Consider the following 57066-nt stretch of genomic DNA (forward strand, 5'->3'; position numbering starts at 1 on the left):
GCGCTTTCCTCGGACGGTCCTGATGAGTGTCGCGCTGGCTCTCGGCGGGTGCGCGACCGCGCCGCTCGAGCGGGCCGGCTCGCTCAGGAGCTACGACCGGATGTCGGACGCGAACGGGCTGGTGACGCGATCGCAAATCCGCGTCAACAAGAAGGACGTGCTGGCGGCGAAAACGATCCGGATCGCGTCCACCGTCTTTCCCGCGCGCAACGATGTTGCGTTGAACCAAAAGGAGCGTCGCCTGGTTGCGAACGCCATCAGCCGCGAGCTGTGTCTGCGCTTGAGCGAACGCTTCCGCATCGTCTCTGCCGACGACGACGCCGACCTCACGGTGCAGGCGACGGTGACGCATGCCACGCCGACCAGCCCGACCGCTTCCGGCGCATCGAAGGCACTGTCGATTGCCAAGACGGTTGCACTTCCCGCCGTGCCTGTGCCGGTGCCGAGGCTTCCGGTCGGGCTCGGCAGCCTGTCGGTCGAGGCGGAGGCGCGCGACTTCGCCGGATTTCAGAAGGCGGCGATGGTCTGGGCGCGCAGCGCCAACTCCATCTCGAACTCGCCGCGGGTTGCCAACGAGGGCGATGCCTACGACCTTGCCGCCGATTTCGGCGCGGACTTCGCCAAGCTGGTCACATCGGGAGAATCGCCGTTCGGTGGAATCCCTGCGCTGCCTCCGATGGACAGCATTCCCGTCCGGCTCGGTGGTGCGCCCAAATATGTCGCGTGCGAAGCGTTCGGCCGATTTCCGGGCCTCACCGGTTTCGCAGGCCAGGGACTCGGCTTGCCGCCAGCCTGGACGGATTCCGGTGCCAAGGACAATTCACCTCCGGCACCAGCGCACGAGGTGAATTCAGGGCAGCCGCTCACGCAATGACCTCGACGCATTCTCTGCCGCGTTCGCCGCGGCGTCCGCCCGAGCGCTCGCCCTTGGCCGCCAATCCGTGCATGCCCTGGCCGCCATTGTCGTAATTGGACGACCCCGGTCGCGGTCGTCCAAGCGGTCTATCGGCAGGCGGGCTAGAGTGCCGCGAAGATTGTTTCGCCGACTTTGGAATGTCGCGTCCGATCAGGTCTTCGGATGTGACGGCTGGGGATCAACATGAAGAATTTTGCTATGGCTGCCCTGTTCCTTGCCTTCGGAACGGTGGCGGTCCTGGCCGCCGACCTCCCCGTCAAGGCGCGACCTGTGGTCATCGATCCCGGCTACAATTGGAGCGGCTTCTACGTCGGCGTGAACGGCGGCTATGCCTGGAATAACGCCAACGACGTCGTCGTTTCCGGCACCCCTGTGATCACGGTCTCGCAGCCCGGCGCGGTCCCCTTCGCCGTCGGCGGACTGCGGCCGGAGGGCTATCTCGTCGGCGGACAGGTCGGCTGGAATTACCAGTTCGGCGCCCGATTGGTCGGCATCGAGGGGGATTTCGATTTCGCCGACATCAAAGACTCCCGCAATGTCGATTTACCAGTGCTCGGACCGGCTGCCAGGACCAGCGCGAGCGAGAAGATCGACTTCTTCGGCACGGTGCGCGGCCGTCTCGGCGGAATCGTGTCGCAGCGGCTGCTGCTGTTCGCGACGGGCGGTCTCGCCTACGCCAACGTCAAGGACAGCACCAACATCAACGAGTTCTTCAATGCGCCGGTGATTGGACGGCAGTTCATCGCGAACGCCTCCGACCTGCGGTTCGGATGGACGGTCGGCGCCGGCGCAGAATGGGCCTTTGCCAGCAACTGGAGCGTCAAGGGCGAGTACCTCTATTACGATCTCGGCAGCCGCACGATCACGGGCTCCCAGACCAATCCGGTCGATACAGAGTTCGCGACCTACAGCTTCTCGACTCGCGGAAACATCGTGAAGGCGGGCTTGAACTACAGGTTCGACGGAGGCGGCCCCATTGTTGCAAGATACTGATCTCGGCTAAGACACCGATTGACCGCCGCCCGGGCGTTGCCTTGGCGCCGATTCTTGCCCCAAAAACCACCAAATCGACGGTCACTAAGCCGGGCAACGGGGGCTTCTGCTGCCCGGTGGTGGGACTGCGGACTAAATGATTGATCCAAGGCGACTTGTGGTGCTGTCAGCGGTTGCGCTGCTCGCCTTGAATCCCGGCCTGGCCGCAGGCTCGCCCGCCAAGTCGAAGCGGGCGGCAGTGGCGACCGTCGCGCCGCCTCCACCCCCGCCGGCCGAGCCGCTGCCGCCGCCGAAGATCTACCTGTTTCGCGGCGCCATGGGCCCGATCTTCTCGACCGGCATGGACCGGCTCGGCGAAAAGCTGACGAAGGCCGGCTTCTCGGCGGATGTCTACGAATTCACCATCTGCCGATGGATCGGCGATCGGGCCATCTCCAGCTACAAGGAGACGCCGGCGCCGATCGTGCTGATCGGCCACTCCATGGGCGGGCTGTGCTCGATCGTCATCTCCGAGATGGCGGCCAAGGAGAACATCCCGATCAGCCTCGTCATCACCATCGATCCCGCGCATGCGACCGGCGACGTGCCGCTCAATGTCGAGCGCTTCATCAACATCTTCCTGTCCGACAGCGTGCTCGGCGGCGGCGATGTCGTGGCCGTGCCCGGCTATCGCGGTCACTACGCAAGCTACGACCTCAAGGAGAACAGCCGCGTCTCGCACATCAATATCGAGAAGTCGGACGACATCCACCGCCAGATCGTCGAGATGGTGACGCAACTGCCGCGCATCCCGCCCCAGACCCAGGTCGATGCCGTGCCGCTGCGCTATCTCGTGCCGGCGGATACGCTGGTGGAGTTGTGGGATTCCGGCGTGCGGGTGCCTGTGCGCGCCGGCGACACCATGGGGAGCATCGCAGCCGCCCACCGCGTGCCGCTGTGGTCGATCGCGCAGAGCAACTCGCTGGCGGAGAACGCGCCGCTTATGCCCGGCCAGTCCATCATCGTCCCGCGTCATCTGACGCCGCTTGAGCCGATCGCCGCGATGGCGACGCCGCCGCCCGCGCCCGCTGGGCGGAAGTAGGAGAAGATCGGGCTGTCGCAGGCCAAGAAGTTGGATTCCCCTCCCACGCGCAGGGAAGCGCCACGCAGACATTCCGCGATACATGCTCGGCATGCGCATTTTCAGCAGATCGAGGTCACACGAGGAGATCGTGCGGCACATGAGACCCGGCTAAGCCGCCCACGACGTGAGTGCTATCGTCCAGATGCGGAACCTCGCCCGCTGTCGCGGCGCTACCATGTCCGCCGGCATGTGCCGCGCCTTCATGATGATCGAGCGGCGCTGGGAGATCGTCCACAAATGCGATGCTCGACCTCTCGATCGCCGGATTCAGGAAGTTGAAGGAATCGCCCAGTCCCGACGGATGTGCCTGCGCGTTTCCGTGTGGGCCGCCTGTGCCGCCTTCCGCGGAATGAAGTTGGTCATTGGGCCTGTCGGGCGCCGCCATCGAAGCATGACTGTGTTCGCTTGCCTGCGATGGAATCGAATGAGCGGTGCCGCCGTTCACGAGGCCTTTCTGGGAGGCGACATCAGGCGTATTGCCGGCGTCGGCAAGGTTCGCTCTGCTATGAGCCTCCGCAGCCTTGCCGTCACCGGGATGCTGGTCGATGGCAGGGAGCGCATCCGGCGCACTGAAAGCGACGGCATGATTTTGCTCCAGCATGCCGGTTGCGCTAATTCCCTTCGGATGGATGCTGTCGTCGGTCCAGGATGGTTCGAAGACAAATTTGAAGTGGTCCATCGATAGCGAATGGATTGCCGGCTCCGAGGTGCCGGGTTGTGTCGGAACCTCGTCCGGGGCGGAAGAGGTGATCTCCTTGCTCCCCCCGCTTTGATCCCGGTCAAAATCGAAGAGAAAGCTCACATCGATTGCGGTCGAGCTTCCGTCCAACGATACAGAGCCGCTACTGCTCTTCGCTTCGGTCGAGGCGTCGGAGGTGCTGAATGTCATGACCGCCGCGTCGCCTTGCGCGGCGGCGGCCGGATCGAGGGTGTCGTTCACCGCCAAGGCCGGTGCCGCGGTTTGATCCACGATGAAGTCCGCCGAATCGATGGTCGCGACGCCCTGGAGATGAACTTCCAGCAGGCTGGAATCGCCGATCTGGAGGGTTTGATCCGTCGGATTGACGTACACGATGGTTTCATTGGCTGAGCTGTCGTAAATCCAGGCGATGGTGTGCGGCGGCACGGACGTACTCGTCGAGCTCAATGCCAGGATCACGAATCCGAGCGCGCCGATCGCCGTCAAATCGATCTTGTCGGTTCCCGATATGAAATCGGTAATCGTATCGAAACGGCCGGCTCTTGAATCCGCCACCGACAGATAAGCGAAGACATCATCGCCGTTGCTGCCCGTGAGCTGGTCCGCGCCGAGCCCGCCGATGATGGTGTCGTTCCCGTTGCTGCCGTCTATATCGTCGTGTCCGGAGCCACCGTAGAGGACGTCATCGCCGTTATTGCCCTTGATCGTATCGTCGCCCGATCCGCCAAAGATGGTATCGTTCACGCCGGTGCCATTGAGAGTGTCGTCGCCGGCGCCTCCATAGACGATCTGGGAAATGCTGCCGCCACCGGCGATGGTCTCGCCCGCGGGGGTGCCGTAGACGAACGGGGGATCGGATACGACGGTGGCTCCCGTTGCCAGATTGTCGAAGTCATTGGGATCGGCGTCGCTGGCGCCGTGGATGGCGATCGTGATCTCTTGCGTGGTGCCGTCGATGCTCGTCACCGTGAAATGATCGGTGAGCGTATCGCCGACGTCGAGCGCGTCCACCACGCTGTTGTTGTTGTCCAGCGTATAAGTCCACAGCCCGGACGCGGTCATTGTAAAAGTGCCGTAGCCGCCGTCGCTTGCAGTAGGCGAGGTCACGGCCGTGAAAGTGTTGGCGGAGTTGTCGACGTCGGTATCGGTGAGCGTGCCGGTCGTGACAGGTGTGCCGGGAGTGACGCCGCCTGCTTCGAGCACCGAGCCCGTCGTCATCCCGGAAATGATGGCGGCGTCGTTGGCGCCGTTGATCGTAATCGTCACCACTTGCGGCGTGCCGTCGACGGTCGTCACGGTGAATTGGTCGATCAGGGTATCGCCGGCATTGAGCGCCTGCACCGTGGCGTTGCTGTTGTCGAGCGTGTAGACCCACGTGCCCAGTGCCGCCATCGTGAAGGTGCCGAAGCCTCCAGCACTCGGCTTGGGTGTGCTTACCGCGGTGAAGGTGTTGGAGGTGTCGTCGGGATCGGCGTCGTTCAACGTGCCGGTCGCAGTCCGCGTACCAGGCGTTCCGTCGGCTACGCCTCCGGCCTCGATCACAGAGCCGGTCGCCGTTCCGGAAATCACCGCAGCATCATTGCTGCCGTTGACGGTGATCGTCACCGTCTGCGCCGTGCCGTCGGCCGTGGTTACGGTGAAACTGTCTGTCAGCGTGTCGCCGTTGTTGAGCGCCTGCACCGCGACGTTGGTATTGTCGAGCGTGTAGCTCCACACGCCGGCCGTGGTGATGGTGAAGCTGCCATAGCTTTGTGCGCTTGCAGTCGGCGCGTTGACCGCCACGAACGCGTTGGCCGGGCTGTCGACATCCGCGGCGGCGAGCGTGCCCGTCGCGATCGGCGTGCCGGGCGAAGTGCCGCTCGCCTCGACGACTGAACCGGTCGCGGCCCCGGAGACGACGGCGGCGTCGTTGCTGCCCTGAATGGTGATCGTGACGATCTGGGGTGTTCCGTCGATGCTGGTCACGGTCAGGGTGTCGGTCAGGGTGTCGCCGACATTCAGGGCCTGTACCGTGCTGTTGCCATCGTCGAGCGTGTAGGTCCACACGCCGCCGGCTGTCATCGTGAAAGTGCCGTAGCCACCCGCGCTCCTGGTCGGCGAACTGACCGCCGTGAAGGTGTTGGGCGGATTGTCGACATCCGTGTCAGTAAGCGTGCCGGTTGCTGTCGGCATGCCCGGCACCGCGTTGGCGACGCCGCCCGCCTCTACCACCGTGCCGCCGGCGTTGCCCGAGATAATGGCCGTGTCGTTGACGCCTTTGATGGTGACTATGAAGGTTTGGCTCGTCGAGAGCCCGCCGTCCGATACGGTGACGACGAAGCTCGTGGTCGTCGGCGACGACAGGGCATTGATTGCATCGCTGTTCGGAACAAACGTGTAGGCGCCGGATGTGCTATTGAGATAGAGCGTGCCATACGGACCGGTCTGCGAAAGATCGAATGTGGCTCCATCCAGCACCGTGGTGCCGCCCGTCCCGCCGGCGAGACCGTAGGTCAACACGGCATTGAACAGGCTACTAGCGGTGAAGATCCCGCTTGTCGCGGTGAATTGGTCGTCGAATTTGAACGTATCGATTTCGGTTGGGCCGGCCGGCACGTTCAGTGTCGGCAGCGGGCGCTCGATCAAGGGGATGTTGAACGGCGCCACCATCGGAAGCAGGTTTGGCGGCGCAGTCGTGTTTTCCGACGTGAAATTGATGTGCTGCGGCGAAAGCGAGCCGGCGAAGGGTGGCGTGCTCGATCCTGTCGGACCTCGCGTGAGATTGGCGAGCACGTCCTGCTGAGCCGCCTGCAATTCCTCCATGCGAGCGGCACTGTTGGCGACCTGGTTCACGCTGACCGAGGAGCCGGTCTTGTGCAGGACGAAAGTCTCGCCCGGATCGTCGACGATGATATGTCGCGGCACCGGCTCCTTGGTGATGAGTTCGAATGTGCCGTGCTGAAGGTCTTTGTAGGTGATCGTGTCATCGTCCAGAAACGTGGCGTCCGGGTCTGCGGCCTGTGCGTCCTCCATCATGGAGAATGTCAACGCCGCAAGCGTCAGGATGCCGAAGCCCGTCGCATATGACCGGCCACGAACGCTCCCGACCGGCGTGTCGACTGTCAGAGTACCGCTGTTTGCCAGTCGGCCGGCGGCAAAAGCAAAGCTCCCGCTGCTGACCGCAACGACGGTCGAACCCGAAGTGACGTCGGAAGCGGAGGCGAATTCGCGCAACTCCATGCGAGCTTGGCCGGAGATGTCGAAGACCGTGTCGTCGAGAAGCCGAATTCCGATCTGTGCATCCGCAGCAGTTTCGATTATGTCACCGCGGCAGACAAGGTCGCCAATGCTGACCTGAATCGTCGCGCCGCCGTGGCGTATGAGGGTGACGCAACCGAATGCCCTTTGGACGATGCCGACGATCTGGAGAGGCAAAGCCGCAACGACCCCATTCTGGGGTCCAACGCCAAAAGCAACTGACATGGTCGTGGCCTCGCGTGCCGAATAACTCGGGCTCGGCGCGGTGCCGCGGTCTTCTTGTCGGTTTTGCTACGCCAAAGGCGAAATGCGCAATTTTTGGCGTTAGCAACCCCAGGCCTGCACGCCGAAGACGTTTGTTAAAAAACTGAACTCTATAGGTCTAGCCAGACTCTATAGGTCTGGCCAGGATGATAGCAGGTTCAGCGGAGATGCCTCTCCGCGACAGCAATTTGCGCTCTCAAGAAGTTGACGGTCGAGAGGCGCGAAATCTAGCTCTCTTTCGCTGGTCACGCAAACGGCTTGGGCCTAAGATCGACTAACGAAGAGATACGAAGAGATGCTTTGTCTGGAAGTCAGGTCCGTAAGGACCGATCCAGGTTGCAGATATTGACGATGCACGAATTGCGAGCTTGGCCGGGGGCTCATACAGCTCCCCTCAGGCGGCACGCAAACAAGATCTTCTCGGAAAGGGCGGGTCATGTGCAGACATACGATTGCAGTATTCGTGACTGGCCTCATTTGGGCATCCGCAAGTGTTCTTGCGGTGCAAGCGCAGGCTCAAGTCAATCCCGTGACACGCGGCCTTGAGGACGTCGTGCCAAGACCCATCGGCAAGGTCGTAGCCGTTACAGGTTCGGTTTCGATCGAGCACGCAGGTGCGGTCTTGGTCCAGGCGAAGCTTGGCGATCCGGCTGCTGAAACGAGGGCTGGCGATGTCGTGTATCTTCGCGACGTGGTGCGAACCGGAGCGGACAGCCGGGTCAGCATCAATTTCAGCGATGGCTCGTCGTTCAATCTGTCGAGCAACGCGCGTATGACCTTGGATGAATACGTGTATGAGCCGGACGGCAAGTCCAACGCAACGTTTTTCAATCTGGCCAGAGGAACGGCGACATTTGTCGCCGGCCAGGTCGCGAAGACCGGCGATATGAAGGTCGATACGCCCGTCGCAACGATGGGAATCCGAGGCACCACCCCGCGCATCGAAGTTTCGGACGACGGCGCGGTCAGGTTTTCGACTCTCATCGAAGAGGGCAAGAGCAAGTTGATGAAGAAGCGCGTCACTGCTGCAATGCCCGACCGGGGGAGCGGTCCAAGGCTGAACATTTGCAGGGGATGCTGAAGCGACACGGAAATGACTATCAGGGCCGCCATCATCGACCGCGTCGCGCCTATTCTCGTGATGCTGTCGCTCGGTTTGCCGGCGGCCGCGCAGCAGCCGCAGAAAAATAGTAACCTCAAGAGCATTGAGCAGTGCAACGGTACAGACCGTATTCCGGCCCAAGCCCGGATCGCCGGCTGTACGGCGCTCATCAATTCGGCTGATGCCAAGCCGGAGGCGCTGGCTGTGGCTTACAACAATCGTGGCAACGCCCATGCCGCAGCGGCGGAGTACGACCGTGCGATAAGCGATTTCGATCGAGCGATCGAGCTCGCCTCAGGCTATGTCAAGCCGGTGAATAATCGCGGCGTCGCCTATTTGAGGAAGGGAGCATATGAGGACGCGGTCAAGTCCTTCGACGAGGCAATCAGGCTCAACCCGGCTTATGGCAGCGCCTTCGCCAATCGCGCGGAAGCCCACTTGAAGCTGAACCGGTATGATCGGGCCGCGCTGGATTTCGACGAGGCCATCCGGCTCGATCCGAATTTGGCGTGGGCAAGAAGCGGACGCTGCTGGACCCGAGCGGTCATCGGCGATCTGCAGGCCGGGCTCGACGATTGCGACAGAGCGATCCAGTCGGGGTCGAACGATGCTGCGACATACGATTCACGCGCGCTGATCCATCTGAAGATGGGCCAGCTCGCCGCGGCGATCGACGACTACAGTTTTGCGTTGCGCCTGGCACCAAACCTGGCAAGCGCGCTCTATGGACGAGGACTTGCCAGGCTCAGGCAGGGCGACAATGCCGGCGGCGATCGCGACGTCTCGGCAGCAAAGCTCATCGACGTCAAAGTCGCCGACGAGTTCGCCCGCTACGGCGTGCAGTGACGTCAGGATTGGCCCACCGAAATTGGCGCTGGCCTGCTAGACGTTCGACCCGTGGATCGCGTCGATCACGGCGTCCGTCACTTCCTTCGTCGTCGCCTTGCCGCCGACATCGGGCGTCAGCACGCCCGCCGCGCAGACCCGCTCGACTGCGGCCATCAGCCGCATGGCCGAGTCCTTCTCGCCGAGATGCTCCAGCATCTGCGCGCCGGTCCAGAACGTCGCGACCGGATTGGCGATGCCCTTGCCGGTGATGTCGAAGGCCGAGCCGTGGATCGGCTCGAACATCGAGGGGAAGCGGCGCTGCGGATCGATGTTGCCGGTGGGCGCGACGCCGAGGCTGCCCGCCAGCGCGCCGGCGAGATCGGAGAGGATGTCGGCGTGCAGATTGGTCGCAACGATGGTGTCGAGGCTCTTCGGATGCAGCGTCATGCGCACGGTCATGGCGTCGACCAGCATCTTGTCCCAGGCGACGTCGGGGAATTCGGCGGCGACTTCGGCGGCGATCTCGTCCCACATCACCATGCCGTGGCGCTGCGCGTTCGACTTCGTCACCACGGTCAGGAACTTGCGCGGACGCGACTGCGCGAGCTTGAACGCGTAGCGCATGATCCGCGTCACGCCGACACGGGTGAACACCGCGACCTCGGTGCCGACCTCCTCGGGCAGGCCCCTGTGGGCGCGGCCGCCCATGCCGGCATATTCGCCTTCCGAATTCTCGCGCACGATCACCCAGTCGAGGTCGCCGACGCCGACATTGCGCAGCGGCGAGGCGACACCCGGCAAAATCTTGGTCGGCCGCACATTGGCATATTGGTCAAAACCCTGGCAGATCGGCAGCCGCAGCCCCCACAGCGTGATGTGATCGGGCACGTCGGGCGCGCCGACCGCGCCGAAATAGATCGCGTCGAATTTCTTGAGCTCGGCGAGACCATCGGCCGGCATCATCACGCCGTGCTTCTTGTAATAGTCCGAGCCCCAGTCGAACGTCTTGATGGTGAACGCGAGGTCGCCGCTGCGCTGCGCCAGCGCCTCCAGCACCCGGACACCGGCCGAGATTACCTCAGGGCCGATCCCGTCGGCGGGAATGGCTGCGATCGAATGTGTGCGCATGAGAATGCTCCGTTTGAGAGATCAGTGAGATTGCGGGACGGGTTCGACGGGTACGGGCTGTGCGCGCGACAATAGCAGGGTGACGGCCGCGGAGAGAACGAGCAGGCCGGCGACGAAGTAAAGCCCGCCGACAAAACTGCCGGTCCGGTCCTTGATCCAGCCGATCATGGCGGGACCGACGAAGCCGCCGAGATTACCGATCGAGTTGATGGTGGCGATGCCGGCCGCTGCCGCGGGACCGGACAGGAACAGCGTCGGCATGCTCCACAGCGGCGGCTTTGCGGAGGAAATGCCGATATTGACGAGGGCAAGCGCGACCAGCACGGCGACGACGCCGGTCGCAAGGCCGGCATAGGCGAGCCCGGCTGCGGCAATCAGGCAGGCCCACACGACATGCCAGGTGCGCTCGCCGGTGCGGTCCGAATGCCGCGCCCACAGGATCATGGCAACGACCGCGGCGGTTGCCGGCAACGCGTTGAGGAAGCCGACCTGAAGCGAGGACAGGCCGAACTGCTTGATGATCTGCGGGGCCCAGACGCCGAGCGTATAGAGCCCCGCCGAGGTGCCGAAATAGATCAGCGCCAGCGCCAGCACGCGTGGATCGGCAAGCCCGCGCCAGATGCTGTGGCTCGCGGTCGCGGCCTTGCTGGTGGTCTCCAGATTCATCGTCTCGACCAGCCAGCGCCGCTCGTCCTCCGCGAGCCATTTCGCCTTCTCCGGGCGATCGGTCAGGAAGCCCAGCACGACGAAGCCGAGCAGCACGGCCGGCAGCGCTTCCAGCACGAACAGCCATTGCCAGCCCTTGAGGCCGAGCATTCCGTCCATCTCCAGCAGCGCGCCGGAAACCGGCGAGCCCAGCACGGTCGAGAGCGGCGCGGCCGCCATGAACAGCGCGGTGACCGCGGCTCGCTGGCGCGCCGGAAACCAGTAGGAGAGATAGAGGATGATGCCGGGAAAGAAGCCGGCTTCGGCGACGCCGAGCAGGAAACGCAGCACGTAGAAGCTGGTCGGTCCCTGCACGAAGGCCATCGCGGCCGAGACCAAGCCCCATGTAATCATCACCCGTGCGATCCAGATCCGCGCGCCGATCTTGTGCAGGATGATGTTGGAGGGCACCTCGAACAGGAAATAGCCCCAGAAGAAGATGCCGGCACCGAAGCCGTAGACCGTGGGCGACAGGCCGATGTCCTTGTTCATCGTCAGCGAGGCAAAGCCGATATTGACGCGGTCGATGAAGGCCACGAAGTAGAGCAGCATGATGAAAGGAACGATGCGCAAGGTGATCTTGCGCAGTACGCGCGTCTGAATCTCGCTCGCCACCCTGGCCTCCCTGAATCCGGTTTGTCGTTATGCCGCAGTGAGCCTAGGCGTGAGCGGGAGGTTCGCTCAATTGGCGCTGGTTTATACAAAAAAATGATATAATCCTCGCCGGGCGAGACGAGAGGGTACGCGATGGAATTGCATCAGCTTCGATGCTTCGTGGCGGCGGCCGAACAGCTGCATTTCGGCCGCGCGGCGCAGCAGCTCCAGATGCTGCCCTCCGCGCTCGGGCGCCAGATCAGGCTGCTGGAACAGGATCTGGGCACGCGGCTGTTCGCGCGGACGACGCGTGCGGTGTCGCTGACGGAAGACGGCGCAACGCTCTTGCGCGATGCTCGCGCCATCCTCGCGCGGGTCGAGGCGGTCGAGAATAATCTGCGCAACCGTTCGCGTGCGGGGGCCGCGCGGCGGCTGCGGGTCGGTGCCATCGACAGCGCGGCGGCGGGATTGCTGCCGCCGCTGCTGCGTGATTTCCGCGACAAGCATCCTGACATCGCGGTGCAGCTTCTGGAGGACAAGACTGTCCGGCTGCTGCCGAAGATCCTGACCGGCGCGCTTGATCTTGCCTTCGTGCGCCCGCCGGTGCAGCCGGACAAGCGGCTCGAGTTCCGCGACCTTATCCAGGAGACTGCCATCGTGGCATTCCCGCAGCGCCACGCGCTGGCCGGGAAGAAGTCGGTCACGCTGGCCGAGATCGCCGACGAAGCGATGCTGGTGCCGGACCGCCGCTCGCGGCCGCATAGCCACGACCTCACCATCAAGCTGTTCGAGCAGGCGGGCCTCACTCCGCGCATCGTGCAGGTCGCCGACGAGAAGCAAACCATCATCCATCTGGTGGCAACCAGGCTCGGGGTCGCGATCGTGCCGCGCTGGACCACGCGGATGGCAGTGACGGGCGTGCGCTTCGTGCCGCTGCGGCCGAAGCAGAGCGGTCCCGTCGGCCGACTGCCTCTTGCCGCCGCTTGGATGCGCGGCTCGCGCGATCCGGCCCGCGATGCAATGCTGTCGGTGCTCGAGGCACGCCTGCGCAGCTATGCGCGGGAGGCGTGAGGAGCTATGACGTTGGCGTGGACAGAAGGTGTGATGTGATGAGCCGTCAGAAAGCTTCGAACGAGTTGCGGGTGGCCATTGCAGGGCTGGGCTCGATCGGCACCAGGATCGCGACCGCGCTCGATCAGGGCATCGAGGGGCTGACATTGTCCGCCGTCGCCGTGCGCGATCCCGCCAAGCATCAAGCCTTTCTGGGTGGCCTGCGCCGCCTGCCGCAGGTGCTGCCGATCGACCGGCTCGGCGAGGCCGCCGACATCGTGGTCGAATGCGCGCCGAGCAGCCAGTTGCGTGCGATCGTCGAGCCCGCGGTGAAGCGCGGCAAGGCCGCGGTCGTCGTCAGCGTCGGCGGGCTGCTCGACAATTTCGATCTGGTCGATCTCGCCCGCGCCAATGGCGGCCGCATCATCGTGCCGACGGGCGCGCTGATCGGGCTCGATGCCGTCAATGCCGCCGCGATTGGCACCATTCATTCGGTGAGGATGGTGACGCGCAAGCCGATCGATGGCTTGAAGGGCGCGCCGTTCATCGTCGAGAACAACATCGACATCGACAAGCTGCGCGAGCCGCTCAAGCTGTTCGAGGGCACGGCGCGCGAGGCCGCAAAGGGTTTTCCCGCCAATCTCAACGTCGCGGTCGCGCTGTCGCTCGCCGGTGTCGGGCCCGACCGCACAATGGTGCAGATATGGGCCGACCCAGGCGTGACGCGCAACGTTCATCGCGTCGAGGTCGAGGCCGATTCGGCGCGCTTCTCGATGTCCATCGAGAACATCCCGTCGGAGAATCCCAAGACGGGATTGATCACGGCACTCTCAGTGGTCGCGCTGCTGCGCAAGCAGCGCGCCACGCTGTGCGTCGGGACGTAACCTTTACGCGCCTGTGACGCGCCAGATCACGTTGCCGACGTCGTCGGCCATCAGCAGCGACTTCTTGTCGGGACCGATCACGACGCCAACCGGGCGGCCGTAGGATTCCTTCTCGTCCGGCGCGAGGAAGCCCGACAGGATGTCGCGCGCCGGGCCGGAGGGTTTGCCGTTCGCGAACGGGATGAACACCAGTTTGTAGCCGGACAGCGTGCTGCGATTCCACGAGCCGTGCTGGCCGATCGCCATGCCGTCGGGGAAACCGGGCAGCGTGCCGGCGGGCATCCAGCACAGGCCGAGCGAGGCGGTGTGGCCGCCGAGCGCGTAGTCCGGCGTGAGCGCCTTGGCGACCATCGTCGGATCCTGCGGCACGCGGTCGTCCACCGTCTTGCCCCAGTAGCAATAGGGCCAGCCGTAGAAGCCGCCGTCGCGCACTGAGGTGAGATAATCCGGCGGCGTCTCGTCGCCGAGGCCGTCGCGCTCGTTGACGACGGTCCAGAGCACGTTCGTGTTCGGCTCCCAGGCAAGGCCGACCGGGTTGCGCAGGCCGGCACCGAAGATGCGATGCGTGCCGGCGAGGAGATCGAGCTCATAGACCGCGGCGCGGCCTTCCTCGACCTCCATGCCCATCTCGGCAATGTTGCTGAGTGAGCCGACGCCCGCATAGAGCTTCTTGCCGTCGGGGCTTGCGAGCAGGCTGCGCGTCCAGTGCCCGCTAGGCTTGAAGGTGGTGAGCCGCTTGCCTGGCGCGGTGATGCTGTCGGCATTCGCGACGTAAGGAAAGGCCATCACGCCGTCGGTGTTGCCGACATAGAAGGTGTCGCCGACCAGCGCCATGCCGAACGGCTGGCTGAGGTTTTCCATGAAGGCGCCGCGAACTTCGGCGACGCCGTCACCGTCCTTGTCGCGGAGCAGCGTGATGCGGTTGGCGGAAACGCCGAGCGCGGCGGCGCGCCGCATCGTCGCCTGCATCGCGTAGTGAAACACGGATCGCGGGGCGCCTGCGATCTGCGTCGCTTCCGCGATCAGCACGTCGCCATTGGGCAGCACCTCGATCCAGCGCGGATGGTCGAGGCCGGTTGCGAACGCGTTGACCTTGAGCCCGGCGGCTGCCGTCGGCTTCTGCCCTTCGCTCCAGCCGCGCGCGGTCGGCATCTTCAGGGTCGGGATCGCGCCTTGCGGTTTGGCTTCGGGAATGGCGGGCGCGTGGCCCCAGGCGGGCGCGGGCTGGGTCCCCGTCAGCTTCCGCCATTGCAGCGCGATGCCGCCGAGGAGCGCGACGAACTGCGCAAAAATGCTGGAAAAATTCATGAGAAGCCCCTGTCGAACCTGCGGCACTGTCCGACGCCGGATCGCACCAGGCCCCGCGCGGGCTCAGGCCTGATCGTCGACCTCCTCAGATCCACGATGGATGTCGTCGTGCCTCGTTGCGCGCGCATCCAACTTGGTCGCGGTAAAAAGGTCAACCGTGGCGGAACTCAGCAGAGGTCTATTCCCGTGGAATGGCTGCCGGCCGAATTTGCATAGGGGCGGGGATCAGCGTTGGACTTGCCGTTCCAGCCGTCGCGCCGTCCGAAAATCCTCGAGGTGATGGACGTTCGGCGCAAGCGCAGCTTCCTTGGAGAGCAGGTGATAGACCCGCGCGACCGTGCGCTGCTTCTGCTTCGGCCGCCCGGGCGGCAGCGCCCGCGCCTTGCGCACGGAGGCGATCGCGTGCTCGCGAAAATAATCGTAGGCGTCCGACATGGCTCGATGCTCTGCGGTCTGTGCAGGTGTCGAGAAGTTAACGGGCTTGGGAAAAGGTGGTTCCTGGCTGAATGTTTCGGGCGTACCTGCCCTCAGCGCGGCGACAGGAACGGGATGATCATCGGCACGCGGCGGCAATAGGCGCCGTAGGCGTCCTCGCCGAGCTCCTTGGACAGGAACACTTCTTCCATCCGGCCCTTCTGCCACATGCCGAGCGAGATCAGGATCGCGCCCAGGATCGTCGTGACCATGCCGATCGCGATCCCGGTGACGAGCATGCCGAAGATCAACCCAGTGTAGATCGGGTGACGCACGATGCCGTAGGGGCCGGTGTCGATGACGCGGTGGTCTTCTTTGTGGGTGATGGTGTTGGACCAGAACTTTCCGAGATGCAGCCGGCCCCACCAGGCGAAGGCGATGCCGGCGATCGACAGCATCGCGGCGACATAGATGCCGCTGTCGCCGAGCACCCAGAGCGGCTTCCAGCCCAGGAGCTCCGCAACCCACGGCGTGTACAGGATGCCGCCGACCAGGATCGGCAGGCTATAGCGCTGCGACTCCAGCGTCATGACCTGCTTCTTGGTCCGGCCCTGCCAGAACGAGGCGCCCACCCAGCTGGCGAGAAAGGCGAGCCAGATCAGAGCCAGCAGTTCGGTCGGCCAGGTCGTGGTCCAGCCACCCCAGGCGACAGAGAGAAGCTTGCTGAAATCGAAGGACATGCGGAAAGGTTCTTTGGGTTGGGCGGCAGCTCAGCTGGCGCGCGAGGAGAGCGCGTGATGCTCGATGGCGCCGGAAGCGGGCGCGACGCCGCGGGCGAGAAGATGGGTGATGGTTTCGCGCAACACGGGCTCGATCGGGCGCGGCGAATAGCCGAGCTCGGTGCGCGCCTTGCCGATCGAGAGGTCGCTCGCGGCGAGCGCAATGCGCACGCCCTCGGCGGTGCCGTTGGGCGGCCGGCGCGTGATGTGGTCGGAGACGTATTCGAGCATGATCGCGGAGAGCTCGGCGATTTTGCCGGGCACGACGACCGGAAACTGCCGGCGCCCGCTCATCGCCGACATCATCCGCAGGATGTTGCCGAGCGGGACGCAGTCGCCGCCGAGGATGTAGCGCTGGCCGATGCGGCCGCGTTCCATCGTCAGCACGAGGCCCATGGCAACGTCGCGGACGTCGACGAGGTTGACCGGGAAGTTGAGGTGCGGCTGCACCTTCTTCTGCAGGAAGTACCACAGCATCGCGGTCGGCGGCGTCAGGTTGTGGTCGGCGGCGCCGATCGGCATGGTCGGCGTGCCGATCACCAGCGGGAAGCCTGCAGCCGCGGCCTTCGCGGCGCAATGCTCGGCCAGCGACTTCGACCGCGTATAGGCGCCCGGCATCGCATCGGCCCGCTGCAGCGCCTCTTCGGCGGGAACACCGCCCAGGTCGGAATAGCGGAACAGGATCGATTCCGTCGAGCAGTGCAAGAAGCGCGACACGCCGCGCTGCATCGCGGCCGCGAGCACGATTTCGGTACCGCGGCAATTGACGTCATGAAAGGCCTGCTTGTCGGCGACCCACATGCCGGGCAGGCCGGCGAGGTGATAGACCTGATCGACGCCGGCCAGCGCGGCATCGACCGCGGTGCTGTCCAGCACCGAGCCATGGGCATATTCAACGTCGGCATGCGCCGCGTCCGGCGCACGGACATCGAGAACACGCACCCGATGCCCACGGGCGCGGAGCGCTTCGACGAGATGATGTCCGATGAAGCCACTGCCACCGGTAACCAGTACGAGAGCCATGCAGAAGGTTTGCTGTTTCGCTTCGAGGACTATCGGGTTGAAAGGGAATTGGTGGGAAGAGGCGCCAGAATCGCGGCAAGGTCGCGACGGAAGCCCAATGCAATGAATAATTTTGCCATGACAAACATCGGTCCAAGCAGGAAATGCGTGGGGTGGTCGACCATCGACGGCTGCCGCTCCTCGAAAACCTTGTGGCCGACGACCTGCGCTGCGACGCCAAATCCGATCAGCACCGCAAAAATCGACCACATCATGACGATCGAGACCTGATTTCCGATCGCGGTTGCGACCGAAAGCAGCACGATCATCGCGGCGAGGATGCCAAGCCCGATCCCGGCGTCCAGCATCAGCCAGTAAACCAGCACCGGCAGGGCCAGAATCACGGCCAGACTCACCTCGATCCCGAAGATCGGGAAATGCACGAAGGTCAGCGGCAGCACGGCGCCGGTGAAGAGCAGGAGGATGCCGACCACGTGCATCGCGCAGTTCCAGGGATCGCGATGATATTCGACGTAGTCGGCCAGTTGACGTTGAAAATAACTGGCCATCTCGGTCTCGTGCAGCATGGGGTCGGGGAAGGTCGAAAAAAGCCTATAGCACCTGATAGGGCGGTGCACAAACCGGCACTATTGTCGCGCAAAACCGTTCTGTCGCGCCGTGGGACAGGTCACAAACGATCGGGACTTCAAAGGGTTCCGTCAGGCGCCGGGCACGTATGATCAGCGCTTCTTGGCGGGCTTTTTCGTCGCAGGCACAGGTGTCGCAACCGGACGCGCTGGCGCGTCATCCGGCAGCTTGGCGTAGGTCAGAATCTGCAACTGGCCGTTGACGGCCGAAGTCGGCTTGGCGCGGTCGATAAACTGCTCCTCGCCGAGGCCGATTGGGTGCAGCCGCTTGGTCGAGATCTTAAACGTGTTCACCAGCACGTCGCGGATCGCGTCCGCCCGGCGCTGGCTCAGGATCGCGTTGGCCTCGCGCGTCTTCGCATTGGATTCGACGTGGCCGACGATCAGGAAGGTGTAGGGCAGCAGGGAGGCGTGAACCAGCGCGTCGGCAATGCGGCCGACGGTCTGGTAGGACGTCGGCTGGATGATCGGCGTGTCGGCGTCGAACTGGATCTGCGCGGTGAAGGTCGGCAGGCTGGCGAGGTCTGGCGCGATCAGCGGCCGGTTCACCGGACCCGGGTCGTTCTTGATCCTGGCCTTGGCCCGCTCCATCACCTGCTGCTTCAGCGCGGGGATGTCGACCTCGGCGGCCTGTTCGAAATGGTTGAGCTTGCCGACGATGTCGTCGCGGGTCGGCGGCGCCGTTTGCGCAGCTGCCGCGTCCGCGAGCAAGGCGAGGCCGAGCGTGATGCAGAGTCCGGCGGTCGACAGCCTGTTCGCGCGCATCAGCGGTACCCCGCGTCGTCGACGGCCTTCAGGCAGTTGTTGCTGATACCCTTGGGCGTCGAGACCAGGCAGGGGACCGATTTGCTGGTTTCCTTGGTCGAGCCGCCGCAGACCTTGACGATCTCGCGCTGGCAGACGTTCGCCACGGTGACGCGGGCGGCAACGCGCTTCTGGATCGCGTCGAAGGCACCGAGATAGTCGCTCTGGCACTGCTGGGACAGCACGTCGCGGTTGCGCGACAGGCATTCCTTCAGCCGGGTCGAGTCCGGATTGACGCCGCGGCAATTGGCGACGATTTCCGCGCCGCAGCTCTTGGCCAGGAGCCCGAGCGAATCGCCAAAGCTCATGGTCTCCGCCGCCGCAAGCGACGGCATAACCAATGCCAGCACGATCGATGTGACGGAGCCCCGGACCATGGGCGCATCTGATACGGGGAAGTTCGCGATGGTCAAGGGGCGGGGAGGGAAGAAAGATGGCGCCGTAACGCTGCCGCAACAGGGCAGTGCCTCACGCCCGCTGCACGAAGCTGTCCACGACCTTCTTCTCGCCGGCCTTGTCGAAGGCGATGGTGAGCTTGTTGCCGTCGATCCTGGTGACGCGGCCGTAGCCGAATTTCTGGTGGAAGACGCGGTCGGAGAGCGAGAATTCCGAGGTCGTGCCGGTGGATTTGGCGACCAGCTCGCCCTCGATCGTCATGGGGCCGCGGCGGCGCGGGGAGAAGCTGCCGAAATCGGGCGAGGATGACGCGGACGAGAACGACGATGCCTGTTCCTCGAAGCCGCCGCTACCGCCGCCATTGCGGCCCTGTCCATTCGCCTGGCCCCGGTTGCGGTTGCCTTCCCGGTTTGCCTGGGCGCGCTGCCAGCCGGGCGTCGAATAGGTCGACCCGAAAGCCTCCATGTCGTCGAAGCGGGAGGCGCCGTAGCCGCCGGTGCCGCCCCAGGCGGAGCCGCCCTTGGATTCCGTGATCTCGACATTGGCCGCCGGCAATTCGTCGAGGAAGCGCGACGGGATCGTGGTCGACCAAGTGCCATGAATCCGGCGGTTGGTCGCGAAGTAGATTTTTGCCCGGCGGCGGGCGCGGGTCAGGCCGACATGGCCGAGCCTGCGCTCTTCTTCCAGGCCGGCGCGGCCCTGCTCGTCCAGCGTACGCTGGCTCGGGAACAGGCCTTCCTCCCAGCCCGGCAGGAACACGTTGTCGAATTCGAGGCCCTTGGCCGAATGCAGAGTCATCAGCGACACCGCGTCCTCATCGGCCCCGCTGTCGCGGTCCATCACCAGCGAGATGTGCTCGAGGAATCCTTGCAGGTTCTCGAACTCCTCCATCGAGCGCACCAGCTCCTTGAGGTTCTCAAGCCGGCCCGCGGCGTCCGCCGAACGGTCCTTCTGCCACATCTCGGTATAGCCGCTCTCGTCGAGCACGATCTGGGCAAGATCGGTATGCGCGGTGACCTCGCGCTGGGCGCGCCAGCGGTCGAACTGGGCGACGACGTCGCGCAGGGACCCGCGCGCCTTCGGCTTCAGCTCGTCGGTCTCGACCACCGCGCGCGCGGCCTCGAACAAGGGAATCCGGCGCTTGCGGGCGTGGTCGTGCAGCATCTGCACGGTGGCATCGCCAAGGCCGCGCTTGGGGACGTTGACGATGCGCTCGAAGGCGAGATCGTCGGCGGGCGAGTTGATCACGCGCAGATAAGCCAGCGCGTCGCGGATTTCGGCGCGCTCGTAGAAGCGCGGGCCGCCGATGACGCGATAGGGCAGGCCGAGCGTGACGAAGCGGTCTTCGAATTCGCGCATCTGGTACGAGGCGCGCACCAGGATCGCGATCTCGTTGAGCTTCTCGCCCTGACGCTGGATCTGCTCGATCTCCTCGCCGATGCCGCGCGCTTCCTCTTCCGAATCCCACGAGCCCGTCACCGTGACCTTTTCGCCGTCCTGGTCCTCGGTGCGCAGCGTCTTGCCGAGCCGGCCTTCGTTATGGGCGATCAGGTGCGAGGCGGCGGCGAGGATGTGGCCGGTCGAGCGGTAATTGCGCTCGAGGCGGATCACCTTGGCGCCGGGGAAATCGTGGTCGAAGCGCAGGATGTTGTCGACCTCGGCGCCGCGCCAGCCATAGATCGACTGGTCGTCGTCGCCGACGCAGCAGATGTTCTTGACGTGGGCTTTTTCAGTAACGGGGGGCGGCGCCGCATCATCGCTCTCGTCATCACCGGGCCGGCGCGAAGCGTCGAGACCCGGTGATCCATCTCGCGAAGAATCGATGGATGGCCGGGTCAATCCCGGCAATGACGGGTTGGACGTCGGCGCCTGCGACAGCAGCCTTAGCCACAGATATTGCGCGACGTTGGTGTCCTGGTACTCGTCGACCAGGATGAATTTGAAGCGCTGCTGGTACTGCCGCAAAATATCCGGGTGCTCGCGGAAGATGCGGATGTCTTCGAGCAGCAGGTCGCCGAAATCGGCGGCGTTCAAGATCTTCAGTCGCTCCTGGTAGCTCGCATAGAGCTTGCCGCCCTTGCCGTTGGCGAAGACGGCGGCTTCGCCTGGCGGCACCTGCGACGGCGTCAGGCCGCGGTTCTTCCAGCCGTCGATCAGCCCGGCCAGCATGCGCGCCGGCCAGCGCTTGTCGTCGATGTTGTCGGCCTGCAGCAGCTGCTTGAGCAGCCGCACCTGATCGTCGACATCGAGCACGGTGAAGTTCGACTTGAGCTGCGCCAGCTCGGCATGGGTGCGCAGGATGCGCCCGCCGATGGAGTGGAAGGTGCCGAGCCACGGCATGCCTTCGACGGCGTGGCCGAGCATCTGGCCGAGCCGGTGCTTCATCTCGCGCGCGGCCTTGTTGGTGAATGTCACCGACAGGATCTCGGCGGGGCGGGCGCGGCCCTGGCTCAGGATGTGGGCGATACGCGTGGTCAGCACGCGGGTCTTGCCGGTGCCGGCGCCGGCCAGCACCAGGACCGGACCGTCCAAGGTCTCCACGGCGTCGCGCTGCTCGGGATTGAGCCCGGACAGGTATTTCGGGCCCACCGAGGCGCGCGCACGCGCGGCAATGCCGCCGGCTGCGGGCTGGTGGTCGGGGACGCTGGTGATCTTGCTCGGCTCGGTCATGCGAATCATTGGCCCCACGATGGCACCGCGGGGTTGCGGAAGGGAGCCTTCATAACAGGGATTGGTGCCTATATGGGGCGCCGGGAAGAGGTTTTCCACGTGCGCGGCGGGGCGATTTTGTTCCTGCGGGCAGGCGAATTTCCGGCGGCAGCGGGCCGGAACCAATGTTCCGAGTTGGAGATTGTTTGGGCAAGTGAGGCGCGTCAGTCGCGCCGTTCGCGGACAGTCATTGAAACAGAGGTTTTGACCATGCTGAGCTGGGTTGTGACGTTTCTGATTATCGCACTGATCGCGGGTATTCTGGGCTTTGGCGGCCTCGCCGGCGCATCGATCGAGATCGCCAAGATCATCTTCTTCATCGCGGTTGTCCTGTTCCTGGTCTCGGCCGTGGTCGGATTGGCCCGCGGCCGCACCAGGGTCTAGCGGCGCTTACCGCTTCGAGGGCATCGCCACGTTTCGGCCGATGCCCTCGGGCCGCGGCAGGGCGCTGTGGGCCTTGGCGACCCCGGCGATACGCTGCTGGATGTCGGGTGGAAACGGTGCAACGCGCCGCGCGTTCATGTCCATATGCAGCGACATGTTCTCCGAGGTGGCCGACAGCCAGCCTTCGGTGGCATGCCTCATCTCCTCGAACGTGTGCAGCCGCTTGTCGTCGGCCTCCAGCAGCCAGACCAGGATCTGCACGGGATCGCCGAGGTGGATCTCGCGCAGATAGCGCACATGGCATTCGGCAGTGAAGGTCGAGCCGTGGCGCTCCTTCTTGTAAGTAGGACCGATCCCGAGCTCGAGCCAGAACTCGTCGATCGCACGGTCGAACATCACGTTGTAATAGGCCATGTTGAGATGGCCGTTATAGTCGATCCATTGCGGCTCGATCTGCATGATCGAGGTCCGGAACGGCTCCGCGTTGGGGGCTGTGGCGGCGGTGTCGGGCATGTTTCCTTCCCGGGCTATGCGTTCGGTCGCTTGACTTGACCGGTTAGATGTCCTTTGCCACGGTTCTTCTGTCGGGAGGAATGTCCGTGGGTACGACCATCACCAATAATCCGCCGCGGCCGGAGCCGAAAGCCCTCGCAAGCGCGCTGGAGCAGCTTGCCGCACGGTTCGGCAACCGCCTCATCACCTCGCAGGCCGTGCGCGAGCAGCACGGCCACACCACGACATGGATCGTCAATCAGCCGCCGGACGGCGTGGTGATGGCGCAGGAGACCGCCGACATCCAGGACGTGGTGCGGATCTGCGCCAAAAACCGTGTGCCTGTCATCGCCTTCGGCACCGGCACCTCGCTGGAAGGCCAGGTCAACGCGCCCGCCGGTGGCATCTCGATCGACCTGCGCGACATGAACAAGGTCCTCGCGGTGCATGCCGAGGACCTCGACTGCGTGATCCAGCCCGGCGTCACCCGCAAGGCGCTGAACGAGCATCTGCGCGACCAGGGCCTGTTCTTCCCGATCGATCCCGGCGCGGACGCCTCGCTCGGCGGCATGGCCTCGACCCGCGCCTCCGGCACCAATGCGGTGCGCTACGGCACCATGCGCGACAGCGTGCTGGCGCTGAAGGTGGTACGCGGCGACGGCGAGATCATCACGACCGGCACCCGCGCGAAAAAATCCTCCGCGGGCTACGACCTGACGCATCTGTTCGTCGGTGCCGAGGGTACGCTCGGGATCATCTCGGAATTGACCATTCGGCTGCGCGGCATCCCCGACACGATCGCGGCCGGCGCGGTGTCGTTCGAGACCGTGCATGGGGCGTGTCAGGCCGTGATCCTGGCGATCCAGACCGGCATTCCCGTGGCGCGCATCGAGCTGCTCAACGCCGCGCAGGTCAAGGCCTGCAACGCCTATTCGAAGCTGACGCTGCCGGAGACGCCGCTGCTCTTGATGGAATTCCACGGCAGCGAGATCGAGGTCGCCGAGCAGTCCAAGGCCTTCGGCGAGATCGCCAAGGACTGCGGCGGCGGCGATTTCTCCTGGACCACCAAGCCGGAGGATCGAACAAAACTTTGGCAGGCGCGGCACGATGCCTATTGGTCGGTGAAGGCGCTGCGGCCCGGCGACAGCATCGGCGTGGTCGCGACCGACGTCTGCGTGCCGATCTCGCGCCTTGCCGAATGCGTCGGCGAGACCGAGGAGGATCTGAAGCGCCTCAATTTGTTGTCGCCGATCGTCGGCCATGTCGGCGACGGCAATTTCCACTGCTCGCTGGTCTGCGACACCAACGACGCCGACGAGATGGCGCGCGGCGAAGAGTTCATGCATCGCCTGGTCGAGCGCGCGCAGGCGATGGACGGCACCTGCACCGGCGAGCACGGCATCGGCCAGGGCAAGCAGAAATACCTCAAGGCGGAGCTCGGCCCCGAGGCGATCGACGCGATGCGCGCGCTGAAAAAGGCGCTCGATCCGCTCAACATCTTCAACCCCGGCAAGATCGTGCCGGAGGCGTAGCGCCTGCTGCGTCGCGTTCGCGGAACTTTCGGCCGCGAGACCGGTTCCAATTCCGTCAGCTTCCGATGCCTCAATGGCGCGGCTCTGCGGGAGGATGCGATGTTGCGACCGGTCATTGGAATTGCCGCGATGGCGTTTGCCTGCATTTTGGCGGGCACGGCCCTGGGCAAGGGCGGCGGTGGCCATGGCGGTGGGCACGGAGGCGGTCGTGGTGGTGGCGGGCATGGTGGCGGCCACCACGGCGGCGGCCATTTTGGCGGTAATGGCTTCGGACACGCGCATGGCGGCGGCCATCATGGCGGGCCGCATTTCGCGACGGGAGCGCGACATGGTGGTCCGAACTTCGGTCAGATCCGCAATGCGGCCGTTCGCCCCGCGAATTTCCGCAACGCTCTCAACGCGCATTCCAGCGCCTTCCGCAACAGCCGTCTGATCGGCAATCCGGCGGCGCGAGCCCAGATCGCAGCGGCGGCGGCACTGGCCGGCTGGCATGGTGCCAGCAGCGGATGGTGGCAACATGCGGGCGGCGGTTATGGCTGGGTCGGACCGCTGTTCTGGCCGTTCGCGTATAACGATCTCTACGACTACACGATCTGGGGCGATGGTCTCGGCTTCTGGGGCTACGGCTATCCGGACATCTACGCCGGCATCTTCGGGCCCTATGGCTACGACGGTCTTTCGGCCTATCTGCCGCAGCGGCCGCAGGGCCGGCGGCAAGCGCGCGGCGTTGCGCTGGATCAGCTTTGCGGCAGCGACCGCCGCGAAATCGTCGGTCTGCCGATCGACCAGATCGCCGCTACGGTGCAGCCGAGCGAGGCGCAAGGCGCAAGCCTCGACGAGCTCGGCAACGCCTCGATCCAGGCGGCGGGCATGATCCGTGCGTCCTGCCCGGCGCAAGTCGCGGCGACGGCGCCCGGTCGGCTGGCGGCGATGCAGCAGCGCATCGAGGCGATGGAGAAAGCCGTCGATCTCGTTCAGCCCGCCCTGGATAATTTCTACGGCTTGCTCTCGGACGAGCAGAAGGCGCGCTTCAATGCGCTGGCCCAGGACCAGCGTCGCGCGACAGCTTCCAACAACACCGAGGGATCGCTGGTCCAGAATTGCGGGGCGCCTGCCGCGCTCGATTGGCCCAGCACCGACATCGAGGCGCGGCTTCATCCCAACGACACTCAGCGCGCTACGCTACAGGTGCTCCAGGATACCAGCGCCAGGGTCAGCGCATCGCTCAAGGCGGCCTGCCAGCCCAGCGACGTGATGACGCCGCCGGCGCGAATGGCCGCGGTCCGCAAGCGGCTCGACATCATGCTCGACGGCGTCAAGTCGGTTCGCGCAGCGCTGGAGGACTTCTACGGCACGCTGAATGACGAGCAGAAGGCCCAGTTCGAGGCCATCGGACCACGCCGGACGTCGTGAATGCGTCCCGAGTCAGGGAGTGTCGCGGAAGAATCGCCTCGCCCATTTCGATAGGCCTCTCTATGCTCAGCGAGCCTGAAGAGCGGCAATACGGCGGCTGGAAGACCGCGGGTGGTGGGGCGATGAAGTGGTTCGCGAAGCGGAAGCCGGCGGACATCTGGGACGAGACGATCGAAGGGCCGCTCGGCGACATCGAGGCCGCCGAGCGTATCCGCGCCATTTGTGAGGCCGCGGCCACGAGCGCGGCAGGTTCCGCGCGCAACGACAAGCGGGAGAGCGGGCGTTACGAGCGCGCGGCCAAGGTCGCGATGGAAATCGCGATGAAGATCTCGGATGGATTGATGCGCGATGATGCGGTCCATCGCATCGTCAAACTCTGCATGAAGGCCGACGACCTCAAGACCGCGCAGATCCTGTTTCGCGCGATCCATGCCAGCTGGATCCGCGAGACGATCCAGCGGGATCACCCGACGCTGGCGGAGTGATGGCTGACCGTTGCCGCATTGAAGGCGCTTCCTCTCCCGCTTGCGGGAGAGGGTTGGGGAGAGGATATCTCCGCAGCGGGACAATCCCCAGGAGGAGAGAGCCCTCACCCGGCGCTCCGCGCCGACCTCTCCCGCAAGCGGGAGAGGTTACAGCGAGTTCGCGGCTCCGCCTGCGTGACCCAACTGCCATTCCTGTTTCGCCAGCTTGCGCACGGCCTCGTCCACGCTGTGGAAGACGTGCTCCTTCGGCAGCACGTCGTACAATCTGAATCGCTCGAATGCCTCCTGCGCGCGCACCGATTCCAGCCGGGCCAGCGCGACCGTGACGCCCTGTTCGCTACACGCCCTGAACACGTCGAGCAGGATCTGCGCGGCGGTGAAGTCGATCTCGACCATGCCGCTGGCCTCCAGCACCAGCAGCTGCGGCGTCGCCGCGCCGAGCACCTTGCCCACGTCGCTGCGGAAGCCTGGCGCATTGAGGAACGAGAGCGGCGCCTGCAGTCCGATCACCGCGACGCCGGCGATGCGCTCGCCGGTGATGTGCGGATGCGCGGGCCACCAGATCGTGGTGCCCGGCACGCGCTCGAACTCGACCAGCCGCGCGCGCGTCGTGCTCCAGATGCCGTGCAGCAGCGACAGCACGATGCCGAGGAACGCGCCCTGCTGGATCGGCAGCACGATGATCAGCGCTGCGGTGGCGGCGATCAGCAGGAATTCGCTGAAGGACTGCTTGTAGACCGTGACGATCTGCTTGACGCGGATGATGCGCAGCGCGACGAACAGCAAAATGCCGCCGAGCGCGGCGTCCGGAACGTGCTGCAACAGTCCCGTGCCGAATGCGAGCAGCGCCAGCACGATGGCAGCCGCCGCAAGGCCCGCAAGCTGCGACTGTCCGCCGGTCTCCGCGACGATGCCCGTCCGCGGCGGGCTGGCGTTGACCGGAAACGCGCCGAACAGGCCGGCCAGCACGCTGCCGGCGCCCGCGCCGAGGAAATCGCGGTCGACATCGGCCGGCTTGTCGGGATCGGACGGGAACGACCGCGTCGTCGCCGCGGTCTGCACCATCACCACGATGGTGATCACGAAGGCGAGCGGCACGAGACGCACCCATTGCTCCGGTGCAAGCATGGGGAATGTCGGCCGTGGCAGTGTGCCCGGCACCGTGCCGACGACGCTCACGCCCTTGGTCTCGAGGCCGAGTGCGATCGTGGCCAGCGTCGCGGCGACGAGCCCGATCAGCGCGCCGGGAATTTTTGCGCTGACCTTCTCGGAAACGAAGACCACGGCCAGCACGCCGAAGCCGATGCACAAGGTGAAGGGATTGACCCGGCCGAGCTCGGTGGCGAGCACGCCAATGCGATCGAGCGTCGGCCCGCTCGGCGATTCCAGCCCGAGCACGCCCGGCAGTTGCGAGACGATGATGTGGACCGAGATGCCGGCGAGGAAGCCGACCATCACCGGCACCGACAAGAGATTGGCGATTCCGCCGAGGCGGAAGGCGCCGCCGGCCAGCATCATTGCGCCGACCATCAGCGCCAGCGCGATCGCAAGCCCCTGATATTCGGGCGAGCCGGCAGCGGCCAGTGCGGCAAGCCCGCCGGCGAAGATCGGCGTGATCGTGGAATCGGCGCCGCAGGACAGGAAGCGGTTGCCGCCGAGCAACGCAAAGCCGAGCGAGCCCGCCATGAAGGCGAAGAAGCCGAGCTGCGGCGCGAAGCCGCCGAGCCGCGCCGTGGCCATCTGCTCGGGGATGGCGATCGCCGCCAGCGTCAGCCCCGCCATGAGATCGCCGGGCAGGGAATAGGACGCGAGTGAGCGAAACAGCGGCCAGGCATGCTCCTTTGAGCCCTTGGCGTGAGCGTCGTGCGGCATCGATGAGAAATCCCCGGAAATTCCTGTCCGCTGATAAGACTACAGCATTTCCGTATCGGGAAGCGGCAGACGCAATTTCCCTGCATCGCAATGACGGAGGACGGATTGTCCTCCGCGTCACGCGATCTGTGGTCTCAGTACCGGCTGCGATAATTGTCGCCGCGTCCGTAGCCGCCACCGCCGTGGCCACCCATGCCCATGCCGAGACCGATGCCGACACCAATTCCGACGCCGACGGCTTCGGGCGACGGGCCGGGCGGCGGCGCGCGCTCGTAAACCACGTCATCGGGCGGCGGCCGGCGCGGCTTCGGCGGCGTCTCGACCACCTTGCGCTTCGGCGGCGTAGCGTCGACGCGCTTCTTGATGACAGGGGCGACCGCCGGGTTGACCGGCGTTGCCGGTATCGACGGTGTCGAGCACGGGCAGGTCGGCGCCAGCGCGACGGCGACCGGAGCGGGAGCGGCCGCGACCGCAGCAGGCAGGACGTAGTTGCGGTTCTGCACCCGGAGCAGCAGCCTGCGCGCGGTGGCGGCGAGGTCGCTGTTGTCCCAGTTCGCCAGATAAGCCTCGAACGAGGCCCGGGTGTTGATCGCGGTGGCCCGCTCCCAGGCCAGCATCTGGCGCCGGCGCTCCAGGATCGTGCGCAGGCGCGGCGTGAAGGACGCCTGCGCGTACAGCTCGACATAGGCCTGATACGCCTCGACTGTGTCGTCGGCGATCACGATCTCATAGGCAGCCTTCGGCTCCTTGCCCTGCAAATCCTTGCGCCAGTCCGCGACGCTGCGCGTGCCGCTGGCCAGCGCCATGGAGGACGCGCCGGGAACCGCTGGCTGCTGGCTGCTGCTCTCGCCGCCGAAGAACTTGAAGTCGGTCGTCAGCGACGAGCTCTCCCAGGGAATCTGCCGCCCGTCGGTCGATTGCGCCACGGAGATGCGGATGCGCTTGAAGACCTCCTCGATCGGCAGATTGGGCTGCTTGGCGACGGTCAGCGCCGCAGTGGTGTACGGGCTGTCGATGCCGCTGCCGTCCTCGGCCTCCGCGCCGGGCGAGGTCGAATAGGAAATGAAGGAGCCGGGCGCGCCGGCCTTGGTGTCGACGATCGCGAGCCCGTGGCCGGCGCCGCTGAGCGCCGGGAAGGGATTGTTGCGGCAGGCATCGAGCATGAAGATGCGGGCCCGCGTCGGCAGTGCGCCGAGCGTGTTGAGCAAATCGTTCAGCCGTACGCCCTGCAGCGGAATGTCGGCCTCGCGCTTGGGGTCGAGATCGACCGGCACCAGATAATTCTCGCCGTCGATCTGAAGGCCGTGGCCGGCATAGAACACCAGCGCGACGGTGTCGGCGCCGCTGGCGCTGACTTTGTTGGCGAAATCCGAGATCGCCTGACGCATGTCGTTCTGCGCCAGATTGGATGCCGTGGTGACGGTGAAGCCGGCATTGCCCAGCAATTCCGTCATGCCCTTGGCGTCGTTGGCGGCATTGGGCAGTTCCGGCACGGTGCGATAGGCGGATTGACCGATCACGAGCGCGAGCCGCGCTTCGGCCGCGGCCCCCGTCGGCGTCATCAATTGGGTGAGTGCAAGAAGACCGGATGCGAGAAACAAATTGCGAAGGACTGGACGGCGCATGGTGTCTCCTCCACCGGCAATATGCGCGATGATGTCACCTTTTCTAGGTCGCTGCCACGCGTCTGTCTGTGCACTGGATCACGCTGCAAGCTGCGGCAAAATGGGGCAGCGGAACTGCCGGAGCTGGCGCGTCAGGCCGTGCGCCGTCAGAACAGTCCGCGATCCCAGGGCGGCTCGGGCGCAAAATGCGCAGCGAGAAAGTCGATGAAGGCGCGCACCTTGGCGGGCGGACGCCGGTCGGGCAGGTAGACCGCGTGCACCGCCGAGGTCTGGACCTCCGGCTGGTCGAGCGGAAGCGCGACCAGCGTGCCGGCGCGAAGGTCGTCGGCGATGATGAAGGTCGGCTGTCGCGCGAGGCCGAGGCCCGCCAATGTTGCCGCGCGCAGCGCATCGCCATTGTTGGCGCGCAGGGTGCCGCTGACCTGGACGCGGATCTCGCCATCGACGCCGAACAGCCATTCCGCCGCGCTCGCCTGCTGCGAGAGCGTGTAGCCGAGGCAGTTATGGGCGGCGAGGTCGGCGACGCTGCGCGGCGTGCCGTGTTTCGCCAGATAGGACGGCGCGGCGCAGACGACCATGCGGTTTGGCGCGAGGCGTCGCGCCACCATGCTGGAGTCGCGCAGCTTGCCGATGCGGATCGCGAGGTCCCAGCCTTCCTCGGCGAGATCGACGAGGCGGTCGTTGAGGCCGAGCTCGACGGTGACCTCGGGATGGCGTTCCGAAAACTCGGCGATGGCGGGCGCGATTTGCCGGGTGCCGAACACGACGGGGACATTGACCCGCAACAGCCCGCGCGGCTCGACGCGCTCGCGCGCGACCGCGGCGTCGGCGGCCTCCATGTCGGCGAGGATGCGCTCGGAGGATTCCAGATAGCTCCGTCCGGCCTCGGTGATGGACAGCCGCCTTGTGGTCCGGTGGAACAGTCTTGTGCCGAGCCGGGCTTCGAGCGCGGCGACATGCTTGGTCACCATGGTCTGCGACAGGCCCATGGCCCGGGCCGCGCCGGACAGGCTCCCGATCGCCGCGACCTTGGCGAAGACTTCCAGGCTGGTCAGCCGGTCGAGCATTCATCTCACTCTATTGGTGTGAGGTATATTTCCAATATAGCGGATTATCGTGATCTTGAGAATAGATCATAGCTGCCTCCAACAAGGAGACCACCATGATCGATTCCCGTACCGCTCCCTACGCCGCGCTGGTGCTGCGCGTGACGCTGGGTGCGCTGTTCCTCGCCCATGCCAGCCTGAAGTTGTTCGTGTTCACCCCCGCCGGCACCGCAAAGTTTTTCGGAAGCCTCGGCTTCCCGCCCGAGCTCGCCTACCTCATCATGACGGTGGAAGTTCTCAGTGGCGTCGCGCTGATCCTCGGCTTCTGGACCCGCTATGCGGCGCTGGCCGGCATTCCGATCCTGCTCGGTGCGATCTTCACCGTGCACGGCGCCGCCGGCTTCTTCTTCACCAACCCGAAGGGCGGCTGGGAATTCCCCGCCTTCTGGGCGATCGCGCTCGCGGCGCAAGCCCTGCTCGGCGACGGCGCCTACGCGCTGCGTCCGTCCCGCGACGTCGCGGTGGCGAGCGGCCAGCTCAGCGGCGCGCATTCGCGCTGACGTCACGGCATCCGCTCGATCGCAACAGCCGCGGGATCAATATCCCGCGGCTTGTTCTGCTTCGCACCCATCAATCTGCGTTCGGCATTGATCCATACCTGAATTGGATCGATCCGCGTCAATCTTGCATGGCGGGCCTCGTCGCTGCCGTGCGGCATCATCGGAAACACCGATAAACACAGGCGTTCCGAGGCGGTCTCTGCCGACGCGCCTGCTTCTTGCGCCATCGCGGCACCCCGGCTGCAACCCTTGCCTGCGCCGTCGCTTTGGCCATACAGTCCGCACAACGGGCTGCGGCAACGACCGCGGCACGAAAAAATAATAATTGGGGAGAGACCGCATCATGACCATCGTGCCCGTGAACCGTCGCGCGTTCATCAAGTCATCGACGGGACTTGCCGCCGGCCTCGTGTTCTCCCCCGCCCTCATCGGCCGCGCCGAAGCCGCCACGATGAAGCTGAAATGCTCATCCTCGCTGCCGAACGATCCAAAATACGCCAACGGCCGCGTCTACTACGACAATCTGGTCAAGAACCTGAAGGGCAACGGGCTCGGCGAGCAGGTCGAGGTCGCGTTCTTTCCCGACAACCAGTTGGGGCAGGAAATCGACGTCATCAACTCGGTGAAGCTCGGTGTCATCGACCTGATGGTGTCGGGCTCCTCGATCTCGGCCAATTTGGTGCCGCTGGTCGGCACCTACGACCTCGGCTTTCTGTTCTCGAGCTTCCCGCAGCAGACCAAGGCGTTCGACGCCGGCGCCGCCAAGCCGATCGAGGACGCGCTGCTCAAGGGCGGCAACATCCGCATCATCGCCTGGGCCTATAATTTCGGCTCGCGCAGCGTCCTTGCGAGGAAGCCGGTGAAGACGCCGGAGGATCTCGCCGGCCTCAAGATCAGGACGCTGCCAAATCCCGTCATCACCGAATGCCTGCGGCTGATGGGGGCCGCCGCGACGCCGCTGGCGTTCGGCGAAATCTACACGGCGCTGCAGGCCGGCGTGCTGGACGGGCTGGAGCACGATCCGCCGACGATCCTGGCCAGCAAGTTCTTCGAAACGGCGAAGTTCTACGCGCTGACGCAGCACAATTTCTCGCCGCTCGCGATCTATTTCAGCGACATGACCTACAACCGCATGGATCCGAAGCTGCGCGAAGGCTTCCTCGATGCCGCGAAGAAGGCCGCGGCCGACACCCGTACCCATGGGCTTGCGGTCGAGAAGGAAGCGCTGGCGGCCTTGACCGAGAAGGGCGTGACGGTCGCCGAATGCGACCGCGAGGCGTTCAGGAAGCGCGTCGCGCCGCAGATCGAGAACTTCATCAAGGCGCGGCCGGAATCGAAGCCGGTCATCGACATCATCCGCGCGACGCAAGCCTGAGATGGCGATGACAGCCGCCGTGCCCCTCTCGGGCGGCCGCCACGGTAGCATCGCCCTGCTGCTTCGCTCGAGCGACGCGATCGCGGCCATCCTGCTGGCTGCGGATCTCGTGGTCGTCTGCGCGTCCGTGCTGCTGCGCTTTTGCTTCAACGCACCGGTCGAATGGTCCGACGACGTCGCGCGCGGCCTGATGGTCGGCTCGGCCTTCTTCGGCGCGGCGAGCGCGCTCGCGCGCGGCGAGAATGTCGGCGTGTCCTTCTTCCGCGACCTGTTGTCGCCGCGGCTGCGGACGCTGGTCGACGCCGCCGCCGCGCTGCTGATCGTGCTGATCTCCGGCTATGTCGCCTACAACGCGATCAAGCTGGGCTCGCTGACGGCGGGCCAGACCACCGGCTCGGGCCTGCCGCTGGAGCTGACCTTCTATCCGATGGGCGTCGGTGCGCTGTTCATGACGGTGTTCGCGATCGACCATCTTTGCGCCAGGCCGCTGCCCGACATCGTCCGGGGGCTCGTCGCGATTGCCGTCGTGACCGGGCTCTATCTGGCCTGGGATTATCTGTCGCCCGCCACGGTGCCGTCAGCGGGCACGCTGATGCTGATCGGCTTTTTCGCGACGCTGTTCGGCGGATTGCCGATCGGCTTTGCGCTGGCGCTGGCCGCGCTGATCTTCATCTGGGTCGAGGGCGCGCTGCCCGGCGTGATCTTCGCCCAGCAGATGGCGCGCGGCATCGACAATTTCGTGCTGCTGGCGATTCCGTTCTTCATTCTCGTCGGCTACCTCATGGAAGCCAACGGCATGTCGGTGCGCCTGATCGAGTTGTTGCAGCGCGGGGTCGGCCGCATGCGCGGCGGGCTCAACGTGGTGATGGTGGCCTCGATGGTGCTGTTCTCGGGCATCTCGGGCTCGAAGATGGCCGACGTCGCCGCTGTCGGCTCCGTGCTGATCCCTGCGGCGCGCCGCTCCAAGCAGAATCCGGGCGGCGCGGTGGCGCTGCTCGCGGCTTCCGCCGTGATGGCGGAGACGATCCCGCCGTGCATCAACCTGATCATCCTGGGATTCGTGGCGAACCTGTCGATCGGCGGCCTGTTTGTCGCGGGCCTGCTGCCGGCGGCGCTGATGGCGCTGGTCCTGATCGCCGTCTCCATCATCTTCGGCAAGCGGCCAGCCGATGCCGAAGAGGTCGCGCCACAGATTCCGGTGTCCGGCCTGTGGAGCGGCGCGATCGCCTCGTTCGGCCTGATCTTCATGATCTTCTTCGGCTTCAAGAGCGGCTTTGCCACGGCCACGGAAATCTCGGCCTTCGCGGTCGCCTATGCGCTCGTCGTGGGCAGCCTGGTGTTCCGCGAGCTCGGCTTCACATCGGCCGCGCACAGTTTCGTGCAGGCCGCAACGCGCGCGGGGCTCGTGCTGTTCATCGTCGCCGCGGCGCAATCGCTCGCGTTCACGCTGACCTTGCAGCAGGTGCCGCATGCGGTCGGCGATTTCATGCTGGGACTGTCGAAGACCTCGGGCGTCTGGCTGTTCATGCTGCTCGCGATCGCGGTGCTGATCGTGATGGGCTCGGTGCTGGAAGGCGCGGCCGCGCTGATCATCTTCGGGCCGCTGCTGCTGCCGGTCGCGGTGCAGCTCGGCATCGATCCCCTGCATTTCGGCGTGGTGCTGGTGATCGCGATGGGGATCGGCCTGTTCGCGCCGCCGCTCGGGCTCGGGCTCTACGGCGCCTGCCTGATCGGCAACGTGCCGATCGAGCAGACGGTGAAGCCGATCATGGGCTATCTCGGCCTGTTGTTCCTCTGCCTGCTGGTGATCGCCTTCGTGCCATGGCTCTCGACCGCGCTGCCGCGCGCATTCGGCTACTGAAGGAGTTTTCCGTGAAAGTCCTGCTGGCTCACACGCCGGAGATGCGCCGCAATTACTACGGCGACCGCAGCCTGAACGGCCTGCGCGCCACCGCCGAGGTGATCCTGCACGAGCGCGACAATACGCTGGACGCGGCCAGCCTCGTGCGCGCGGCGAAAGATGCCGACATCATCGTCGCCGACCGCATGACCGAGGGGCGCGGCGAGATCTTTGCGCAACTGCCGCGCCTGCGTGCCTTCGTCCGCTGTGCCGTCGATATCCGCAACGTCGATGTCGAGGCCGCCTCGACCGCCGGCGTGCTGGTGACCCGCGCCGGCCCCGGCTTCGTGCAGGCGGTGGCCGAGCTCGCACTCGGCTTCATGGTCGATCTTTCCCGCGGCGTCTCGCGGGCGACCGCCGACTATCAGTCCGGCCGCAAGCCGGAAGCGCGGATGGGCCGTCAGCTCGCAGGCAGCCGGATCGGCATCATCGGTTATGGCAGCATCGGGCGTTACCTCGCCGAAGTGGCAAAAGTGCTGCGCATGGATGTGCTGGTGTCCGATCCCTTCGCTACCGTCGGCGACAGCGCCATCCGGCAGGTCGGTCTCGACGAGCTTCTCGCCGCGTCGGACTATGTCGTATGCCTTGCGGTTGCGAATGAAGCGACCGAGAACCTGATCGGTGAGGCGGCGCTGGCGCGCATGCAGAGGCACGCGCTGTTCATCAATCTGTCGCGCGGCAATCTCGTCGACGAGGCGGCGCTTGCCCGCGCGCTGCGCGAGAACCGCATCGCCGGCGCGGCGATGGATGTCGGCCGTGCACCCGACCAGATGCCGACGCCGGAGCTGGCGAGGCTCCCCAATGTCATCGCCACGCCGCATGTCGGCGGCCTGACGCCGCAGGCGATCGAATATCAGTCGCTGGAAACGGTGCGGCAGGTCGCGGCCATCGTCAAGGGCGAGGTGCCGCAAGGCGCGGTCAACGCGGAGCGCTGGACGCGGCGGCCGTGAGCGCCGCTATAGCCGGTCCACTGCCTTGAACGTCCCGTCCTTCTGGATCACGGTCAGGAACACCTTCGGCGGCGTGTCGATCATGCCCACGCCGACGGTGACGATGCTGCCGCTGATGTCGAAGCGGCCGACATCGTTGATGGCGCGCAGCAGGCTCGCGCGCGTCGGTTGCGGTCCGGCCTGTTCCAGTGCCGCGGCCGCTAGGCGGCCGGAGAGGTAGCCTTCGAGCGACACGAAGTCCGGTGTCAGCGCCGGGTCGAACGCTTTCTGCGCCGCCTGGTAGTCGGCGACCAGCTTCAGCGAGCGGTCCCAGGGAAACGGCACGACCTGCGAGACGATGACGCCTTCGCCCTCGGGGCCGAGCTCCTGGGCGAGTGCGTTGGCGCCGACGAAGGAGATGTTGACGAAAGTCGGATGCGCGCCGCTGCGGTGAGCGAGCTTGATGAACTCCGCGCAGGGACCGTAGGTCCCGACCATGACGATCGCCTCCGGCTCGACGCGCTTGATCATGCGCCAGGCCGAGGTGACCGCGCGGGTGTTGCGCTCGAAGGTGCCTTCGGCGGCGAGCTCGAGGCCACGTTTGGCGAGCGCGCGCTTCACGCCGGACAGACCGTCGCGGCCGAAGGAATCGTCCTGGTAGAAGATCGCGATCCGGGTGAAGTGGAGATCCTCCGTGAGGTGCTTGACCCACGCCTCGGCTTCGGCGCCATAGCTCGCGCGGATATTGACCACGTTCGCAAGCTCGAGATCGCGCAAGAATTCGGCGCCGCTGAACGGACCGATGAAGGGCACCTTCCTGGGGCTGGTGATCGGAATTGTGGCCATTGCGGTCGGCGTGCCCACCGCACCGATCAGCGCGAACACCTTGTCGTCCTCGATCAGCCGCAGCGTCTGCGCAGCCGAGCGGTCGGGGTCGTAGCCGTCGTCGCGGCTGATGAGCTGGAGCTTGCGGCCGTGGACGCCGCCCTTGGCGTTGATCTCGGTGAACGCCGCGACGATGCCCTGCCGCATCCGCTGTCCGAGTGCGGAGGAGGGGCCTTCCAGGGCTGCGGCCTGGCCGAACAGGATCGCATCCTCGCTGACGCCGACCTCGTCGCCTCTCGCCGGCAGCATCGCCGCGGCCAGCCATGCGATGGTCAATGCGGCGTATGTCGCGGATCGCGATCGTGTCATGAGGAGCTGGCCGGATGCTGGAGACGTTGCGGAGACGATAGGTCTGGCGCGCTGAACAGGTCGCTAACCTGGGATGCGTCGAGAGGTCCGTAAGACTCCGGGGAAGACCGGCAGGATACTGTCAGACTGACGTAACTCGCAGGTCAATCGTTAACTAAGCCGCGTGATGCGGAACAGGCCGGTTACGAAATTGGGCAGTTCTTAACCGCGTTCCTTGTCCGATAGTGGTTCCGGCGGCTCAACCAGAAGTTCGAGTGGCCGTGCGATGGGGACTTGCGGATCAAGATGGGCGGTCGCGATCAGAACGATCAGGATCGGAGGCGTATGACCGGGTGGTGGCGTGCCGCGCCGCTGCTCGGGCTCTATCGCCCTGCGCTCGTCGCCGTCGGCGTCGGGCTTCTGTTCTCGATCGCGGGCGCGGCCGCCGTGGCGCGATGGGAACATCGTGTCAACAGGATCGAGTTCGAGAACGCGGCCGAGACCGAGGCCATCGTCATGCAGCACGGCATGGGCGAGTACATCTCCAGGCTCGTCGCCCTGCGCACGCTGTTCGAATCGACCAACGAGGAGATCACCCGCAGCGAATTCGAGACCTTCAGCGCCCGCCTGTTCGAGCGCCATCCCGGCATGCTGCGCATCGCCTGGGTGCCGCGCGTCAACCGCAAGGAGCGCGCCGAATACGAGGCCGCCGCGGTGACCGACGGCGTGTCCGGCTACCGCATCAAGTCGCTCCAGGGCGATGCGTTCGCGACCGCGCCGCAGAGCGATGAATATTTTCCGGTGTTCTACTCGACCCAGCCGAAGACGTCGCCGGTCTACGGCATGGACTACGCGAGCGTTCCGGAGCGCCGCGCGGCCCTCGAGCGCGCGCGCGATACCGACCGTGTCGTGGCCATTCGCACGCGCCTTTACGAGCCGAGGGAGGGCAGCCGGCAGCCCGACGTCCTCGTCGCCATTCCCGTCTACGCCAAGGGAACCTCGCGCGACACGTCGGTGGACCGGCGCCGCAATCTCGCCGGCTTCGTCGTCGGCGTCTTCGACCTGCCGCTGCTGATTCAGTCCATTCGCGTGACCACAGGCGCAAGCCCCGCGGTCAGCGTCAACGTCTATCCACCGTTCACGGGTCAGATCGTCAGCCTGGATGAAATGCTGCCGGATTATGCGTCGGCCGCGACGGCGCCGCAGTCGATGCGTGACGTCGCGCAGGCCCTGCACTGGTCGGGCAGCCTCAAGATCGGTGACACCGATTGGCAGGTGCGGGCGGTCCCGGCTTCCGGTGGTCCGCTGGAGACGACTTACGATCGCGCGGGCGCGGTGCTGATCGTCGGCATGCTGCTGACGCTGTCGCTGTCGACCTACCTCATGCTTGCAAGCCGCAATTCGCGGCGGCTGTCGCTGGCGAACCGGCGGGTGCTCGAGCTCGCCCATACCGACATCCTGACCGGACTGCCCAACCGCGCCTTCTTCCTCGCCCGGCTCGACGAGCTCAATGGCCGTCTGAACGACGGCGGTCCGGCCTTCTCGATCCTGATGCTCGACCTCGACCGCTTCAAGAACGTCAACGACTCGCTCGGTCACGGTGCCGGCGATGCGCTGCTGCGCCAGGTCGCGCAGCGGCTGAAATCCGCCATGCGCGCCAGCGACGTGCTGGCCCGGCTCGGCGGCGACGAATTCGCCATCATCCAGGAAGCTTGCGAGGACCAGCGCGTCTGCTCGACCGAGCTGGCGGGGCGGATCGCAAAGCTCGTCGCCGACCCGTTCCTCCTGCCCGGACACCGCGTCGAGATCGGTACCAGCATCGGCATTGCGATCGCGCCCGATCACGGCAGCGACCAGGAGCAGCTGTTGAAAAAGGCCGACCTTGCGCTCTACCGCTCGAAATCGGCCGGCCGCAACTGCTTCACCATCTACGACGAGGCGATGTCGGCCGAGCTCGAGGCGCGCAACGTGCTGGAAGGCGATTTGCGCGACGCCATCGCACGGTGCCAGCTGGAGGTGCACTACCAGCCGTTCATCGACGCGCTCAGCGGCGAGCGGCGCGGCTTCGAGGCGCTGGTGCGCTGGCGGCATCCGACGCGCGGATTGATTCCGCCGGACCAGTTCATCCCGCTTGCCGAGGAAACCGGACTGATCGTGCCGCTCGGCGAGTTCGTGCTGCGGCGCGCCTGCGCGGACGCAGCCGGGTGGCCCTCCGGCCTCGCGGTCGCCGTCAACCTGTCGCCGATCCAGTTCAAGGAGGCCGAGCTGTTCGAGATGATCAGCGCGGCGCTCGCCGATTCCGGGCTGCCGCCGCAGCGGCTGGAGATCGAGATCACCGAATCCGTCCTGCTGGAGCGCGGGGTCGAGAACCACGCCTTCATGGAGCGGCTGAAGAGCATCGGCATCGAGCTCGCGCTCGACGATTTCGGCACCGGCTATTCGTCGCTCAGCTATCTGACCGCGTTCCCGTTCGACAAGATCAAGATCGACAAGTCGTTCATCCGCAACCTCACGCATCAGCCGCGCAGCTCCGCCATCATCTCCTCGATCGTGACGCTGGCGCGCGGGCTCGACATGTCGGTCACCGCCGAGGGCGTCGAGACCCGCGAGGAGTACGAGCGGCTGAAGGCGCTCGGCGTCAATTTCGCACAGGGCTATCTGTTCGGCCGCCCGCAGCCGATCGAGCGGATCCTGTTCGACGCGCCGGTCAAAGCCTCACGGCGCGACGCCGCCTGAGCGCGGCGTACAAGCGTCCCGCTCAACGGGCATGCGCGAAAAACGCTTGACCCGGTCAGTCCCGGATGGTCGGAAGGATCGGCCAGGGATGAAACACACAATGCGGCTTCCGTTCTTCTACGGCTGGGTCGTGGTCGCGGTGACTTTCGTCACCATGGCCATCGGCGTGAACGCGCGCACCGCCTTTTCGTTGTTCTTCCCGCCCATCATCTCCGAATTCGGCTGGGAGCGCGGTGTCACCGCGGGTGCCTTCTCCTTCGGCTTCGTCGTCTCGGGCGTGGTCAGCCCGCTGATCGGCCGCCTGATGGACCGTGCCGGTCCGCGCGCGGTGATGGAGCTCGGCGTGGTCCTGATGGGGGGCGGGCTGCTGCTCGCGCCGCTCACCACCCAACCCTGGCATCTCTACGTCACCATCGGCGTCATGGTCGGCGCCGGCTCGGTGTGTCTCGGCTATTCCGGCCAGTCGCTGTTCCTGCCGAACTGGTTCATCCGCAAGCGTGGCTTTGCCATCGGCATTGCCTTCGCCGGCGTCGGCATCGGCTCGGTGACGCTGCTGCCGTGGGTGCAGCACATGATCGAAGGGACCGGCTGGCGCACCGCCTGCACCGCGATGGGCCTGCTCGTTCTCGTCGTGCTGGCCCCGGTCAACCTGTTCCTGCACAAGCGCCCCGAGGATATCGGCCTCCAGCCGGACGGCGATGCCGCGCCGGCCGCAGGGGCCGCAAAGCCAAGCTCCAACATCGTCGATCCCGTCTGGGTCGCCACCGAATGGACGCTCCGACGCGCCGTCGCGACCACGCGCTTCTGGTGGATCGCGCTCGGCTATTTCTGCGGCCTGTACATCTGGTACGCGGTCCAGGTGCACCAGACGAAATTCCTGCTCGACATCGGCTTCAGCGCTGGTGTCGCGGTGTGGGCGCTCGGCATCGTCAGCCTGCTCGGCATTCCCGGCCAGATCCTGCTCGGCCATGTCTCCGACCGGATCGGGCGGGAATGGGTGTGGGCGATCAGCTGTGCGGGCTTCGCGATCTCTTTCGCGGCGCTGATGGCGCTGAAATTCCAGCCGTCATTGTGGCTGGTCTACCTCATGGTGTTCACGCAAGGCGCGCTCGGCTACGGCCTCACCTCGATCATGGGCGCGGTGGTGTTCGAGATCTTTCAGGGCCGGCACCAGGGCAGCATTTTCGGCACGATCATGCTGGCGGCATTGGCCGGCGGCGCCGCCGGGCCGTGGATCACCGGCCTGCTTTACGATCGGGTCGGCGACTACACGCTCGCCTTCGGCATCGCGATCGTCGTGAGCGGATTGTCGGCGCTGTCGATCTGGCGGGCCGCGCCGCGCAAGGTGCGCGCCGTGGCCGGCCGCCAGCACAAGCTCCAGGGTGGAACCGGCGCCGAATAGGTTCCGTACACACTGACTTACCGTCCGGTTTTTCGCAGAACGTTAAGCATGTCGCGTCTTGCCGCGGCACGGAGGAATTGCAAAAACGTCTTGGACACCATCGCAGCGTTAGCGTTGGCCCCATTGCCGCCTCTCCCCGATGCCTCCGGGTCCAACGATGTCCGCCTCCGATTGTCCCATGACAGAAACTCCGGAAGTGCTGCTGGCTGCGCTCGAATGCGCCGATGATGGCATCCTCATCGTCGACAGCGCGCATCGCATCACGCATTTCAACGCCGGTGCCGAGCGAATCTGGAAACTCGCGCGCGCCGATGTGCTCGGCCGCGACGCCGAGCTTCTCGCGCTCAAATGCGTTCAGGCCGAACCGGTTGCGGAATTCCACGACGAGATCAGCCTCGTGCGCCGCGACGGCAGCCGCATCCGGGCGGCCATCTCGCTTTCATCAATTACCAGTGGTGGCGTGACCCATCACGTCGTGTTCGCACGCGACGTCACCGCGGAGGCCGAACGCCGCGTCAGAATCGGGCTTCTCCACGCCGTCTCCGACCAGACCAACCGCGCGGTGATGATCACCGACACCGAGCAGAACATCGTCTACGTCAATTCCGCATTCACGACGCTGTTCGGCTATACCAGCGAGGAAGCCGAGGGCCGCCGCGCAGGCGGGCTGATCGCCGGCCGCCACACCGATCGCAAGGCCGTCGCGAAGCTCGTCAAGCGCCTGATGCATGGCGGCCATCGCGGCGAGGTCGAGGCGCTCGCCTATGACAAGGACGGCGAGGAGATCTGGGTCTGCGCCCGCATCGACGCCTTCCGCGACGGGAAGGGCCGGGTCAAGCACATATTCGCATTGATCGAGGACATCACCGAGACCAAGCAGCTGCGCTCGCTTCAGCAGCTCATCATGAGTTCGCTTGCCGACGAGGTTCCGATCACCGATATCGCCGGCAGGCTGTGTCGCCGGGTCGAGGAGATCGCGCCCGACGTCGTCTGCTCGCTGCTTCACGTCGATGCCGCGGGCCTGCTCCATCCGCTCGGCGGCCCGAGCCTGCCCGAGGACTATTCCCGCGCACTGGACGGAATTGCCATCGGCCCCGACGTCGGCTCGTGCGGAACCGCGGCCTTTTACGGCGAGCCGGTTCTGGCGACCGATCTGGAGACCGACCCGCGCTGGCAGCCCTACAAGGCGATGCCGCTCGAATTGGGCTTGCGCGCCTGCTGGTCGACGCCGATCAAGGCCAAGGACGGGCGGGTCATCGCCACCTTCGCCTTCTACTTCCGTGAGCCGCGTGCGCCGAGCAACTGGCACCGGCGCATCGTCGAGGCCTGCGTCGACCTCGGCGCTTTTGCGATCGAACGCAAGGAGGCGCGCGCCGAGATCGCGCGGCTCGCCTATCACGACATCCTCACCGGCCTGCCGAACCGCGCGCAGCTGCGGAACCTGATCACCACCGCGATCGACGCCTGTCCGACCGGCAGCCATGTGGCGCTGGCCTTCCTCGACGTCGATCATTTCAAGGACGTCAACGACACGCTCGGTCACGCCGCCGGCGACGAATTGCTGATCCAGCTCGCGCAGCGCCTGCGCGAACAGATCGGGCCCGAGGACATGCTGGGGCGGCTCGGCGGCGACGAGTTCGTCATCCTGCTGCCGCAGCGCAACGCCGAGAGTGCGGAGCGCGTCGCGGCCGGGATCACCGACGCGCTGGCCGCGCCGCTGCGGCTCGGCTCCAGGCAGCTGCAGATGTCGGTGAGCATCGGCGTCAGCCTCTATCCCGATCATGCGACCGACATCGACACCCTGATGCAGCAGGCGGATGCGGCCATGTACATGGCCAAGCAGGCCGGACGTTCGACCCATCGCCTGTTCAGCGCCGAGATGAACGGACTCACCGAGCAGCGGCTGGCCCTGATCGGTGCGTTGCGCCGCGCCATCGCCGAGGGCGCGCTGACCCTCAGCTACCAGCCGCAGATACGCAGCAGCGACGGCGCGATCCACGGCGTCGAGGCGCTGGCGCGCTGGCACGACGCCGTGCTCGGCGACGTCTCGCCGGCCAAATTCATCCCGCTCGCCGAGGAGTGCGGCCTGATCGAGCAGATCGGCCTGTGGTCGGTGCGCGAAGCCTGCCGGCAGATGGCGATCTGGCGCCGCGCCGGGCTCAACATTCCCTGCGTGTCGGTGAACCTGTCGCCGATCAATTTCCGCAACGTCACGCTGGCCGCGCGGCTCAAGGACATCTTCGCCGAATACGATCTGCCGGCGGATGCGCTGATGCTCGAGATCACCGAAGGCGCGTTCATGCAGGACAGCGTCGCCGCGCTCGAGACGATGAACGCGATCCGCGAGCTCGGCGTCGGGCTTTCCGTGGACGATTTCGGCACCGGCTATTCGAGCCTCAGCCGGCTTGCGCATTTGCCGATCCGCGAGCTGAAGATCGACCGCAGCTTCATGCGCGACATCGAGAAGAATGCCGGCGCGCTCGCGATCGCCACCGCGGTGGTGCGGGTCGGACAGGGCCTCGGCATGACCGTCGTCGCCGAAGGCGTCGAGACCGAGGGCCAGCGCAGGACGCTGGCCGAGCTCGGCTGCGACGTCGTGCAGGGCTTTCTCTATGCACCCGCGCTCCCGCCGATCGCGTTCGAGCGCTGGCTGATCGAGCACTGCGCCGAGCAGGCGAGGGCGATGCTGGGGCGGCTTGATGTGGCGCAGGCAGCTGCGGTTGCGGTGAAGCGGTCGGCCTGATCGCCGAACGGTTCTTTAACTCACAAGCAACAAGTTCTCTTTATCTGTCCACCGGCCGAAGCTGCCCGGCAGCACTTTCGATGGAACCCATGCCTCACGTCCCCAAGCCGCTCGACAGGATCACACTTGCCGAGTTGCTCGGCGCACTGAGCCACGCGCTCGATCTCTCGGAGGGGCAGCCGGCCGGGCATTGCGTGCGGTGCAGCCGCATCGGAGTCATGATCGGCAGGGAAATCGGCCTCGGCGAAGACGAACTGGTCGAACTCTATTACGCGCTGCTGCTGAAGGATCTCGGCTGCAGCAGCAACGCTGCGCGCATCTGCGAGCTGTATCTGACCGATGATCTCTCCTTCAAACAGGACTTCAAGCTCATCGATGGCAGCCTGCCGCAGGCGCTGCGCTTCGTGCTGGGCCATACTGGGCTGAAGGCCGGCCTGGCCGAGCGGTTCCGCGCCATCGTCAACATCTTCCAGAACGGCGGCGAGATCGCCCGCGAACTGATCGAGACGCGCTGCCATCGCGGCGCCGACATTGCCCGCAAAATGCGCTTCTCCGAACCGGTGGCGGAGGGCATCAAGAATCTCGATGAGCATTGGGATGGTGGCGGCAAGCCCCTCGGCCTTCGTGAAACGGCGATCCCGATTTACTCGCGCCTAGCATTGTTGGCCCAGGTGGTCGATGTGTTCTACATCGCGAACGGCCCCGAGGCTGCGCTTCGTGAAGCCCGGAATCGATCGGGCAGCTGGTTCGATCCGCGGCTCGTGGCTGCGCTTGAGCGCCTCGCGGAGCAGCCTGGATTCTGGGACACGCTCGGCGCTGAGGACCGGCTCGAGGCCCTTCCGCTGCTGCCGCAGCAGGCGAGCGTGCCGGTCGACGAGGACTATCTGGATGACATCGCGGCCGCTTTCGCCCAGGTGGTCGATTCGAAGAGTCCCTACACCAGTGGTCACAGCGAGCGCGTCACGCTTTTCACTGACATGATTGCGGAGCAGCTGGAGTTCAGCGACGAGCGGCGACGCTGGCTCAAGCGTGCCGCGCTGCTGCACGACATCGGCAAGCTCGGCGTCAGCAATGCAATCCTCGACAAGCCGGGCAAGCTCGACGATTCCGAATGGGAGGTCATGCGCATGCATTCCGCCCATTCGGAAGCAATCCTGTCGCGCATCAGTGCGTTCAGCGAGCTCGCACCGATCGCCGGCGCGCACCACGAGCGGCTGGACGGCAAAGGCTATCCGAGCGGCCTTTCGGCAGACCAGATCTGCCTGGAAACCCGGATCATCACCACCGCGGATATCTTCGATGCGCTGACCGCGGACCGGCCGTATCGCGCTGCGATGCCGGTCACGAAAGCTCTCGCCATCATGTCGGCGATGGTCGGCACCCAGCTCGACCCGGACTGCTTTGCGGCTCTTCGCCGGGCCCTCGGACGGGTCGACGAGACGCTGGCGGCCTAGCGAGCGTTTCGACGCTATCATCTCGCTTGCGCCGTCTGGTGAGATGACACGGGCAACGCGCATTATTTTCGCGGATCGGAACCTCGGGCTTTTCCCCACGTTGTCGGCCGTTCAACGCAAAACCCGGCACGACCATGAAGAAGATCGCCGCCATCGCAGTCATGCTACTGCTCCCTGCGTTGCCGGCTGCTGCCGGCGCCGAAGGCTGGACCAGCTATCGCATTCCCGAGAGTGGCACCAGCGTCGACATTCCCTCGTCCATCTTCACCGAGGAAGCGGCGCGGCCCGACGGATATGGCATGCAGTACCGGACCGGCGACGGCCGCGCGGACCTCACGGTGCAGGCCGTTCCGAACGACGGCAGCTCGCCGGCCGTTTTCCTGGCCCGCAAGAATCCGCCGTCCGGCATCATCTACAAGCGCATCACCCCGCGCTTCTTCGTGGTCTCCAGCATCCGGCGCGGCAAGATCTGGTACAATCGCTGCAACTTCGCACCCCGCTACGTGCATTGTGTTCTGATCAATTATCCGGCCGCGGAGAAGCGGCAGTGGGATGCGATCGTGACCCGTGTCAGCCGCACGCTGAGCGGCGGTTGATCGCTACGACGAAAAACTGCCCGCGGCTTGCGGGCAGCAGTCTCGCGGGGATGGTTCAGCGGACGTCCGTCGAGGTCGTCGACATGGTCGGCTTGGAGCCCGGCTCGTGCGACATGGTCTTGGTGGTCGACCCGACCTCCTCGCCCGCCTTCACTTTCGTACGCGTGTGGGAGCGGCTGAACGTGCCGCCCTCATGCGCCTGCGCCCGCGCATTGGAGTTGAGCACCGGACCGTTGCCCTTGTTCATGCTGGTGCCGGACTGCGCCTTGCCGCTGGCGGAAGCGGCACTGCCTCCCGCAGCAATCGACGAACCGGTCTGTCCGGAGCTCGAAGTCGAGGTGCCACCGGTGCCGAGAGTCGTGGCCGAGGTGCCGCCGGCGGCGGCCGAACCGCCGCTGCCGCCGGTCATGCTGGTCTGCGCGAAGAGCGGAGAGGCGCCGGCGAGCAGAAGTGCGACCGCCGAAGTCGCGATCAATGTCCTCATTGTCGAATCCTTTCCTATGGTGACGATGTCGAGATCGTGCAGCCGTTGACTGTGACGGTGCTCGCGCTGGTCGAACCGGGGCCGCCGGCCGTCGAGGACGAGCTCGACACGCTGCCGCCGCCGGCCTGGACGTGCACCGACGATCCGCCGGCCGAGCTCGAGCTCGACAGCGAGCCGCTGGATGCGGTCGAGCCGGTTGTCCCTGAGCCCGATGAGCCGAGTGCGGTGACGCTGCCGTCGGGATGTTTCTCGACCGTGACCCGGCAGGTCTCGCCTGAGGCGGTCTTGCCGGTCTTCTGCATGGTTTCCGCCGCAGCGGCGCTGCCCATCATAGTCAACGCTGCGATCGCAACGATTGATCGGTGCATGCGAGTCCTCCTTCAACAAGGGCGAAGGAGCGGCATTGCTGCCGCTCCGCCGACCAGGATGTCAGTCCTTGTCCTTCTTCATCTCGTCCTTGTGGTGGCCCTTGCCCTTCTCCATGCCCATGTCACTGGCATGTCCCGCGGACGAGCCGGCCGTTCCCACGGTCGAGCCGCTCTTGCCACCGCCCGCCGACGAGCCGCCGGTGCCGACGGTCGATGCGGAGTTGGAGCCGGAGCCTGCCGCGGAGCCGCCCGTGCCGACCGACGAACTGCTGGTGCCGCCGCCGGCCGACGAGCCGCCGGTGCCAAGCGTCGATGCCGAGCCCGAGCCGCTGCCCGAACCAGCCGACGAGCCGCCTGTGCCGACGGTCGAACTGCTGGTGCCGCCGCCGGCTGACGAGCCGCCTGTGCCGACGGTCGAACTCGACTGCGCCATGGCGAGCGCGGTACCGGCCAGCAGCGCAACTGCGGCCGCAGACAATTTCAGAATCCTCATCACTGTCTCCTCCGATTATCAAGTTGCCAAACAAGGCGCGGGATAAAGTGGCAGGACGCTGAAACGTTCCTTTGGCAGGCATGGTGATGTGGACATGCGCAGCACGATCGCGCGCAGAAATTATCAGGGCTGTCTCAGGAACAAATCAAGGTATTCTCAAAGCTTTCCATCGGATCCGCGTCATGATTGCGCGATCGAACCTATTGAAGCAGAAAGCTCATCAGATGTTGCGATATCGCGCCTGGTACACGACGGGATCCGCGGCCCTCATGCTCGCGCTCGTCATGGGCACTCTGGTCAACGGTCTTACGGCGTTTTTTGTCGCGATCGAGGCCGCCGAAGGTTGGGGCCGATCTGAAATAGCCGCGATCAACAGCTTCGGACTTCTCGGCATAGCGGCCGGAAGCGTCGTCATGGGGTTCGTCTCCGATCGTCTCGGCATCAGGCCGATATGTCTGATCGCAGTCACCGTCATGGGCGCTTGCCTGCTCTTGACGGCCTATGCGCATGCGCCCTGGCAACTCTATGTCATCTTCTTTCTCGCCGGGGCACTGAGTGGAGGCGCGCTCTTCGCTCCGATTTTCGCGACGGTTGGAAACTGGTTCCCGACCTCGGCGGGCCTCGCAATCGGTATCGCCGCCGCAGGGCAAGCCGTTGGTCAAGGTGGCGTCCCCTTCCTCTCTGCGTATCTGATAGAGCGCTTCGGCTGGCGCGGCGCGATGATCGCCTTGGGAACGGCCGTTCTCGTGACGCTTCTGCCTTTGGCTGCATTCATGCGCGACGCGCCCGCGCCCGCTTTTGGAAGCGGCGCAGCGTATGTTCCCCCGATTCGGTCGACCGTCGCCGTTCCCATCCTCAGCGTGGCAGTCTTCCTTTGCTGCTCCTGTATGGCGGTGCCGCTCATGCACTTGATGCCTCTGATTCAAGGCCTCTGCATTCCCGCGACCGACGCCGGCGGCGTGATGCTTGCCATGCTTCTTGCCGCAATTGCCGGGCGGATCGCATATGGCAAGCTGTGCGACATGATCGGTCCGCTTTCATCGTGGGCGGTGGCGTCGGCGCTCCAGACGGCTGGAGTCCTGGCATTCACGCAATTCGTATCCTTTCGCGGGTTCTTGATTTTTTCCATTGTGTACGGGTTCGCTTACGCCGGTGTCATGACAAGCGTGCTGGTCTCTGCACGGGCTCTAACGCCGCCGGCGCGCCGTGGAGCCCTGATGGGAATCATTCTCGCGTTCGCCTGGATCGGTCATGCATTCGGTGGCTATCAAGGCGCTGCGATCTTTGACCTGACGGGAAGCTATACGACGGCTTTCGCGATCGGCTCTGCCGCCGGCCTTTTGAACCTGGCTCTTGTGATGACGCTGCTGGTGCTCTCGCATCGCGGGCGTCTGCCGGCAACTGCAGAAGTGTTGACCTGAACTGCAGCCGCTTCACTCCGACGCCAATCCCGTCCTGCGCCGCAAATCCGTGATCGCGCGCAGAAAGCTGTCGGCCGGCGTCGTCTCCGGATCGATCAGGCGGTGCAGGCGAAAGCCGTCTTCCAGCGCGAGCACGACCGAGGCCATCCAGGGCGGGTCCAGCGTGTCGCCTCTTGCGCTGCTCTTCAACGTGGCCTCGACGATGTCGGCAACCAGCTTGCGCCGCGCGCGCAGGCGCTTGGCCAGCTCCGGGCGGCGCTTCTCGGCGCGGGCGACGAACAGGATCATCTCCATGTGCAGCAGCGGCGAGCGGCCGAGCGGATCCTGCTTGCCGCGATCCATCGCCTTCAAAGCCGCGATGAAGTCGTCGAGATTGCCGTGCCGCGCGAGGATGTCCATGTTGCGCCGGATCGACTGCTCGACATGGTCCTCGAGCATGGCGATGATCAGCTCGTCCTTGCTCGTGAAGTTCGAATAGAACGCGCCGCGGGTGAAGCCGGCCGCCGCCGCAATCGCCTCGATGCTGGCGCTGCCGATGCCGTCCGCCTCGAACACGCGGGCGGCTGCCTCGAACAGTCTGTCGCGCGTATCGTCCCTGGTTGGCCTGGTTCTCACCCTTGACATCGGGGCAGCTTAAGGCAGAATGCAACTCGATACAAGAATGTATCGGATTGATAATTGAGTTCAAGGGATGGTTACGCCGTGCACTTGGGCAGCCGGCGTATCGTGTCATGCGGCAACCGACGTGAGGTCACCATGAACGAGCAATTGCAATCCGCCGCCGGCGATCCCCTGTTCAACCCGCTGTCGCCGGACTTCATCCGCAATCCCTATCCACACTTTGACCGGCTGCGCACCACCGATCCGATGCATGTGACGCCGTTCGGCGCCTTCGTCGCCAGCCGCCATGCCGAGGTCAGTCTCGTGCTGCGCGACAAGCGATTTGGAAAGGACTATGCCGACCGCAGCAAACGGCGCTACGGCGATGATATTCTGGCGCAGCCGATTTTCCGCAACATGTCCCACACCATGCTGCAGGCAGATCCGCCCGATCACACGCGCCTGCGGGGTCTCGTGGTCAAGGCCTTTACTGCGCGACGAGTTGAGGACATGCGGCCGCGAATCCAGGAAGTGGTCGACCAGACGCTCGACGCGATATGTGATCGCGGCCAGATGGACCTGATCAAGGATTTCGCTTACCGCCTGCCGGTCACGATTATCTGCGACATGCTCGGCATCCCGCAGGACCATCGTGAGATGTTCCACACCGGATCGAGTGAAGGTGTGCGGATCCTCGAGCCGTCGCCGATGACGCCGGACGAGATCAAGCAAGGCAATGCCCGCATCCAGATGGCGCTGATGTATTTCCAGCAATTGTTCGATCTGCGCCGCCGTGATCCCGGCGACGACCTCATCACCCAGCTGGTGCAGGCGGAGGAGGATGGTAACAAGCTTACGAACGAGGAGCTGACCGCCAACATCATGCTGCTGTTCGTCGCTGGCCACGAGACCACCGTCAATCTGATTGGCAACGGCCTGCTGGCACTCCATCGCAATCCAGACCAGCTCGGGTTGCTGAAGGCGCAGCCCGACCTCATCACCAATGCGATCGAGGAATTCCTGCGCTACGATTCCTCGGTGCAGATGACCGGCCGCGTCGCACTGGAGGAGATTGATGATCTCGGCGGTAAGCGGATCCCCAAGGGCGAGTCGGTGCTCTGCCTGCTGGGCTCGGCCAACCGCGATCCGGCGGTCTATCCCGACCGGCCCGACCGGCTGGACGTCACCCGCCAGAATGTGAGGCCGTTGTCGTTCGGGGGCGGTATCCATTTCTGCCTCGGGGCCCAATTGGCGCGCATCGAGGCCGAGATCGCCATCGCGACGCTGTTGCGCCGGCTGCCGGACCTGCGCATCGACGACGTCGAAAACCCGGAATGGCGGCCCACCTTCGTGCTGCGCGGCCTGAAGCGGCTGCCGGCGAGCTGGTGACGGCCGCCAGCGTTAACCTCCGCGCGCAACGGTCGCTGTGACTTCGCCACACTTCCCTCTATATAAGGGGCTGTTCCGGCGCGCCTGAGGCCCTCAGGTTGGGCCCGGGCCGGTTTGGCCGAGGGGAGACCCGTGCAGACGACGCTGCTCGGATTAGCGATTGCCTTCATCATTGCGCTGCTGGCCGCGCTGATCGGGCCCTACTTCATCGACTGGAACCAGTTCAGGCCCCAGTTCGAGGCGGAGGCGGGCCGAATCATCGGCGTGCCGGTGCGGGTGGCGGGTGAGCTCGACGCGCGGCTGTTGCCGGCGCCGAAGCTGCGGCTGCGCGCCGTCACTTTCGGCGGCAACAACGATCTCGGCCGCCTGCGCGCCGACAAGCTCGACGTCGAGTTCAGCCTGAGCTCCCTGATGCGCGGCGAATGGCGCGCCACCGAGCTTTCGGTCAACGGCATGGCGGTCGATCTCGGCCTCGATGCCAGGGGGCGGGTCGATTTGCCCTCCACCGCGAGCGGTACCTTCAATCTGGCCTCGCTGGCGATCGAGCGGCTGAACCTCACCGGCCGCATCGCGCTGCATGACGCCGCCAGCCGTTCGACGCTGGAACTGAACGACATCGCCTTCTCCGGCGACGTGCGCTCTCTGGCCGGATCGGTCCGCGGCGACGGCAGCTTCACCGCGACCGGGGTGCGCTATCCGTTCCGCGTCTCCTCCGGTCCGAGCGCCGACGGCAGCGCCACCCGTCTCCATCTCAACATCGACCCCGGCGAGCGTGCGATCCTCGCCGATCTCGAAGGCGTGCTCGCCTTCGACAACCGCCTGCCGAAATTCGAGGGGGCGTTGACGCTGGCCGTGCCCGCGATCAGGAAGGCGGGCGAAGCGGGGCCGATGCCGTGGAAGCTCACGACAAAACTCAAGGCAGATCCGGCGGGCGCGAAATTCGAGCAGATCGATGCCAGTTTCGGCCCCGAAGACACGGCGCTGAAGCTCGGCGGCGTCGGCGACCTCAGGTTCGGCGCTTCGCCGCTGTTGCGTGCGGTCCTGTCGGCACGCCAGGTCGACGCCGACAAGCTGACGGCCAGGAACGATACCGATCCGCAGCGTGTCATGCCGGCGCTGCGCGCGGGCCTCGCCGCGATTCCGCAGGCGCCCATTCCCGCGCAGATCGAGTTCAACTCCGACCAGATCATGCTCGGCGGCCGTCCGCTCCAGAACATCACCGCGGAGCTAGCGACCGACGGGCGGTCCTGGACGTTCCAGCGGCTCGAGCTGCGCGCGCCCGGCATGACGCAGCTCTCGCTCAACGGCGCGACGCCCGGCGCCGACAGTTTCAGCGGCCGCCTCAGCATCGAATCCTCCGATCCCGATACGCTGGTGGCCTGGCTCCAGGGCCGCACCGAGGTCAACCGCCGCAGCACGCGGCCGCTGCGGCTTGCCGGTGACGTGACGATCGCCGCCAATCATTTCGCCATCGACAGGCTGAAAGCCGAGATCGAGGGCGGCGCGGTCGAAGGCCGCATCGCCTTCGTCCAGACCGGCGCGAGCAAGGGCTCGCGGATCGACGCCGAGCTCAAGGCCGACCGCCTCGACCTCGATGCCGCCGCAAGCTTCGCGCGCGCGCTTGCCGGGCCGCAGGGCGAATGGCCGGAGGAGGCGAAGCTGTCGCTCGATATCGGCCGCGCGATCTCCGCGGGCCAGGAACTGCGGCCGTTTGCGGCGAAGCTCGGCTACGGTCCTGCAGCGCTGTCGCTGGAGCAGTTGCGGTTCGGCCAGGCCAGCGGCGTGACCACGGAAGCAAGCGGCAGCTTCGACCGCGCCGGGGCCACGGGCAAGCTGACGCTGAAATCCTCTGCCAATTCGCTGCGCGACCTCACGGCGCTGCTCGAGCCGATTGCGCCCTCGGTCCGCGCGCGGCTCGACGCGATGCCGTCGCTGCCCGGGGCGACGCGCCTCAAGCTCGACCTCAGTCTCGACACCAACGCCGAGCATGCCGATCGCAACGACGCCCGTGCCGTGCTCGATCTCGACGCGCCGCAGCTCAAGGCCATCGCGACGCTGGCCGCCCAGACGCCGGTCGCCGCAATCAACGGCATCGATATCGATCGCTTGCGCAACAGCGACTTCACGCTGGACTCGAAGATATCGACGCCGCAGGCCGGCGCACTGCTGGCGCTGTTCGGGCTCGATCGCGTGGTGGCCGCGGGCGAGGGGGCCTCTCAATTCGAGGGCAGGCTGAGCGGCGCCTGGCGGCGGCCATTGCAACTGAGTGCAAAGCTCAGCGGCGGCGGGCTGGATGCGAACGCGCAAGGCAGCGTCGACTTGTCGTCCGAGCTCAAGGGCAGCGTGAACCTTCGCGTACGCAACGCCAATCTGGCGCCGCTGTTCGGAACCGGTCCAGCCGTCCAATCGGTGCGGACCGTCAACCTGTCCTCGCGCGTCGGCCTCTCCGGCAACCGCCTGACCTTCGACGATCTCGACGGCGGCGCGGCCGGCTCGCATCTGCGCGGTCATCTCGCGATGACGCTCGATCAGGAGAAGAGCGTCGACGGCGAGGTGGGCCTCGATACGCTCGACTTCGCGCCCGCGCTCGCAATGGCCATCGGCGCGGCCGGCCATGATTCCGGCGAGCCGCTGGGTGCGGGTCTTCTCGGTGGCTGGCGCGGCCGCATCGCCTTCCAGGCCTTGCGCGGCATGCTTCCGGGCGGCATCGAGCTGCGCCCCTTTGGCGGCACGATCCGGAGCGACGGCCAGTCGCTCGCGCTCGACGCGCTCAAGGGCGGCCTCGGCGGCGGCGAGATGTCGGCGAGTCTCGACGTGCGCAATGGCCCGAGCGGCGTTGCGCTGAGCGCGCGCATCGAGCTCGGCAATGTCGATGCGACGGCGCTGCGCTACCGCGATCTCGCGCTGCCCAAGGGACGCGCCTCGTTGCAGATGGCGCTGACCAGCCAGGGCCGCAGTGTTGCGGCCTTGACCGGCGCGCTCGCCGGCAACGGCACGGTGACGTTGGACGCCGCTGAAATCTCAGGCCTCAATCCCCGTGCTTTCGAGATCGCCATCCGCGCCAGCGACGGCGGCCAGGTCGCCGACGACGCCAGGCTGCGGCAGCTGGTCGAGCCTGCGTTGTCGGCAGCTCCGATCGCGGTTGCCTCGGCACAGATTCCGTTCACGATCCGTGACGGCCGACTGCGCGTCGGCGCGACGTCGCTGGAAGCAAAGAACGCACGTGCCATCGTCTCCGGAGGCTACGACATTCCCGCCGACCAGGCCGACATCCGCGCCAGCCTGACGCCGATCATGACCGGGCTCTCCGGCGCACCGCCGGAGATCCAGTTGTTTGCGGCAGGTCCTCCCGACAAGCTGAGCCGCACCGTCGATCTCGCGCCGCTGTCCTCGTGGCTTGCGGTGCGAACGATCGACCGCGAGACGCGCCGGCTCGACGCGATCGAGCGCGGCGAGCCGCCGCCCGCGACCGCCGCGCTGCCGACGCTGGTCTCGCCGGAGCCGCTGTCGGAGCCGCCGCTGCTGGACGTGCCGATGCCCGGCCGCGATCCGCGCCGCGCGCCGCCCAAGCCCAGGATTGAACCGAAGGCGGCGCCTCTGCCGAAGGCGCCGCTGGCCGCGCCCGCCGCGCCAAGTCCTCCACTCACAAGTCCTCCACACGCAAGCCCGCCGCTTGCGAGCCAGCAGGCCGCGCCGCTGCCGCCGCCGATCGACGTGCGGCCGGCCCCGGGTCCGCCGCCCGCAAAGCCCAGGCCGAAGCCGCCGCTGGTTTTGACGCCGTCGAACCCGTGAGGGCGTCGTGGTTGGGAGGTTGGGCGGCAGGCTGCTCTTACCTCTCCCGCTTGCGGGGGAGGTCGCGCCGAAGGCGCGGGAGGAGGCTCTCTCCTCTGGGAGAATCCCTCTGTTGAGGCACCCTCTCCCTAACCCTCTCCCGCAAGCGGGAGAGGGAGTGAACCTCCCGCGTTACGCGGTGGTAAATCCATTCCCTCGCATTTGAATGAATATTGTCGGCAAAACTGCTCTGCCGGTTTTACTGGATTTGCGCGTTTGTTCCCTAGTCTCGTTGCCAGAGGAATTCGGCGTCCTGCCGACGCAAGCAGGACGGCTCGCCAAGAACTGGGTTTGAGAACTGGGGTGATCGACATGAACGGGGCGAAAACGCTTCTGCAGGATCTGGACGACGCGATCGCTCGCGGCACCGACGAAAGCCGGACCAAGGCGTTGTGGCATGCGACCGACATCCTGATCACCGGCCGCTACAGCGACGACGAGATCAGCATGTTCGGCGAGGTCATCGGCCGGCTTGCCGAAGAGATCGAGGTCGCCGCGCGCGCGCAGCTCTCGGAGCTGATGGCGGCGTGCGATCATGCTCCGCTCAACGTCATCGAGAAACTCGCCTCGGACGACGAGATCGAGGTCGCCGGTCCCGTGCTGCGCGACTCCACGCGTATCGACGAGAAGATGCTGATCGAGAACGCCCTGACCAAGGGGCAGGCGCATCTGCTCGCGATCGCCCAGCGCGAATCGATCGGCGAGGCCGTGACCGACGTGCTGGTCAAGCGGGGCAACCAGGAGGTCGTGACGTCGGTTGCGAAGAACGAGGGTGCTCGCTTCTCCGGCTCGGGCCTCCTCCACATGGTCCGCCGCGCCGAGGGCGACTCGATCCTCGCCGAGCAGCTCGGCCTGCGCAAGGACGTGCCGCGTCACGTCTTCCAGCAGCTGATCTCGAAAGCGTCGGAAGACGTCCGCCGCCGGCTCGAGAGCGAGCGCCCGGAGATGATGGCGCAGATCCAGAGTTCGGTGACCGAGGTCACCGGCGACCTGCAGTCGAAGTTCGGCCCCTCGTCGCGCAGCTATTTCGTCGCCAAGCGCGTGGTGACGACGCAGTATCGGCAGGGCAACCTCAATCAGGAATCGATCTCGAACTACGCACGCCAGCACCGCTTCGACGAGGTTCAGATCGGCTTGTCGCTGCTGTCCGCGCTGCCGGTCGACGTGATCGAGCGCGCGATGATGGACCGCAACCGCGAGATGATCCTGGTGCTGTGCAAGGCGCTCGACTTCTCCTGGGAGACGACGATGTCGCTGCTGTTCCTCGGCGCCAAGGATCATTTGATCACGGCACGCGAGCTTCACGACAATGAGCGCGATTTCGGCCGGCTCAAGACCGAGACCTCGCGCAGCGTTCTGAAGTTCTACCAGTCGCGCAAGACCGGCGCGGGTGCCGATTCCGTTTCGGGCCGTCAGCCCGAGCTCCAGATCCACTGAACGGGTGCACTGAGCATCATCCCGGAATTCGAAGGGGAGTATTTGCAATGTTGCCTCAATTCGGCACCGCAATTCGCAAGAGTCCGAACAAGTCCCTCAACACGGCTGCAGCCGGCGATATCGGCGGCGCGCCGGACAAGGCCTCGGTCGATGCCGCATGGCTCGTGCTCGAGGCCGCCAACGATCTCGGCGACCACGCCGCGATCGAAGCCTGCCGCCGCGTCATCGACGCCGAGCTGAACGGCACGGTCGCCGGCAACTCGGACCTCGATCTCGTGCTGGGATATTTCCGGTAGAACTCGGCCGGGCCGCGCCCCGCCGGGTGCTCATTCGGCGTCTAGGCGTTCGCGCCGCCGTCGACGGTCAATGTCGAGCCGGTGATGTACTTGGCCTTCGGGCTGGCGAGGAACGCGACTGCATTGGCGATATCGTCCGTCGCGCCGTACCGGCCCAGCGCCATGAACTGCTTCAATGTCTCCGCGGTCGGGCCACTCGCAGGATTCATGTCGGTGTCGATCGAGCCGGGCTGCACCAGGTTGACCGTGACGTCCCTGGGGCCAAGCTCCCGCGCAAGCGCCTTCGTGAAGGCGGCGAGCGCCGACTTCGACGCCGCGTACACGCCGAGCACCGGCGACGGCACGCGGTCGGCGAAATAACTGCCGATGGTGATGATGCGGCCGCCCTTGCCGAGGTGGGGCAGTGCGGCCTTGCTCGCGACAATCGGGGAACGGACGTTGACGTTCAGCAGCGCATCGATATCCCCGAGCGAGATGTCGTTGAGGCCGCCCAATCGCAGAATTCCGGCGTTGTTGACCAGGATATCGAGCCCGCCCAGTGCCGCGACGGTCTTGTCGACCGAGGCCCGGACGGCGGCGACATCGGCGCTGTCGGCCTGGATCGCCACGGCGTTCCGCCCCTCCGCCTTGATGGCGTCAACGACGCCTCCGGCGCTGTCTGCCGACTTCTCGTAAGTAATTGCAACATCTGCGCCTTCCGCGGCCAGCGCCTTTGCGATGGCTGCACCGATACCCCTGCTTGCGCCCGTGACCAGGGCCCGTTTTCCTGCCAGATTCATTTGCTCTCTCCAATTCTGTAACGATCGACACAGAATATGTGGAGTCTTGAACGGCGGCGTCAAGTCAATTATGTGTTGATCATTACAGAAAGCGAGCGATGGCCGGACGTCCCAGGGAATTCGATCGCGAGGCAGCACTCGAAGCCGCCATGCTCCTGTTTTGGCGCAAGGGGTTCGAGGCGGCCTCGATGCACGATCTCTGTGACGCCATGGGCGTCCGCTCGCCGAGCCTCTATGCGGCTTTCGACAGCAAGGAGGCGCTCTATCTCGCCGCGATCGAGCATTACGTCCTGACCCACGGGCAATCGGTCTGGGACAGGCTCTCGGAAGGAAAAACCGCGCGGGCCGGCATCGAGAACCTGCTGATCGGGGCCGCCGAGACCCTGCCGAAATCCCGGACGGCTCCGGCCGGCTGCATGGCCGTGCTGGGCGCCGTCAGCGACGAATGGCCGGCCGCGATTGCACGCGCCATCAGGAAGGTCCGGCTCGAGATGTTCGGCAATCTGCGCGCGCGGATCGAGGGGGCGGTCGCCAACGGCGAAGTGCCCGCCGCGACCAACATCGAGGCCCTGAGCCGGTTCTATCTCAGCGTCTTCCAGGGCATGGCGATCCAGGCCAAGGACGGCGCCACGCCCGAGGAACTGAGAGGCGCAGCCAAGGCGGCGATG

Annotated in this window: 48 protein-coding genes (1 of these 48 running past the window's edge); 26 read left to right on the plus strand and 22 right to left on the minus strand. The window is 65.6% G+C overall.

All coding sequences use genetic code 11. The features are described 5' to 3' along the window. Positions 1–22 precede the first annotated feature (22 nt). The 3 genes from JQ572_RS20025 to JQ572_RS20035 all read left to right on the plus strand — a co-directional run bounded on the left by JQ572_RS20025 (position 23) and on the right by JQ572_RS20035 (position 2990). Positions 23–874 carry a DUF3313 domain-containing protein gene (locus JQ572_RS20025; RefSeq protein ID WP_211384806.1) on the plus strand — a complete coding sequence of 284 codons (852 nt, stop codon included), beginning with the start codon at positions 23–25 and terminating at the stop codon, positions 872–874. A 225-nt stretch (positions 875–1099) separates the two neighbouring features. After that, positions 1100–1909, plus strand: a complete 810-nt coding sequence (locus tag JQ572_RS20030; protein WP_211384534.1) for an outer membrane protein — start codon at positions 1100–1102, stop codon at positions 1907–1909. Positions 1910–2045: 136 nt separating this feature from the next. Further along, positions 2046–2990 (plus strand): LysM peptidoglycan-binding domain-containing protein, encoded by a 945-nt coding sequence (locus tag JQ572_RS20035; RefSeq protein WP_211384535.1) that lies wholly within the window; start codon positions 2046–2048, stop codon positions 2988–2990. A 115-nt stretch (positions 2991–3105) separates the two neighbouring features. Here the strand turns inward: JQ572_RS20035 and JQ572_RS20040 are convergent, their stop codons facing one another. Further along, positions 3106–7194, minus strand: a complete 4089-nt coding sequence (locus JQ572_RS20040) for a VCBS domain-containing protein (RefSeq protein WP_211384536.1) — start codon at positions 7192–7194, stop codon at positions 3106–3108. A 502-nt stretch (positions 7195–7696) separates the two neighbouring features. On the opposite strand from JQ572_RS20040, the gene JQ572_RS20045 reads away from it, so the two are divergent. Further along, positions 7697–8314 (plus strand): FecR family protein, encoded by a 618-nt coding sequence (locus JQ572_RS20045; protein WP_315986369.1) that lies wholly within the window; start codon positions 7697–7699, stop codon positions 8312–8314. Positions 8315–8374: 60 nt separating this feature from the next. Further along, entirely contained in the window at positions 8375–9181 is an 807-nt protein-coding gene (locus JQ572_RS20050; RefSeq protein ID WP_249129163.1) for a tetratricopeptide repeat protein, read from the plus strand. A 36-nt stretch (positions 9182–9217) separates the two neighbouring features. Here JQ572_RS20050 and JQ572_RS20055 read toward each other — a convergent pair whose 3' ends face one another. Both JQ572_RS20055 and JQ572_RS20060 read right to left on the minus strand, forming a co-directional pair. Beyond that, entirely contained in the window at positions 9218–10291 is a 1074-nt protein-coding gene (locus tag JQ572_RS20055) for a tartrate dehydrogenase (protein ID WP_211384539.1), read from the minus strand. A 21-nt stretch (positions 10292–10312) separates the two neighbouring features. Then, positions 10313–11611 (minus strand): MFS transporter, encoded by a 1299-nt coding sequence (locus tag JQ572_RS20060; RefSeq protein ID WP_211384540.1) that lies wholly within the window; start codon positions 11609–11611, stop codon positions 10313–10315. Positions 11612–11743: 132 nt separating this feature from the next. Between JQ572_RS20060 and JQ572_RS20065 the strand changes: the two genes are divergently transcribed. Together JQ572_RS20065 and JQ572_RS20070 are read left to right on the plus strand one after the other, a co-directional pair. Next, on the plus strand, positions 11744–12661 hold the full coding sequence (locus JQ572_RS20065) for a LysR family transcriptional regulator (protein ID WP_211384541.1): 918 nt from the start codon (positions 11744–11746) through the stop codon (positions 12659–12661). 38 nt (positions 12662–12699) lie between these two features. Then, positions 12700–13524, plus strand: a complete 825-nt coding sequence (locus tag JQ572_RS20070; RefSeq protein WP_211384542.1) for an aspartate dehydrogenase — start codon at positions 12700–12702, stop codon at positions 13522–13524. Between the two features lie 3 nt (positions 13525–13527). Here the strand turns inward: JQ572_RS20070 and JQ572_RS20075 are convergent, their stop codons facing one another. The 8 genes from JQ572_RS20075 to JQ572_RS20110 all read right to left on the minus strand — a co-directional run bounded on the left by JQ572_RS20075 (position 13528) and on the right by JQ572_RS20110 (position 21553). Further along, a complete protein-coding gene (locus JQ572_RS20075) occupies positions 13528–14832 on the minus strand; it encodes a PQQ-dependent sugar dehydrogenase (RefSeq protein ID WP_211384543.1) in 1305 nt (434 codons plus the stop codon). A 225-nt stretch (positions 14833–15057) separates the two neighbouring features. Continuing rightward, positions 15058–15267, minus strand: coding sequence for a hypothetical protein (locus JQ572_RS20080; RefSeq protein WP_211384544.1), 210 nt, complete (start codon positions 15265–15267; stop codon positions 15058–15060). Between the two features lie 92 nt (positions 15268–15359). Continuing rightward, on the minus strand, positions 15360–15986 hold the full coding sequence (locus JQ572_RS20085) for a methyltransferase family protein (protein WP_211384545.1): 627 nt from the start codon (positions 15984–15986) through the stop codon (positions 15360–15362). Between the two features lie 30 nt (positions 15987–16016). Further along, positions 16017–17048, minus strand: a complete 1032-nt coding sequence (locus JQ572_RS20090) for an NAD-dependent epimerase/dehydratase family protein (RefSeq protein WP_211384546.1) — start codon at positions 17046–17048, stop codon at positions 16017–16019. Between the two features lie 29 nt (positions 17049–17077). Beyond that, positions 17078–17614, minus strand: a complete 537-nt coding sequence (locus JQ572_RS20095) for an Mpo1 family 2-hydroxy fatty acid dioxygenase (protein ID WP_211384547.1) — start codon at positions 17612–17614, stop codon at positions 17078–17080. Between the two features lie 153 nt (positions 17615–17767). Continuing rightward, entirely contained in the window at positions 17768–18439 is a 672-nt protein-coding gene (locus JQ572_RS20100; RefSeq protein WP_211384548.1) for an OmpA family protein, read from the minus strand. Continuing rightward, positions 18439–18855, minus strand: coding sequence for a hypothetical protein (locus JQ572_RS20105; protein WP_211384549.1), 417 nt, complete (start codon positions 18853–18855; stop codon positions 18439–18441). The genes JQ572_RS20100 and JQ572_RS20105 overlap by 1 nt, the downstream gene beginning before the upstream one ends. 91 nt (positions 18856–18946) lie before the next feature. Next, positions 18947–21553: an ATP-dependent helicase gene (locus JQ572_RS20110; RefSeq protein WP_211384550.1), complete on the minus strand. Its 2607-nt coding sequence runs from the start codon at positions 21551–21553 to the stop codon at positions 18947–18949. A gap of 240 nt (positions 21554–21793) precedes the next feature. On the opposite strand from JQ572_RS20110, the gene JQ572_RS20115 reads away from it, so the two are divergent. Beyond that, the gene (locus JQ572_RS20115) at positions 21794–21967 is read left to right on the plus strand and encodes a DUF1328 domain-containing protein (RefSeq protein WP_211384551.1); all 174 of its coding nucleotides are present in this window, start codon (positions 21794–21796) and stop codon (positions 21965–21967) included. A 6-nt stretch (positions 21968–21973) separates the two neighbouring features. On the opposite strand, the gene JQ572_RS20120 is transcribed toward JQ572_RS20115, so the two are convergent. Further along, a complete protein-coding gene (locus JQ572_RS20120; protein WP_211384552.1) occupies positions 21974–22480 on the minus strand; it encodes a thioesterase family protein in 507 nt (168 codons plus the stop codon). An 86-nt stretch (positions 22481–22566) separates the two neighbouring features. Between JQ572_RS20120 and JQ572_RS20125 the strand changes: the two genes are divergently transcribed. From JQ572_RS20125 to JQ572_RS20135, 3 genes are all read left to right on the plus strand, one after another. Then, positions 22567–23991: an FAD-binding oxidoreductase gene (locus tag JQ572_RS20125; RefSeq protein WP_211384553.1), complete on the plus strand. Its 1425-nt coding sequence runs from the start codon at positions 22567–22569 to the stop codon at positions 23989–23991. A 99-nt stretch (positions 23992–24090) separates the two neighbouring features. After that, positions 24091–25404 (plus strand): Spy/CpxP family protein refolding chaperone, encoded by a 1314-nt coding sequence (locus JQ572_RS20130; RefSeq protein ID WP_211384554.1) that lies wholly within the window; start codon positions 24091–24093, stop codon positions 25402–25404. A gap of 122 nt (positions 25405–25526) precedes the next feature. Further along, positions 25527–25889: a hypothetical protein gene (locus JQ572_RS20135; protein ID WP_211384807.1), complete on the plus strand. Its 363-nt coding sequence runs from the start codon at positions 25527–25529 to the stop codon at positions 25887–25889. Between the two features lie 147 nt (positions 25890–26036). Here JQ572_RS20135 and JQ572_RS20140 read toward each other — a convergent pair whose 3' ends face one another. The 3 genes from JQ572_RS20140 to JQ572_RS20150 all read right to left on the minus strand — a co-directional run bounded on the left by JQ572_RS20140 (position 26037) and on the right by JQ572_RS20150 (position 30453). Then, complete coding sequence (locus tag JQ572_RS20140; RefSeq protein ID WP_211384555.1) at positions 26037–27761, minus strand: SulP family inorganic anion transporter; 1725 nt, start codon at positions 27759–27761, stop codon at positions 26037–26039. A 134-nt stretch (positions 27762–27895) separates the two neighbouring features. Then, entirely contained in the window at positions 27896–29386 is a 1491-nt protein-coding gene (locus tag JQ572_RS20145) for a caspase family protein (protein ID WP_211384556.1), read from the minus strand. A gap of 146 nt (positions 29387–29532) precedes the next feature. Beyond that, positions 29533–30453 carry a LysR family transcriptional regulator gene (locus JQ572_RS20150; RefSeq protein WP_211384557.1) on the minus strand — a complete coding sequence of 307 codons (921 nt, stop codon included), beginning with the start codon at positions 30451–30453 and terminating at the stop codon, positions 29533–29535. Positions 30454–30548: 95 nt separating this feature from the next. On the opposite strand from JQ572_RS20150, the gene JQ572_RS20155 reads away from it, so the two are divergent. Continuing rightward, positions 30549–30992 carry a DoxX family protein gene (locus tag JQ572_RS20155; RefSeq protein ID WP_211384558.1) on the plus strand — a complete coding sequence of 148 codons (444 nt, stop codon included), beginning with the start codon at positions 30549–30551 and terminating at the stop codon, positions 30990–30992. Positions 30993–30994: 2 nt separating this feature from the next. On the opposite strand, the gene JQ572_RS20160 is transcribed toward JQ572_RS20155, so the two are convergent. Further along, positions 30995–31153 (minus strand): hypothetical protein, encoded by a 159-nt coding sequence (locus JQ572_RS20160; RefSeq protein WP_211384559.1) that lies wholly within the window; start codon positions 31151–31153, stop codon positions 30995–30997. Between the two features lie 182 nt (positions 31154–31335). On the opposite strand from JQ572_RS20160, the gene JQ572_RS20165 reads away from it, so the two are divergent. From JQ572_RS20165 to JQ572_RS20175, 3 genes are read left to right on the plus strand one after another with little or no spacing between them, the layout of a single operon-like run. Continuing rightward, positions 31336–32367 carry a TRAP transporter substrate-binding protein gene (locus tag JQ572_RS20165; protein WP_211384560.1) on the plus strand — a complete coding sequence of 344 codons (1032 nt, stop codon included), beginning with the start codon at positions 31336–31338 and terminating at the stop codon, positions 32365–32367. A 7-nt stretch (positions 32368–32374) separates the two neighbouring features. After that, the gene (locus JQ572_RS20170; RefSeq protein ID WP_211384561.1) at positions 32375–34228 is read left to right on the plus strand and encodes a TRAP transporter large permease; all 1854 of its coding nucleotides are present in this window, start codon (positions 32375–32377) and stop codon (positions 34226–34228) included. A gap of 11 nt (positions 34229–34239) precedes the next feature. Continuing rightward, positions 34240–35217 carry an NAD(P)-dependent oxidoreductase gene (locus JQ572_RS20175; RefSeq protein WP_211384562.1) on the plus strand — a complete coding sequence of 326 codons (978 nt, stop codon included), beginning with the start codon at positions 34240–34242 and terminating at the stop codon, positions 35215–35217. A gap of 6 nt (positions 35218–35223) precedes the next feature. Here the strand turns inward: JQ572_RS20175 and JQ572_RS20180 are convergent, their stop codons facing one another. Next, entirely contained in the window at positions 35224–36390 is a 1167-nt protein-coding gene (locus tag JQ572_RS20180) for an ABC transporter substrate-binding protein (protein ID WP_211384563.1), read from the minus strand. A gap of 324 nt (positions 36391–36714) precedes the next feature. Between JQ572_RS20180 and JQ572_RS20185 the strand changes: the two genes are divergently transcribed. The 5 genes from JQ572_RS20185 (at position 36715) to JQ572_RS20205 (ending at position 45300) form a co-directional block, all read left to right on the plus strand. After that, complete coding sequence (locus tag JQ572_RS20185; RefSeq protein ID WP_249129132.1) at positions 36715–39105, plus strand: bifunctional diguanylate cyclase/phosphodiesterase; 2391 nt, start codon at positions 36715–36717, stop codon at positions 39103–39105. Between the two features lie 100 nt (positions 39106–39205). Next, positions 39206–40507, plus strand: a complete 1302-nt coding sequence (locus JQ572_RS20190) for an MFS transporter (protein WP_211384809.1) — start codon at positions 39206–39208, stop codon at positions 40505–40507. 157 nt (positions 40508–40664) lie between these two features. Then, positions 40665–43250 (plus strand): EAL domain-containing protein, encoded by a 2586-nt coding sequence (locus JQ572_RS20195; RefSeq protein ID WP_211384564.1) that lies wholly within the window; start codon positions 40665–40667, stop codon positions 43248–43250. A gap of 80 nt (positions 43251–43330) precedes the next feature. Next, the gene (locus JQ572_RS20200; RefSeq protein ID WP_211384565.1) at positions 43331–44704 is read left to right on the plus strand and encodes an HD-GYP domain-containing protein; all 1374 of its coding nucleotides are present in this window, start codon (positions 43331–43333) and stop codon (positions 44702–44704) included. Positions 44705–44838: 134 nt separating this feature from the next. Then, entirely contained in the window at positions 44839–45300 is a 462-nt protein-coding gene (locus JQ572_RS20205; RefSeq protein ID WP_211384566.1) for a hypothetical protein, read from the plus strand. Positions 45301–45355: 55 nt separating this feature from the next. Here JQ572_RS20205 and JQ572_RS20210 read toward each other — a convergent pair whose 3' ends face one another. The 3 genes from JQ572_RS20210 to JQ572_RS20220 form a co-directional block, all read right to left on the minus strand. After that, complete coding sequence (locus JQ572_RS20210) at positions 45356–45784, minus strand: hypothetical protein (protein ID WP_211384567.1); 429 nt, start codon at positions 45782–45784, stop codon at positions 45356–45358. A 14-nt stretch (positions 45785–45798) separates the two neighbouring features. Then, positions 45799–46152: a hypothetical protein gene (locus JQ572_RS20215; protein ID WP_211384568.1), complete on the minus strand. Its 354-nt coding sequence runs from the start codon at positions 46150–46152 to the stop codon at positions 45799–45801. 61 nt (positions 46153–46213) lie between these two features. Beyond that, positions 46214–46645 (minus strand): hypothetical protein, encoded by a 432-nt coding sequence (locus JQ572_RS20220; RefSeq protein ID WP_211384569.1) that lies wholly within the window; start codon positions 46643–46645, stop codon positions 46214–46216. A gap of 182 nt (positions 46646–46827) precedes the next feature. Here JQ572_RS20220 and JQ572_RS20225 point away from each other — a divergent pair, with 182 nt between their 5' ends. Further along, positions 46828–48066 carry an MFS transporter gene (locus JQ572_RS20225; RefSeq protein WP_249129133.1) on the plus strand — a complete coding sequence of 413 codons (1239 nt, stop codon included), beginning with the start codon at positions 46828–46830 and terminating at the stop codon, positions 48064–48066. Positions 48067–48078: 12 nt separating this feature from the next. Here JQ572_RS20225 and JQ572_RS20230 read toward each other — a convergent pair whose 3' ends face one another. Further along, positions 48079–48690, minus strand: coding sequence for a TetR/AcrR family transcriptional regulator (locus tag JQ572_RS20230; RefSeq protein WP_211384570.1), 612 nt, complete (start codon positions 48688–48690; stop codon positions 48079–48081). A gap of 132 nt (positions 48691–48822) precedes the next feature. Between JQ572_RS20230 and JQ572_RS20235 the strand changes: the two genes are divergently transcribed. The 4 genes from JQ572_RS20235 (at position 48823) to JQ572_RS20250 (ending at position 55619) form a co-directional block, all read left to right on the plus strand. Beyond that, positions 48823–50055, plus strand: a complete 1233-nt coding sequence (locus JQ572_RS20235) for a cytochrome P450 (RefSeq protein WP_211384571.1) — start codon at positions 48823–48825, stop codon at positions 50053–50055. A gap of 132 nt (positions 50056–50187) precedes the next feature. Then, positions 50188–53847 (plus strand): AsmA family protein, encoded by a 3660-nt coding sequence (locus tag JQ572_RS20240; protein WP_211384572.1) that lies wholly within the window; start codon positions 50188–50190, stop codon positions 53845–53847. 351 nt (positions 53848–54198) lie between these two features. Then, positions 54199–55323 carry a DUF2336 domain-containing protein gene (locus tag JQ572_RS20245; RefSeq protein WP_211384573.1) on the plus strand — a complete coding sequence of 375 codons (1125 nt, stop codon included), beginning with the start codon at positions 54199–54201 and terminating at the stop codon, positions 55321–55323. Between the two features lie 47 nt (positions 55324–55370). Further along, complete coding sequence (locus JQ572_RS20250) at positions 55371–55619, plus strand: hypothetical protein (protein ID WP_211384574.1); 249 nt, start codon at positions 55371–55373, stop codon at positions 55617–55619. 41 nt (positions 55620–55660) lie between these two features. On the opposite strand, the gene JQ572_RS20255 is transcribed toward JQ572_RS20250, so the two are convergent. Continuing rightward, the gene (locus JQ572_RS20255; protein WP_211384575.1) at positions 55661–56398 is read right to left on the minus strand and encodes a 3-oxoacyl-ACP reductase family protein; all 738 of its coding nucleotides are present in this window, start codon (positions 56396–56398) and stop codon (positions 55661–55663) included. Positions 56399–56496: 98 nt separating this feature from the next. Between JQ572_RS20255 and JQ572_RS20260 the strand changes: the two genes are divergently transcribed. Continuing rightward, on the plus strand, positions 56497–57066 hold the 5' portion of the coding sequence (locus JQ572_RS20260; RefSeq protein ID WP_211384576.1) for a TetR/AcrR family transcriptional regulator. 24 nt of this gene lie beyond the right edge of the window; 570 of the gene's 594 nt are visible here — the first part of the coding sequence; it begins with the start codon at positions 56497–56499; its stop codon lies beyond the right edge, outside the window.

The organism is Bradyrhizobium sp. SZCCT0153 (assembly GCF_018129995.1).
GTDB classification, from domain to species: Bacteria; Pseudomonadota; Alphaproteobacteria; order Rhizobiales; family Xanthobacteraceae; genus Bradyrhizobium; species Bradyrhizobium japonicum_G.

Excerpts from the sequence above, each read along its gene's own strand:
- JQ572_RS20055 (WP_211384539.1), bottom strand. The coding sequence starts at position 10,291 with ATGCGCACACATTCGATCGCAGCCATTCCCGCCGACGGGATCGGCCCT.
- JQ572_RS20090 (WP_211384546.1), bottom strand. The coding sequence starts at position 17,048 with ATGGCTCTCGTACTGGTTACCGGTGGCAGTGGCTTCATCGGACATCAT.
- JQ572_RS20210 (WP_211384567.1), bottom strand. The coding sequence starts at position 45,784 with ATGAGGACATTGATCGCGACTTCGGCGGTCGCACTTCTGCTCGCCGGC.
- JQ572_RS20025 (WP_211384806.1), top strand. The coding sequence starts at position 23 with ATGAGTGTCGCGCTGGCTCTCGGCGGGTGCGCGACCGCGCCGCTCGAG.
- JQ572_RS20225 (WP_249129133.1), top strand. The coding sequence starts at position 46,828 with ATGATTGCGCGATCGAACCTATTGAAGCAGAAAGCTCATCAGATGTTG.
- JQ572_RS20065 (WP_211384541.1), top strand. The coding sequence starts at position 11,744 with ATGGAATTGCATCAGCTTCGATGCTTCGTGGCGGCGGCCGAACAGCTG.
- JQ572_RS20135 (WP_211384807.1), top strand. The coding sequence starts at position 25,527 with ATGAAGTGGTTCGCGAAGCGGAAGCCGGCGGACATCTGGGACGAGACG.
- JQ572_RS20215 (WP_211384568.1), bottom strand. The coding sequence starts at position 46,152 with ATGCACCGATCAATCGTTGCGATCGCAGCGTTGACTATGATGGGCAGC.
- JQ572_RS20105 (WP_211384549.1), bottom strand. The coding sequence starts at position 18,855 with ATGGTCCGGGGCTCCGTCACATCGATCGTGCTGGCATTGGTTATGCCG.
- JQ572_RS20095 (WP_211384547.1), bottom strand. The coding sequence starts at position 17,614 with ATGCTGCACGAGACCGAGATGGCCAGTTATTTTCAACGTCAACTGGCC.
- JQ572_RS20085 (WP_211384545.1), bottom strand. The coding sequence starts at position 15,986 with ATGTCCTTCGATTTCAGCAAGCTTCTCTCTGTCGCCTGGGGTGGCTGG.
- JQ572_RS20075 (WP_211384543.1), bottom strand. The coding sequence starts at position 14,832 with ATGAATTTTTCCAGCATTTTTGCGCAGTTCGTCGCGCTCCTCGGCGGC.
- JQ572_RS20205 (WP_211384566.1), top strand. The coding sequence starts at position 44,839 with ATGAAGAAGATCGCCGCCATCGCAGTCATGCTACTGCTCCCTGCGTTG.
- JQ572_RS20155 (WP_211384558.1), top strand. The coding sequence starts at position 30,549 with ATGATCGATTCCCGTACCGCTCCCTACGCCGCGCTGGTGCTGCGCGTG.
- JQ572_RS20235 (WP_211384571.1), top strand. The coding sequence starts at position 48,823 with ATGAACGAGCAATTGCAATCCGCCGCCGGCGATCCCCTGTTCAACCCG.
- JQ572_RS20145 (WP_211384556.1), bottom strand. The coding sequence starts at position 29,386 with ATGCGCCGTCCAGTCCTTCGCAATTTGTTTCTCGCATCCGGTCTTCTT.
- JQ572_RS20030 (WP_211384534.1), top strand. The coding sequence starts at position 1,100 with ATGAAGAATTTTGCTATGGCTGCCCTGTTCCTTGCCTTCGGAACGGTG.
- JQ572_RS20115 (WP_211384551.1), top strand. The coding sequence starts at position 21,794 with ATGCTGAGCTGGGTTGTGACGTTTCTGATTATCGCACTGATCGCGGGT.
- JQ572_RS20170 (WP_211384561.1), top strand. The coding sequence starts at position 32,375 with ATGACAGCCGCCGTGCCCCTCTCGGGCGGCCGCCACGGTAGCATCGCC.
- JQ572_RS20180 (WP_211384563.1), bottom strand. The coding sequence starts at position 36,390 with ATGACACGATCGCGATCCGCGACATACGCCGCATTGACCATCGCATGG.
- JQ572_RS20110 (WP_211384550.1), bottom strand. The coding sequence starts at position 21,553 with ATGATTCGCATGACCGAGCCGAGCAAGATCACCAGCGTCCCCGACCAC.
- JQ572_RS20220 (WP_211384569.1), bottom strand. The coding sequence starts at position 46,645 with ATGAGGATTCTGAAATTGTCTGCGGCCGCAGTTGCGCTGCTGGCCGGT.
- JQ572_RS20100 (WP_211384548.1), bottom strand. The coding sequence starts at position 18,439 with ATGCGCGCGAACAGGCTGTCGACCGCCGGACTCTGCATCACGCTCGGC.
- JQ572_RS20035 (WP_211384535.1), top strand. The coding sequence starts at position 2,046 with ATGATTGATCCAAGGCGACTTGTGGTGCTGTCAGCGGTTGCGCTGCTC.
- JQ572_RS20040 (WP_211384536.1), bottom strand. The coding sequence starts at position 7,194 with ATGTCAGTTGCTTTTGGCGTTGGACCCCAGAATGGGGTCGTTGCGGCT.
- JQ572_RS20255 (WP_211384575.1), bottom strand. The coding sequence starts at position 56,398 with ATGAATCTGGCAGGAAAACGGGCCCTGGTCACGGGCGCAAGCAGGGGT.
- JQ572_RS20245 (WP_211384573.1), top strand. The coding sequence starts at position 54,199 with ATGAACGGGGCGAAAACGCTTCTGCAGGATCTGGACGACGCGATCGCT.
- JQ572_RS20230 (WP_211384570.1), bottom strand. The coding sequence starts at position 48,690 with ATGTCAAGGGTGAGAACCAGGCCAACCAGGGACGATACGCGCGACAGA.
- JQ572_RS20200 (WP_211384565.1), top strand. The coding sequence starts at position 43,331 with ATGGAACCCATGCCTCACGTCCCCAAGCCGCTCGACAGGATCACACTT.
- JQ572_RS20130 (WP_211384554.1), top strand. The coding sequence starts at position 24,091 with ATGTTGCGACCGGTCATTGGAATTGCCGCGATGGCGTTTGCCTGCATT.
- JQ572_RS20165 (WP_211384560.1), top strand. The coding sequence starts at position 31,336 with ATGACCATCGTGCCCGTGAACCGTCGCGCGTTCATCAAGTCATCGACG.
- JQ572_RS20195 (WP_211384564.1), top strand. The coding sequence starts at position 40,665 with ATGTCCGCCTCCGATTGTCCCATGACAGAAACTCCGGAAGTGCTGCTG.
- JQ572_RS20140 (WP_211384555.1), bottom strand. The coding sequence starts at position 27,761 with ATGCCGCACGACGCTCACGCCAAGGGCTCAAAGGAGCATGCCTGGCCG.
- JQ572_RS20160 (WP_211384559.1), bottom strand. The coding sequence starts at position 31,153 with ATGATGCCGCACGGCAGCGACGAGGCCCGCCATGCAAGATTGACGCGG.
- JQ572_RS20190 (WP_211384809.1), top strand. The coding sequence starts at position 39,206 with ATGCGGCTTCCGTTCTTCTACGGCTGGGTCGTGGTCGCGGTGACTTTC.
- JQ572_RS20120 (WP_211384552.1), bottom strand. The coding sequence starts at position 22,480 with ATGCCCGACACCGCCGCCACAGCCCCCAACGCGGAGCCGTTCCGGACC.
- JQ572_RS20185 (WP_249129132.1), top strand. The coding sequence starts at position 36,715 with ATGACCGGGTGGTGGCGTGCCGCGCCGCTGCTCGGGCTCTATCGCCCT.
- JQ572_RS20050 (WP_249129163.1), top strand. The coding sequence starts at position 8,375 with ATGCTGTCGCTCGGTTTGCCGGCGGCCGCGCAGCAGCCGCAGAAAAAT.
- JQ572_RS20150 (WP_211384557.1), bottom strand. The coding sequence starts at position 30,453 with ATGCTCGACCGGCTGACCAGCCTGGAAGTCTTCGCCAAGGTCGCGGCG.
- JQ572_RS20070 (WP_211384542.1), top strand. The coding sequence starts at position 12,700 with ATGAGCCGTCAGAAAGCTTCGAACGAGTTGCGGGTGGCCATTGCAGGG.
- JQ572_RS20250 (WP_211384574.1), top strand. The coding sequence starts at position 55,371 with ATGTTGCCTCAATTCGGCACCGCAATTCGCAAGAGTCCGAACAAGTCC.
- JQ572_RS20080 (WP_211384544.1), bottom strand. The coding sequence starts at position 15,267 with ATGTCGGACGCCTACGATTATTTTCGCGAGCACGCGATCGCCTCCGTG.